The organism is Bifidobacterium choladohabitans (genome assembly GCF_016102005.1).
Classification (GTDB): Bacteria; Actinomycetota; Actinomycetes; order Actinomycetales; family Bifidobacteriaceae; genus Bombiscardovia; species Bombiscardovia choladohabitans.
Map to the genome: position 1 here is coordinate 1 of NZ_JACFPL010000005.1, position 57,671 is coordinate 57,671.

Here is a 57,671-nt window from a genome sequence, read left to right on the forward strand (position 1 = left end):
AAACACGCTCTTGAGTTCTCAAACCACCACCACACCAACAGCTCCAAGCCCTCCGAAGAGTTCTCATCACTGCCGGGCAGCAAGAGATAAACTTACCACGAGCCAGCCAAAACGCAACTCGGCCCTTCCATAAACACCCTCAAAACAAGTAATAACAAGGCCTCAAACGGCGTGTCGTTACATGCTCCTTTCTGACTTTGAGTCTCGCGAAGATGGGCCTTCAGCCCACGGTCCCCGTTTCATGTACACATTTTATTCACAAGGCAATAATCAGGCCACAGCTGGGTCGGCGTGTCAGCATAGCCCTTTCGTGGTCGTTCTGAATTCTGGCCATAGGCAGCCATGTCCAGTGCGCGTTTCTCTTCTGCCCTCAAATGCCACTCATCCACAACTCACAGACGTCAATGTTGATATAGGTGCATATTCGCGCACCATGTCGGTCTTCGACTCATAGAATCTGTTAACAGATGGTAAGACGGGTGTATGAGCACAACAATTGCAGTACTGACCGGTGCGGGCATCTCGACTTCCGCCGGCATACCGGATTTCCGCGGGCCTGACGGGGTTTGGACCAAGCATCCTGATCAGATGAATGTTTATGACCTGGACCTGTTCATGAGCGACAAGAAGCAGCGGGAGTATTCATGGCGGTGGCAGAAGGAGTCGCCCGTCTGGAAGGCCCAGCCCGGAGTAGCCCACAAGGCACTGGCCAGGCTGGAGCAGGCAGGCATGCTGAACCTGCTGGCTACGCAGAACTTCGATGCCCTCCACGAGAAAGCCGGTAACTCCGAGGACGTCATCGTCAACCTTCACGGGACCATCGGCAGCTCCCATTGTATGAAGTGCGGCCAGGCATATCGGACGGCCGACATCATGGCCAAGCTTGATCAAGAGCCCGATCCACACTGCCACAAGCCCATGCCCTACCAGGGCAACATGCCATGCAACGGCATCATCAAGACTGACGTGGTCTACTTCGGCCAAGCCCTACCCGAGGGAGCCATGGAGAAGAGCATGAGACTGGCCAGCCAGGCCGATCAATTCTGGGTAATCGGCTCCACCTTGGAGGTGTATCCGGCGGCCTCGCTGGTGCCGGTGGCAGCCCAAGCAGGTGTGCCAATCACCATCATGAACATGGGTTCAACCCAGTATGATTCTCTGGCAACCCGACTCATCCACGAACCCATCGAAGAAGCACTGCCCAAACTCGTCGACAAAACCATCGCCGGACAGGGTTGATTCGCTGACTGCCCCGCGCAATTGCTGGAACCGATCTGCGATCTGCAGATTTCTGATGGGTCCTGCAAGAACCTGCGGGGTCCGCTATGGCAATCCTTGCGCCGTCTTCCGTCCCACCACAGGCGGGCTCCGCCTGTACCGGTCCCCTGTCAGCGTCGTTTTGGAACACCGGCACCCCTAACACGCGGATACTCTGCATCAGGTAGCGAACCCCTGCCCCAGAAGAAGGACAGCGAATCGACTCCGGAAGCCGAAGTCTTCCCGCCCGAGCAAAGCTATGATGCCCTGGACATGCCCTTATCAGCACCGATGAGGACTGGAACCAGATACCAATAGGGTCCATGAAATTCGAACAGGAATAATCGCGCTCCCCAGCTCCTCGGCATTCACTCGCCCCATCCTGTCTCTCCACCTATTCGCAGCACCAACAGAGTCAATCTGTGCTTCAAAAACACCCATAGTCACGCCGCAATGATCAGCAGACACCCCACAGATAGTCACCAAGTAGATTAAACGTGTAATAGCCGAGCTCAAACTCGCCTGAAAGACATGATCACGAGTACAAATTCATCAGGAAAAGCGCCGGCGCCTCTCGCCAGCGGAAGAAATCACCATTTAATGGTGACCGCAGCCGGCGAACCCGCTGGGCCATCATGGCGCACATGGCCGGCTGTGGCTTCCCTTGACAGCAGATGATCAAGCGGAGAAGTGCCGAATACCCCGGAATGATCATGCGTGGTCGCCATGATCCTGCAGGTTCGGCTTCAGTCCCGTTTCGTGCGCCGACAAGTTCAGTGTGGTGGGTTTCGGCGTTCCGCTGGACGAGCATGCGGAAGTATTCGCTGCGGTTCTTCAACCCCTCGCGCTTGATGGCGGCGGATACGTATTCGTCCATGGGTTCGCTCAAGCGCACGCTGTGCTGCACGCTCGGTTTCCTGCCCTGTTCGCGCTGCTTGAGCGATGGGCGCCCCATCAGGGTGGCGGACAGCTTCGTGGCGTCTGTGTCGGGGTCGAGCATGGCCTGGCTGATCCTCCCTGCTTCCTCGCCGCCCCATGCGGAGACCGGCAGCTTCGAGGGGGCCCGGTCGAGCCGGTCCATGCGGTTCTCGTATTCGCTTGCCCTCACGGTCGTGCGTCGTGTGTTCTTGTCGCTCATTGCCGTTTCCTTTCCGTCGTCGTCCTGTTCCCGCCCCGGCCGTCGGGCCAGCGGTGCCAGTAGTCGCGCCACAGTCCGCCCAGGTGCATGACGTGGAATACCCGCATGTCGGGCCCATCGGGGTGGATAAGCACTTCGAGCAGGTCGTCGTCCAATGCGCCTGGGTGCCTTTTGCACACGATGAGCGCTATCGGCGGATCCCCGAGCGTCGGCGGCGGCACGGACGGATCGTCCGGGTCGACGATCGCGGCCCATACCGGTTCGCCCATGGCCCTGAGCACCATAGCCTCGTCGAGGCAGTCCTAACCGAAATGCCGGTGCGCCGAATACGTGAACCTAATCGCCATACCACTCTTGTAATGCACTTTTACGACGATGGGAAGAGACTTCGTCCCCTTCTGCTGGGCGCGCTGCGGTGGATCGGCATGTAGTGCAATGCCATTTGTGACGGCCGGGGACGCAGGAATGGTAGCGGAATCATGGGAATATCGTATTTGAATAGTCGATATCTTGAATTGTTCTTAACCCAAAATAATGTGCTAACTAACTCTCTATGCTGCTATTCAAAATGATGACGAAATCCGGTGCTCATTAAATCAATATTGGTCAAGTGTTCCAGCGTAGAATTATGCAAAACGCTGTCGGCGTTGGAAACATGTACATAATCGTAAATCATCGCGCTAATCATAGGAATGCCCGTTGTCGGCGGGTTAGGCCGTGTGGCACAATCGATTATCTCCGGCCTTGTTCTGCAGTTAAAAGTTGGTAATGGCTGATTAATTTTTATCTTAGAATCAATTTCTTGGAATGTGCTATATGTTGATATCTCGTTTTCAGCTGTTTCTTCGTATAGGCGCAAATCCCATGAATACTGATCACTTTTAATCGCAAGACTCGCAAAACATAGTATCCATATTCCTATATAAATAATGCATGCCCGTAAACCGATACGGAACCATTTTCGTTGTATTACCGGTTTACGAACATGCGTTTTCAAACCAATCAAGCCTGCCTAAGCCTTACCATTCCGCTTTCCATTGCAGACCGGCCCATCTGGTCGTTTTTGGAGCATTTTTTACGGAATCCCTAAAGGGGTAGTCATGGCGTGGAGCGCTCTTTTGGCAAATAACTGGAGTTGAATTATAGCCATCATTGATGTATCCGACTACTACCATTACATGGTTGAAGGATCCATCATTGTCCCAATCGCCATAAATAAGACCGCCTTGACCAACCCGCCACGGGCTGTTCTCTTTGGTAAAAGCACCAGAAGAATCCTTCATATAATTATAGTTATGCTGTGCCGTTGACCAAGTATGCGAAGCCTTGGCTATACCGGCAAGATTCCATGTCCATACATGATCATCCCATATCTGCAGTGAATTGCCGAAGGTGGTTTTTAGACCTCCTGCATATATAGCTTGAGAAGCAAAATTAGCGCAGTTCCCGTTCTTTTCATCGTAGATAGGGAAGTCCGGATTCATCTTATTACCCGGAGCATCTTCAGTCCATTTTTCAGCATATTTGGACATCTTTATATAATTCAATCCCGCTCGATTCGCAAAGGGGTCTGACGATTCTCTTGTTTCAGCCGAGTTTGGAACTGATTGAGGAACATTAATCATATCCGGTGTTTCATCATTTTGTTCGTCTGGATATTGTATTTCATCACCGACAACGGTGTAGCCATCCGCATCATTGCCTTTTGTGAGTGCGATACTTATTGAATGAAGATCCGTTGCGGAGGAATCCAAATGGTTCCTGTTTTCACCAGCAATTGTAATTGTGGTACCGGCCTCTGGCACTAGTAGCATTTTAGTGGTAATTTCACTCAGTACCTGATAACCGGAGTCGGTTTTTTGAGTATCGATTAGCTTGGTTGTAGTGGATACATCTTTCAAAGATAATCCTGACTCTTTGTACGATGTAGAATTAATGCCATTCTTTTGCGCCAGCTGGTCTTCTTTATCATTGAAACGCACCCGAGCACCAGAATAGCTATTTTCAATTTTTTTACCATATCTAGTGACTATTGATTCCAGTTAGCTTGTGTCCAGGTTAGGTGTCTGCGCAGATGCTACTCCTGTAGTCAACGTTGAAAAAACTAATGCAAATGCCTATGTGATCAGGCGGCTGGAACAGAAAGAAACGGACCAGCCGAAGTCAGCAGACACAAATCCGCTGAAAACAAGCACGGATGTCAAAAATTCTGAAGAAGCATCAAACAAAGGATAAAATATAAATAGCATTTTAATATTAAAAACCACCGTTTTATACACAGTCGGCTTATCTTGCATATTCGAAGAAACGACGATGCCTATTCGTTGGTTTACTTGTTTTTTAATCTATATATGTTAATCGTGTGGAAAGATTATCAGCTTCGGGGGTAGGGCATGAACATGAAGCGAAAGAGTAAGGATGTGTGTGTACTTAGGCGAATCAAAGATTATATAAATTCGCTTACTAAGAAAAAACCGTCATATCGAACGCGCGAACAATTCGGAATTTTCGTGTTTCTGGCGACATCGGTCCTGTCCATGGTCGGTTGTGTCCATGTATTGCTAATGATTTTCGGAAAGGCTGATCCCGCCCATTTTGGCCTATGGTATCTATCTGCAATTTTGGTTGGCTTTTCCGGCCCGATGTATTTTTGCATTGGTGTAAGCGGACACTCAGCCTCTCCGCGTGAGCGGATTATAGGCAAGATGATAGCTTTTTTTATTGTTCACGCGGCATACTACCTTTGTATGATAGCTTCACTTTTGCAATTTGCTCCTAATCTTGTTCCTGCGAATGGGGTGCTGACAATGCCATATGTTTGTCTCTGGCTTCTTACTCTGGTTGAAGTTACGGCATTGTTGCTCTATATCCACGACATTTTTTCACATCTGGAGCGAACGCAGCCGAGCAGATGGTGGATCCGCACCACGCCTTATCCAGTCATAGGCGTGATCTTCCTGCTATTCGTCAATCTGTGGAACGATGATCACGGCAGGGGAGCGGATTATTCGCTGATCTTTTCTGTGGCTGTTTCCGTGCTGGCGGTCAACTATCTGATACAGATCATCAACGAGCGCATCGTCCCCAAGGAGGGCCCATACAAGAAGACCTATATGGCGGTCTATAACCGTTCGATTCATACTCGTCCGGCCTATCACCGCCCGCTGCCGAGGAGAGCGCATGCGCGGCGGCCGAAGCCGTCGTCGCCGTCGGCCGGCCGGGGGAGGGTGCATGCTGATCGGTTATGCGAGGGTGAGCACGCTTGAGCAGAACGAGGATCTGCAGACCGACGCGCTGAGGAAGGCGGGTTGCGGGAGGATCTATGTCGATCATTCTTCCAGTGCCAAGGCCAGCCGTCCCCAGTTGGACCGGATGCCGGAGGCGCTGCGCGAGGGCGACACGGTGGTGGTGTGGAAGCTGGACAGGCTGGGGCGCAGCGTGCAGAACCTGGTCGATCTGATGGACCGGTTCCATAAGCAGAGGGTGTGATTCCGCAGCCTGACCGAGAACATGGACACCAACACGCCTGGAGGGGTGCTGGTCTTCAACATCTTCTCCGCCCTGGCCCAGTTCGAGCGGGACCTGATCCGGGAACGCACCATGGCCGGCCTGACGGCGGCCAGGGCGCGCGGCAGGAAAGGAGGCCGCCCCTACAAGCTCTCCGACAAGGACGTCGCCATGATGCGCCAGCTGTACGATTCCAGGACCGTGACCGTCAAGGAGATAGCCGCCAGGTTCAACGTCAACCGAAGCACCATCTACAAGGCGATCGGACGGGCAGGGAAGAAGGAGGAGCGGGACCAGGCAAGCATCTGAAGGAACAGCGGCATCAGCGGAAGCGCCAGAGAACTATCCTTGTCCTTGCGGGGATGGTTCCTCATGCCCTGGCTGACTGGGCGGCTTTACCATTCCGGTTCAGGCCACTCTCCTCTGATCCAGCCGCGTAGCGTGTCTGTCTCTTTCACCCTGTCCACGGACTGGAGAACATCGCCGGCGATCTTCTCCGGGCTGGTATCGACAGCCCAGAATCTGACTATGCTGTCGCTTTCCACTTCCTTAGTGAATTCCATGAGCTGGTCGTGTTCGTCATCGTTTCGCCAGCGTCTCTCGGCGGGCAGATTCTCGGGGTGGTCGCACACGAAGGACAGCACCCTGACATCAGGGTTGGCTTTGGCCATCTCATACTCCTCATGCGTGTAGCTCCTGTCCCCGCGGGGGGTGAGGGTACCATACCTGCCGCCCAGGAGCAACACGTAGATGTCGGTGTCATTGAGCCTTTCGCGGATGTAGTCGAGCTGGCTGCTGTCGGAGGCCATGAAGTTCTCCATGCCGATCGGCATGAAGTCTTCCGTGGAATATAGCCTCCCCAGCACAGCCGCACGGATGTCCCTCATATCCTCGAAAGTCGAGCTGACGAACACCGTGTAATGCTTCCGCCCCGTCTGCCCAGCTTGCAGCATGCTCAGCTGAGGCACCTGGAGACCCTGCCCTCCGTCCAGTGAGCCTGTCTGCATTTCCTGTGAGTACTGGTCTGCATTGTCCACGCTAGGCGGATACTCCGGCGACAGTTGCGGGCGCTTGTGAAACATATCTGTAAATAGGTTAGTAAATAGATCTGTAGAGGAATCTGTACTTGCATTGGGCGTCACTGAAAAAAGGGGACTGTGTATGAACATGTATTCATTGAACGAACTCTCATTCGCTGGAATAATGACAGGAATCTGACTCAGCATGTCTAGGGCTTCATCAATGTGCTCCAGTGGAAAATACTTACTGTTGAGCAGCGTGTAACCAGTCTCGGCTCCAATGGATTCTCTGAAAGTGTCCAAATAATGGAGTACCTGCTTCAGGTAAAAGTAAAGCAGAGCATCGTCTCTTCCTATCGTTATTCCGATGTATCCATTGAAGTGGGCTAGCAGCGCACCCATCATCACCTGTACAGAGGACAGAAAACCGGCCAGCTCAGAAGGGTAAGCCAGCTCCTCTTCGAAACGTTCCTTCAGATCCAGACTGTCTTTCGGGACGTCGATAACTGGATTCACGGAATGAAGATACTCATCTAAGCCTTTATTGTTTTCTATAGTCTTGTTGTAGTCAGAAGCGATCTTGTCGATCCTGCGCCATGTTTCCGAGTCCATAGAAAAATCATAAGACCAAAAGACAAGATCCCCGGCTCTACTCGCCAATACACTCAGCCAATACCTCGAATAAAATTATGGAATCGAGGATGCAAGGAGGGAAGGAAGTCGGCCGTGAAGTTAGCAATTTCAACAGGTCTAAAACAATTCAGAGACAGCAAACTGGGCAGATTGACCAATAAGAAGGGAACTATCCGTGGAGCAGTATGGTCTGGAATCGTCTCTTTAATTATGTTTACCGTATTCGGACTATTCTATTTAACGGATTATCGCGGCTCAAGATCAAAAATCCCTGTGTTATCGATTACAATAACTCCTCTAGAATTTTTTGTATATGGCTTTCTATTATTTTCATGGATCTTCCCATCCGTGAAGGGGACAAAAGAGTGGAGGGACGCATACGGCATAAGTCTGTTCAAGACCCAACTTTTAATTTTACTGTCATTGTCCTATTGCCTATACCCGACTTACTTATTCAATATAAACTATCAAGATTTTTTCCATAATGTTGTTTTCACAGCCATGGTGCTGGTCGAAACAGTCGTGACTGTTTATGCCGGCTTTGACATACTCAATCTTAACAACCTACGCTGGTTTCTGAGAACCTGGCCGTACAGCGCAACGGGAATTCTTGTAATACAAACGTCTTTCCATCAAATGCAAAACACCCATCATAGCATATTTTTTGAAAACAATTCTCTGGCTAACGCTGTATTTTCTTTTGTCACTATAACTTATTTCGTCCAAGTCTTTAATGAACGATTCTGTAAGAAACAAGGAGACGAAAGCATAGAAACGTCACCGATTAATGAATACAAAGAACAATGAGAAACGCCGTGCCGCCCGCATGCTTCGGGGGGAGCCGGACGGCACGGCAAGGCCCAGCCTACAGCCTGGAGGCAAGACGCCAGGGCCCGGCTTGAGAAATGTGGATAACCGGCTGCGGGCCTTGCCGGGAGCCTGCGTCCGGTCACCAGCGGCGGACCCTGGACTGGAGCCTGGCGTAGATGGCCCGCCGGCTGGCATACCATTCCCTGGTCTGCCGGTCCTGCTCGCGGGTGACCCAGGCCAGATGCCCCGTGGACCGGCCTATATCGATCAGGCGCTCCTGCCGGCGCCGTTCGATCAGGGCATGCAGGTAGCGGCCCCTGGGGGAGTCCTCGTCGATCAGGGTCATCCGTCGGCCCGCCAGCAGCTGGCCGATGACGCTGTCGGCCACCTGCTCAGCCCTGGCCCTGCCCTCCGGAGACACTTCCTCGCCTGCCATGGCCCTTATCGTAAAGACGCGTGAGGCAGGACGTATGCTCATGAAAAAGGCCGAGCGTGATGTCGGGGCTCCCGCCCTGCACCCCGGCGACCTGGATCAGGTCGATCATCGGCTGCCGCACGTCCTATGGGACGCAAAAGGCCCGCCCCATAGGACGCTTGCCGAGCAACGGATTTGGCAGCTTTTGGCGTGCATAAAGCGGGAGCCTGCCGCAGCCAGGAGGAAAAACAGGACCAGGCCTGCGCGGGGATGGGCTGCCGGAACTCCGGAAGGACATATCAGGGTTTTCAGTCAAAGAATCCGAAGCCGAGGCGAATCATCGAGGATGGGTCCGCCACAGTAGGGCCGCGGCTGGAGGATCCAAGGAATACCCAGAGGAAAAGAGTGCGGCTTTTGACTATAGGTCATGAGTGTGGTGCCCTATGGATGAAGGGGGGGGGGGGAGCTCAAACGCTCAAGATGGCCAGAAGCGCCGGCGGGCATGGTGTATCGCCTGCCAGGAAATCGGCTATGCCGTCCTACATCATGCAGGCAAAGAGGAGATTCAGGATCGGAATGGGCTGGATGCCGTGGTTCTCGTCGGGCCCAGGCATCCTGGAGCGCTTGGAAAGGGCTGCATCGAGGTCATAGTCAAGGAAGCCGAGCACAGGGACTTCGTCGCCTTCCAAATCATGACCGTCACCGACGTGTGGCGCTATCTAATTGGGCAGCACAGGCACGACCGATAAACGGCCAGACAACACCAACCAATAATTTAAAAAAGCCATGTTATTGGGTACAGGAGAACAGCCATGAACGAATACGAGTACGAGCCTAAGACGGAACAAGAGCGCCGGCAGATGGAGAAGATGAACGCCAAGGCCGAGCGCGGGGAGCGCCTGGATGTCATACCAGGCTCCGTACGACGCAAGGATCCGAACCGCGGAGTGGATGAGGACGAGTTCTTCCGCGACCTCCAAGAGGAATTCGGCCAGATGCACCTGCACCGGGCCGAGGCCACCCGGCGAGGGCGGAGAGGGGCAGGCGTGCAGGAAGGGAAAGGAGCGCAAAATGGCCAAGCAAGTCACATCCGAGAACCAGGAGGACATCGATGCGCTGATCCGCGCAGCCGACCGGGGGGAGCTGATCCACCACCCGGAGGCCACCATCCGGCGGGATCACGGCGCCCCGCTGCCGACCGACGAGCAGGCCGCATCGCTCATGGCCCAGAGCCTGGCGAAGCTGGAGAAGCCAGAGGAACGGCGGGCCGAGGAACGGACCGCTCGACGCACCTGGAGGATCAGGGTGCCCGAGGACCTGGACGACAAGGCCGGCCGGCTGGCCAAGAAGGAGGGCATCCCCAAGTCGGCCATCATCCGCAAGGCCGTCGCCCGGTACGTCCAGGCCATGGCCGAGCAGCCGACAGAAGCCTGCCGGCCACCGCACCAGGACGCAAGGGCGCCCCACGGAATTTCAAACTTCATGGATTCCTGGGGGCGCCCTTCGTTCATGCGGTCATGCAACCGGCTGCGCGTAGGCGATCCCGCGAGGCATGCCCAGAACGGTCAGCCGGTTCTGAGCCATCCTGGTGGACAGATTCTCAACCTCCATGCACGGGGTACAAGCCTGCTGGAGCCGGCAGGAAAGAACAGAGCCGGGCGTGCGCACCGGAAGAACCGCCGCAGCCCGAAGCGAGTATGCCACCGTTATCCCGGAAAGGACCCGAAACCAGCTCATCATATCCATAAAACACCAGCAATCACATTCACCAAACATCACCACCCAAGCATCAGACCCACCAGCAATCACGAAACCACCATCAATCAACACACGCCAAGTGCACCAACCAGCGCAGACAGCAATCACGTCCAGACAAGCCACAATCAGGCCAAATTCAAGAGATGGACTTTGAATGCAAAACCCTCTTAGCCCTACTCGCAGTGATGCTAACGAGGGGCCCCTATATACCTATACTAGAAAGCTTGAGTTTTTGACTTTGATTTTGACGGTGGATAACTTCGCTTCGCGGTCATTGGGGAGACGCTCATCGAGAAGCTGTGCGAATAGATTAAGAGCGTGACAGGGGAACTGCAATCGCTACTGGACGAAACGAGGAGACATAGACGAGAACCCGAACCGGAGCAACGAGGCGGGCCTGAGCGCACGACTGCGCGAGACGAGGCAGGTGCTCGAGGAGCTCAGGAACTACCGGAGCGCGCAGATACAGCTCATCTCCAGCAGCCAGTTGAACCTCAAGGAGCAGTTGGAGGCGATAACTTCCACGACGGAACAGCCAACCAGATGCTGCTGACCAGCTTGCGCGATCAGAGGACTCAGGCGACAGACAAAACGAGGCCTCAAGAAAGGTCATCCTCTCTGGCTACAAGGCGTTCGAGAAGAGCGTGGAGCAACCGGCCAGCAGGAACGAAACACAGCTCAGGAAGATGCACGACGGGCAGCAGCACGTGAACGAGCGGGTCTCCAGGCTGCAGGGCGAGCAGATCGGACGGATGGGCGACCGGCTCGACCGGCAGCAGATCCGCAGCTGGCTGACCGCCACTATCCCCGCCAGTGTCATCAGCAGAGGCATTCTCTGCATGATTCCGCACTGCATCCACTACAACATCCCATGCTCGTGGTGTGAGTGCAACCAAGCAAACTGGTCTTGGGTGTGTTGTCCGAACTCCGGCAAGGGAATTGTTCCAGGAATGGTCAGCGTCATCGTACCGGTTCGGATTCCGCATCGGTGTCAGTGACATAAGAGTGGCCTCAATGTGTGAGAGGCTGGAATGGGTTAGCTGTATTTGATTTAGCTGTGTTTATGGAGTATAATGAGTGACGGTGGAAGGTTTTCACCATCATATTTGTTTTCAAAGGAGAAAACTATGAGGAAGTTTGGGAGAGTTGTTGCTTCATCAATGGTAGCTCTTGTCTTGTCGACTGGAATGGTGCCTGTCGCCATGGCAAGCGGCGCTGGTGGAGGCAGTTTTACTTGTGATAAGTCCGGGATTCCAGGTTGGGGGCATGTGACCTCGTCATATTTGCATCCGACCAAAAGCCATTATGCGACCGCGAAGGGTACTGGATACGTCACAATTCAAGCAGGAGGTAACAAATGGGCTGTCGCTAAGACTGGACGCGCTCTTAAAAACAATCAGTGCTACTGGGGTGTATATTAACTCACTTACGAGTATCAGGTATGCAATGCCGTGATGCCTGGTATCACTGAGTGAACGAGATGCTGACTGACTCCTATTTGCCGGCATGTGCCCGCAGGATTTCTCTTTGTTTTGGGTGGGTGAGGTGATTTGCGAATTCACTGGATTGAACGGTTGACGATTTGGGCTTCCTTGATTCTCACCATAGTGGTGACATTCGAGATGCTTATCACTATCGACCAGGAGCTTCCTGCGGGTACTGGTACCTCTTTCACCGTCGAGAGGGTTGATACCGCAACGAAGGCGGATGCAGTGCGTGCGATTGCTCAAGCATCAAGAAATTTAGGGATTAATGTCTTCAAGATCCAACCTTCATTTCGTGATTCAATGAAGTCTCGTGTTCTCGTGGCCTTTGTGGGTGACCAAAAGTCTTTTCAACGAAATGGAGGGTACGACTATCCTTCCTTTTCAACGCGTGACCAGTCAACGAAGGTAGTTTCTTTTGAAGAGATTACCACCCAGGACTTGCGCGGAAGCTATGCGACCAATGCGGATAGGTCGCATATGGAACAGCTCGCCAAGGCTTTGTCACGTTCCCGGATAGTGGTTGACGAATCACGAGGCCTTTGGATGAATGCGACGGTATACGCGTTAGGGAAGGGTGGCCTTTGGGCGGGAGTCGCTATCATCGCCATCACATTGGTGGTGTCCACCGCGTATTCCCTATCCAGGAACAGGAAGATACATGCGGTCAAGGCAATGCACGGTTATACCAGCGGAAGGATACTCGTCGGCGAGCTGGTTCCACTGCTCGCCACGCTCGCCGTGGGATTGATGACGATTGCCTTGGTGGGATTGCCTTTCCTCTGGCTTGTCAACGGCTTCCACCAGATTTGGCGACTCCTTCGAGCGCTGTTAATCGCCGTGACCGTATTGACGGCGTATCTTGTCTTCCTGGCGTTGGCTTTAGGTGGTGCCGGTACGTTCCGCGATCGAATACCCGCCGTTCTCAACGGAGAGGGCGACGAACTCCGCGATGGCATCATCGCGGGTTTTGCCCAGTTCATGGTGGTGGCTGTTCTCTTCGGCACCATCAGCGGGTCTCTGAATAGGATCAGTGCGGTACAGAGCACCAGCCGGTCCCTGGCACAGTGGTCTCGCATCTCGGATCAATATGTCCTGAGGTTATCACTCAACACCACACAGGAGGATGAGCTCCGGGAAGCGCCTCCCCTGATGAAAGTGATCGAGGATCTTGACAGCAGAGGGAAGGCGATGCTGGTCGGGTATAATAAATTTGGCTCCGATTATTACGATGATTCTTATGAACCGGACGGAGCCGATTCGATGATAGTGAGTCCGAACTATCTCGATAAACAACCCATTGCCGGACTTGATGGGAAACCGGTTAGAGTGGTTGGAAAAGATATCGGCGCTTTCACACTCCTAGTGCCTTCATCATATAAAGGGGACCCCAGGGCTTTGTTGAAGAAATACGCCGAACATTTCAAGGGAATGTGCCAAGAGGATGTTGCCCAGAAACAGAAACCAAATTCCTGCAACCCCCACGGCGTCTTGGTCCGCACACGTTCGGGCCAAGACATATCCCTCTTCTCGGGAACGCAGTTCATGCCTGCGGAAGATCAGCAGAAGCTGTCTTTGAAAGATCCAGTGGTAGCCGTCACATCCCCATCGTCGAGGTTGATCAGCCCCATGGGATACCTATCATACACATCAATGGATAGCGTATTGTTCTCTGATCCGGAACTCCTGCAAAGCAAGCTGGACCATTATGGAATCTCCGGATACTTCCAGGGTATTGATAACGCCAAGGACTCGGTGGTGTATACGTTGTCATTATCCCGGAACGAGCAACGTGGGGACATCATAGCCATATCGTTCGGTCTGGCCGCTGCCATGATGGCCATCCTTGTGTGCTCGGCCGCGTATTGTGCAAGGCGGCGCAGACTCTCCTTCGTCCAATTCATCCATGGATACGGGTTCTTCAAAAGACATGGAGGCTTTCTTGTCATGCAGAATACCGGGGTGCTGCTGGTCCTCATGGCAGTCGGCATTATCGGCTCGATGAACAAGGTTACGGATCTGGTGGCTGGAACATTGCTCTTCGCTGTATCCAGCCTCATCATGGCCATTACCGTATCGGTATACGAATCAAGGTTCCGTGCTGACGACATTAAACGCCCGTGAATCCACGGTGCGGAGGGAGATGCATATGACAGACGCAGGCAGGCAGCCGACATTGAAAGTCGAAGGACTTACCAAGAAATTTGCGGAACACACGTTATGGTCGAGACTGTCTTTCGACGCTGGACCTGGTTCCATAATCGCAGTGAGCGGGCCGTCCGGTGCAGGCAAGACGACCCTGCTCAACTGCATCGGCTTGTTGGAGGACTTCGATGAAGGATCGGTCACTTACAGCGAAGGGACATTCCGCTCCGGTTATTTGCATAAGAGCCGGAAGGGGCAGCGAGTGTGTCTTCGCGAAAACATAGGATTTCTATTCCAGAACTATGGTCTTGTCGAACAGTGGAACGTGTCGCATAACCTGCAGATTCCCCTCAAAATGAAGAAGCGCGAGCATCGCAAGGAACGGGACGAACGAATCGGCAGAGTACTTGACATCGTCGGGATGAATGGCTCACAGAAGAAAAAGATTTACACCCTATCGGGCGGGGAACAACAGAGAATCGCCCTCGCTAGGCTCCTGCTCAAACAGCCGAATGTCATTCTTGCAGACGAGCCGACATCTGCGCTGGATCAGGACAACGCCAACGTCGTAATACGCATACTGTGCGAACTTGCCCAACAAGGCGCTGCCGTCATCATCTCAACACACAATGAGGAAATAAAGCAAATCTGTTCATCGATTATCGAAATAGGCTGATACACCCACGTCCTCCACCCGCAGACTGTGACGACTCCGGGGAAGGGACTCCGACTGTGATGAGACGCAAGGCAGCACGAGAATCGCCATAGATTGGTCCTTCAAGAACCAGCAGGGCCCATCATCCAGGCCCAGCAAAGGCATCGGCGATTCCGACTGTTCTCTCGGCGATGATCATTGTCCATCACTGTCCCCGAACATCGGGTGCCAGGCACGGACACCGGATCCAATCGGGACATAGTGCTCAGTAGTTCTGATGGACCTGGAAGCCTCGACTGCGCAAGGTATCCAGGATCTGGGTGATGTGATCGGGGCCGTTGGTCTCCACAGTCACTTCCAAGAGCACGCCGTTGTCATAGTGGCCGGAGGATTTGAACTGATCGTGGTTGAGCTCGATCACATTGGCACGCAGGTCGGCCAGGACCGTAGCCACCTTGACCAGCTGGCCAGGTACGTCGGGCAACTCCACGCCGAACTGCATGATGCGTCCGCGGGAAATCATTCCCCGCTGGATGACCGCACCCATGGTGACCGTGTCGATGTTGCCGCCCGAGATGATGGGGACGATCACATGCGGCCCCGGGGCCGACCGGAAGACCTCGGACTGCAGATCCAACTGGCCCAGCGCAGCAAGAGAGACGGCGCCAGCTGCTTCGACCACCAGTTTGTGCTTCTCCAGCATGAATAGGATCATCTCGGAGATGTCGCTTTCGGTTACCTGGACCAGATCATCCATATAGCGGCTGAGCAGGGCGTAGTTCAGATCGCCGGGACGCCTGACGGCCACGCCCTCGGCGGCCGTACGCATCTGATCCGCTGAGACCACATGACCAGCTGTCAGGGATTCACGCCAGGCCGGAGATCCGACTGGGGTGGCTCCAATGACTCTGACCTCAGGCTTAAAGGTCTTTATGGCGAGCGCAACGCCAGCGCCCAGCCCGCCCCCACCCAGGGGAACCACGATATCGGTGACATCGGGCACGTCCTGAAGAATCTCCATGGCGATGGTCCCCTGGCCGCAGACGACCTCGTAGTCGTCAAAGGGCGGAACGAAGGTCATGCCGCGATCGCGTGCCAGCCCCAAGGCATAATCAGAACTTTCATCGAAGACCTCACCCTGCAGGACAACCTCGGCACCATAGGCCCGAGTGGCATCGACCTTGAGCGGCGGCGTGATTCGGGGCATGACGATGGTGGCCTTCGCGCCCCGGCTGCGTGCGGCAAAAGCCACCCCCTGGGCATGATTGCCAGCGGAAGCGGTGACGATGCCGCGGTCCAGCTCGTCCTGATTCAGCGAGGCCACCTTGTTGTAAGCTCCGCGAATCTTGAAAGATCCGGTCAGCTGCAGATTCTCCGGCTTGAGCAGAACGCGATGGCCTATCCGAGCACCCAGGTCATTGGATTCCTCGATAAGGGTGTGGCGGGCTACACCTTCCAGACGTTGGGCGGCTTTGCGCAGATCAGCGGCGTGATCGGCCTGAAGACAGGCGGTGATTGTTGAAGTATCCATGCTCCAAGTATGGTCGGCCGGACCCGACCAATGGGGTCAGCCGTCAACATGGTGGACACCCAAACTTATCGAAAAACCAAAACCTGCGGGCAATCGGACGTCTGGGCACCCGAAGACCGGACAAGCATGAGAGCAGACCTGAAACAACCAGACCGATAACCAAGCCAGCCACCAGCCCGCCCGTGAACTTGACGGACTTCACGAGCGGTCACCGGTAGTGGCTAACAGTCGCAGGTGATGGCTTGCGGTCGTCTGCCTTACTTGTCGTCAGTGAGCTGGGCATGCGCCTCGTCGACCACGGTATGGTCGTCGCGGAAGTCGTGGGATGCCACGGGCTCATTGGAGTCACGGGCCACACCGGCACCCAGGTCGGCCAGCAGCAGAGTGACCGCGGTCGGATCGTTGACCCGCAGCCGGGCCTTGGTCTGGCCGGGCCCGACCTTGATGGTCCAGCCCTTATCGGGCATAACGGCGAACATGGTCTCGTCCGTTTCATCGTCGCCCAGGGCCATTATGAAGTCGTAGTCGCCGCTGTTGACGAAGGGCAGGATGGCCTGGCCCTTACTGGTGGCCACAGGGGTGACTTCGACGACCTTGGAATTTTCCATGATCATCAGCCCCAGGCCGACCACTACTCCGCGCAGACGACGGAGCAGATCCTGGCGCTCCTGGTCGGCCACCTGGGCATCGCTCATCCGGTAGTGCCAGGCCACCGCATCCGACTTGCTCTCCACGAAGGAGTGAGGAACCCTGGTGGCCGATTCATCCATGATGGGCCGGATCACCTTCTGCCAGGTATCGGAGTCGGGCAGGCCTTTCGCCCGCTGCCACTCCTCCGAGTCGCTGCCGGGCAGGTTGCGGTTCCAGGCGCCATGCTCGGCAATCAGCCCCACCGGCAGGTCGCCGAACCAATCCTGCATGATCTGATGGCTGCGGCCGGAGACCAGCAGGAAGTCCACATCGGGGTTGCTCCCCACCTGGGTCAGCAGACGACGGAGGGCCTGGGTGGGCTTGGCCCGCTCAGGACGGCGAACCAGCGGGGTCAGTGTCCCGTCATAGTCGCACAGGACCAGACGACGATGAGCACCGTCCCACTGACGGACGATGGCGTTGTGGTGATCCATACGCAGCCTCCTATCTGTCATGCCCGGAGCGGACACCTGCCGCAGGGAGTCGAGGAATGAGGTGCACCAGTTGGCTGCGGTGCGCACCTTGAGTCGGGCCTGCATGCGGATGTTGCGCCGCTTGGACTCCTCGGGGGTGATCTCCAGGGCGTTGTGGAGGGCCTCGCAGACCATGTCGATATCGTAGGGATTGACGATGAAGGCATCGGTCAGTTCGTCTGCCGCCCCGCACATGTCCGACAGGACCAGGGTGCCGTCGCGTCCGTCATGGCAGGCCAGGTATTCCTTGGCCACCAGGTTCATCCCGTCACGCAGGGGGGTGACCAGGGCTACATCGCCAGCCGTGTAGATGCCGCAGACCGGCTTGATGGACAGGGAGCGGGTGATGTAGTGGATGGGGGTCCAGGCCAGCAGGGAGTAGCGGCCGTTGATTTCGCCCACCAGCTGGTCCACCTGGGCCTTGAGCCGCTGATAGGACTCGACGACCTCCCGCGAGGGGGTGGCCAGCAGGTAGTAGGTGACATGGCCCACCCACTCAGGGTACTTGTCCAGCATGCGGCCGAAGGCCTGAAGCCGCTCGGGCAGACCCTTGGTGTAGTCCAGACGATCCACCGAGACGATGACCTTGTTGGACCGGCTGCCCACCGAGGAGGCCGCCTGCTTGGCCAGCGTGGACTCGGGGATGTCCTCCTTCATGTAGTGGCTCCACCAGTTGGCGTCCGATGCGGCGGCTTCGTTGGCCGCCACCCCTTCAGCCGTCACCGATGTGCGATAGCGATGACGGGGGGACTTGCCGCAGACCTCGTCGATCCCTCGCCGCATGGCCCGAGCCAGGCTGGAGTGGGCGGTACGCCGGTAGAGGTTGTAATCGATGCCGATGGGGAAGGCGTCGATGGCTGCTCTGTGGCCGTCAGGCATCTCGACCACGCCGTCCTGGTTGACCGGCAGTTCGGGCAGCAGCCTGTGCAACGAGGCCAGGAAGCTGGCGGAGAAGTCCACGGTATGGAAGCCGATCAGGTTGGCACCCAGGACGCCCTCCAGGATCTCGCGGCTCCAGGGCAGGGAGCGGAAGATCTCGGCACTGGGGAAGGGCACGTGCAGGAACCAGCCGATGGAGGCATCAGGATAGCGTTCGCGCAGCATCTTGGGCAGGAGCATCAGGTGGTAATCCTGGACCCAGATGGTGTCGCCCTTGCGGATGAGCGGCTCCACCACCTGCGCGAAACGCATGTTGACCTTGCGGTACATCTCCCAGTCCTCCTGGCGGAAGACGGCCTCATGCGAGAAGTCATGGAAGAGCGGCCAGAGGGTGTTGTTGGAGAAGCCGGCGTAGTACCCGTTCAGCTCCTCCTTGCTCAGGAAGATAGGTATGCACCGGCTCTCCCGGTAGGCCTGCCGGATGCCGGCCAGCTCCTTTTCCGAGTACTTCTGAGGATCGATGCCGCTCCAGCCGATCCAGAGGCTGTCCTTATGGGAACGGTGGTAGGGGCCGATGGCTGTGGCCAGTCCGCCCACGTTCTGCCGCAAGGTGTAGGAGCCGTCATCCCGTGCCTGTAGTGACATTGGCAAACGGTTGGAGACGATGATCAGACGAGACATGCAACCCGCTTTCTTTTCCCGTCCGCGCCGGAATCGTCGGGATTGACCACGGCGCGGACCCATAGCCCCGGGACCCGGGGACCCAACCGGTCCGTACAGGCCCATCAGGGCATCGCTGACTTCCACTCTAGCCGGGAAAACGTGCCGACGGCGGGGTTTTCCTCAGAGTCGGTAGACGAAACCCTCCCAGGGGGACAGGCGGCCGGTCAGCAAGGAGCTGGCAGTCTGCTCGGGCCGGTAGGTGGATATGAGGATCCGGTCGGGGTCCACCGCTCCAAGGGCCATGGAGGTGAGCCCGGTCTGGTCCAGGCCCAGAAGCGCTGCGGTTTCAGGCGGCAGTGAGGCCGGGCGGCTGCTCAGGTTGACCACAACCAGCAGGCGCTGGCAGGGCAGGGCGTCCAGAACGCTGTCAGCTTCGGGTCCCGACTTGGGTTCCGGTGCCTGGTCCAGGGAACGGGTGAATGAGTAGATCTGGTCCGCATCCGGATCCAGAAGGGTGAAGTCACCGGCCGCCACGACCGGATTGGTGTGCCGCAGGCGGATCAGCTCCCGGTAGAAGGCCAGGACCGAATCCGGATCACGCTGCTCAGTCTTGGCATTGACCTTGTCCCTATTGGGGTTGACGGCCAGCCAGGGCTCCTTGGGGGCGTACGGAGCCGTGAAGCCTGCGAACCTGGTGGAATCCCACTGCATGGGGGTACGGGCATTGTCGCGGCTCATATAGGCCAGGGCGGCCATCATGGACTCCGGATCCTGCTCGTGCGCCTGGTCGACCCGCTGGTGGTAGAGGTTGATGGACTCCAGATCCTGGTATTGATCCAGGCTGGTGAAGCCGGCGTTGGTCATGCCCAGCTCCTCGCCCTGATAGATGTAAGGGGTCCCCCGGTGCATGTGCAGGAGGAGCCCCAGGGCCTTGGCCGAACGCGAGCGCAGCTCCTCGCTGGAGGTGTCGCCCCAACGGGAGACGATCCTGGGCTGGTCGTGGTTGTCGAAGTAGAGGCTGGCCCATCCGGCCTTGGCCACAGCCTGCTGCTGCTCGTCCATGGCCGTCTTGAGCCGGGAGACCTGGAAGGGGCGGATGTCCCACTTGCTGTCCCCCGTGTCAACCTCGGTCTGGGTGAAGAGGAAGAGCATGTCCAGCTCGTGGCTGGCGGGGTCGGTGATCTGCCCGCTGCGGGCAGGTGCCAGGCTGGGAGCCTCCCCCACGGTCAGGTAGCCCTGCCGGCCTTGGAAGACCTGGCTGCGCATCTGTCTGAGGAATTCGTCCAGCCTGGGGCCGTCCACGCAGAAGGGCACCGAGGACGAGTACCCCTCGGGCCCTACAGGACCGTCAGCGATGGCCGATCCATCCTCGCCAGGCAGACGCCCCTCGGAGTCGACGGTCTTGGAGATCATGACGATCACATCCATGCGGAACCCGTCGATACCCCGGTCCATCCACCAGTTCATCATGTCGAAGACGGCCTGCCGGACCCGGGGGTTCTCCCAGTTGAGGTCGGGTTGCTTCTTGGAAAACAGGTGCAGGTAGTATTCGCCGCGCTGCGGATCGTACTGCCAGGCGGAGCCTCCGAAGTAGGACCCCCATTGGTTGGGCTCTGCGCCCGGGGTGCCGGGTTCGTGGCCGGCCTTGGCGGGACGCCACCAGTACCAGTCGGCGTGCGGGTCGTCCTTGTTGCGGGAGGCCTGGAACCAGGCGTGTTCGTCCGAGGTGTGGTTGACCACCAGGTCCATGACCACCTTGATCCCCCGACGGTGGGCCTGGTCCAGAAGCTCGTCCATATCGTCCATGGTGCCGAAGATGGGGTCGATGTCCTGGTAATCGGCGATGTCATAGCCGTTGTCGTCCTGGGGGGACTTGTAGACCGGGCTCAGCCAGATCACGTCCACGCCCAGGTCGGCCAGGTAGTCCAGCCGTTGGGTGATGCCCGGCAGGTCGCCGTAGCCGTCGCCGTTGGTGTCCTGGAAGGACCGTGGATAGATCTGGTAGACCACCGCGTTGGCCCACCAGGGATTGGGGGTGGCTCCGTTGGTCCGTACCCGATCGGGCAGCTGCATGCGTTCTTTCTGGGTCATGGTCCTCCTCACGAAGATTGGATTCCTGGGACTTCCTTGTTCTGTGACCTCCACTATAGGCTGCCCTGACCGCCTGTCCTGGCGGGGCTATTTGACAGCTCCTCTCATAACGCCGCTGATGACCCACTTCTGTGCGAACAAGTAGACGATCAGGATGGGCGCCAGAGCCATCAGGTAGCTGGAGAAGGCCATCGGATAGTTGGTGGCGAACTGGGAGCTGAAGACATACTGCGCCAGAGGGATGGTCTGGCTGGTCTGATCCGTCAAAACGATCAACGGCATGAGGAAATCGTTCCAGGCCCAGAGAGCAGTGGTGATGGCGATGGTCGCATTGATCGGACCCATCAGAGGGAAGATGATGGTCCAGAATATCCTCCAGGTACCTGCGCCGTCCAGGCGGGCGGCCTCCTCAAGAGCGGTGGGGATGGATCGGATGAACCCCGTGGCGATGAAGAGGTTGGTGCCCAGGCCCAACACCACGTAGAGCAGGATCAGACCGGGCACGTTGTCCAGGTGCCAGCTGCCGAACTGCTTGGCGATGGGAAGCATGACCACGGGGAAGGGGACGAACATGGCCGCGATGAAGAAGTAGTAGAGGAAGCGGAAGAAGCGCTTGTCCATATTCCTGGCTACGGCATAGGCCACGAAGGTGTTGGTCAGCAGGGTGAGTGCCACTGCGCAGACCGTGACGATGGCCGAATTCAGCGCGGCCTTGGGATAGTTGACCTTGTTCCAGGCATCGGCGAAATTGTGCCACTGCCAGGAAGAGGGCAGGCTGAAGGTTCCGGCTTCCGCAGGGGTCTTCAGAGCCGTGACCACGGTGAAGTAGAGCGGCACAAGAATCGTCAGGGAGAGGACAGCCACGGTGGCCGTCAGCCACCAGTTGACCCTTTTGAGGCGTGATCCCGGGGATCCCAAATGCCGCCTTCCCCCTCTTCCTGCTGATTGTGCCGGTGTCTGCGGCTGCATAAGCGCTGTCTGTGCCATCTCAGATCTTCTCCCCTCTTCTGGAAATGCCCAGCTGGATGAACGCAATCACGGCCAGGACGATGAAGAACATGACCGCGTTGGCTGTCTGGTAGGCGTACTCGCCTCCGGTAAGGCCGCCCTTGTAGATGAGGTAGGTGACTGTTTCCGTCCTGGAATCAGGTCCTCCTGCGGTCAGGGCCACCACCTGATCGAAGGTGTTGAAGGCATTCTTCAGAGTCAACACCAGATTGATGGTGAAGAACGGGCCAATCAGGGGGAAGGTGACCCTCCAGAATTTCTGCCACTCGTTGGCGCCATCGATGGATGCGGCCTCATAGACCTCCGAGTCGATGGTCTGTAGACCCGCCAGATATATCAGGGTTGAATAAGCCACCGCCTGCCAGACCGAGAGGAAGACGATGGGGATCCATGCATAGTGCTCGCTGGTCAGCAGGGACTGGGAGAGCCAGCCGATGCCCAGGGCCTTGCCTAGAGCCGGCAGGGGCGTCATGAAGATGTATTTGAAGACATAGCCGATGACCAGAACCGAGAGCGTGTAGGGGATGAAATAGATGACCCGGAATCCGTTCTTGAAGGCGATCTTTCCATTCAGCGCCACCGAGATGAACAGGGCGATGAAATTGACCAACAGGGTGATCAGGATGGCGATCAACAGAGTGAACAGGTAGGCGTGGCCCACGCGGCCATCACGGAAGAGGGCGCCGTAATTCTTGAAGCCGATCCATGAGAAACGCCCGTATCCCTGGGAATTCGTAAAGGAGTAGGCCACACCCTGGAGGAAGGGCACATAGAGGAAGAGCGCAAAAATCAGAGCGGCGGGGACCGCCATCCAGTAGAAGGCGCGGTCCACCTTGCGGTTGGAGAACCTTGAAGGCCGCTTTCTGGCCTTGGCTGTTACGTCAGCAGTGTGGACGCCGACGGTCTTGGATTGTGCCATGTCTGAGTCCCTACCTTTCATCATTGGAAGTTCCTTGCTTGGACCTTGTCCCATTCGTTCTGCATGGAACCGATGAAGCCATCCACATCCCCCTTGGTGACCATGGTCTGCAGATAGCCGCCGATATTGATGGAAGAGGGGATGTAATGGTCGCAGAAGTCGGCCAAGCGGTTCTGTTGGAAGAAGGGAAGAACCCCGTTCAGGGCCGGATCGCCTGCCTCCACCTTTCTGGTCGGTGTGAAGGCCGTCTGGGCCTTTGCATACGTGCGCAGCTGCCGGGGCTGCATCAGATAACGGATCAGCCGCATGGCCTCCTTGGGATGCCTGGTGTTGGCGCCCATGGTCAGCATGACGTCGTCGCCAGCCGTCAGTATCTGCTGGGAGGGGGAATCATTGGCCGGCATCTGGGCGAATCCGAGGTCCACATCCGGATCGATCATCCTGATCTGCGGTATGGCGTATGTTCCCAGGGGAAGGATCGCCACCTTGCCCTTGGCCATATTCTGAGTGCCCTGCTGGTAGGTGACGCCCTTGTCACCGGTGGAATGGCTGAAGAGCTCGACCTCGCGCCGAGCCGGCTGTGTCCACAGGGTCTTGAAATCGGTTTTCCCGGCCAGAAGATCCCTGTACCTGCTCTCAGGGACCAGGGTCCCTGCCAGAGACGCCAAGGGAGCCTGGGCGGTCCAGGAATCGGAGAGAGTGCCCTGCACAGGTTCGATGCCCTGATCCCTGAACCTGTCCATGACTGCCGTGAACTCCGACCAAGTACGCGGCGGATTGTCAGGGTCGACCCCCGCCTTTCGCCAAAGCGTCTTGTTGTATATGTACCCGCTGGCGTTGCCTGCAAAGGGCAGACCATACAGGCGCTTGGCCGAAGGATCCTTGGTCTGGACCAGATTCCTGGCTATCGACACCATGCCCGGATTGAGCTCCTTGACCAGGGGATCGTCAGTGAAATCATGAAAGACCCCGGATGCCGCGAACATGCCGAAGCTGATGTCGCCGTTGAAGGTGATGACGTCGGGCACCCGGTTTTTAACCAGACGAGTGCGCAGATCCGTCTGGGCGTCGGCCGAATTGTTGATGTTCACCCGGATGTCAGGGTTCTGCTTCTCAAACTCTGCCACCATGGCCTTGAATTGGTCCGCAGCCTCGAACTTGAACTGGAAGAAGTCCAGGGTGACTACACCTGAACCTGCCGAGCCGCAGCCCGCCATGACCACGATGGTCAACAGAGCCAGGAGTGAGGCGACTCCGTTGCGGACCCAGGCCGATATTCGGCCAAGCCCGAATCCTTCCCTACTGCCGATATCCTTCATATTTGGCTCCTTTACCATCCGCACGGGCAGCAATGACCTAGATGCTTCTGCGGACCAGCATAAGGGGCCGGGATATTTCATTCCCAGTCCCGGCGAGTTCCTTTCGTTAAGAAAGTAATTAGGATAGGCTGTTCAGTGTATGGGGTTTGTCCGTAAGGAGGCGCCGTGGCCGACAGAGACAACCAGAGATCCAACCGCCACGAGAACACCGACCGCTCAGGAGAGGCACGGCCGTTCCCAGCCTGGTTCACAGCCTCCGAATACACCCACCGCATCGCCGTTGAAATCCTCCAGCACGGCCCGATCTCCAGAGTGGCTCTGGCGCGGCGATTCAACCTGACCCAGGGTGCCGTATCGCGCATCACCAACGATCTGACACACCGCGGGGTCATCAGGGAAGCCGGCACTCTACCGCAGGCAGACGAACCAGGAAGGCAGGATGGCCGCAAGCATGGTCCCGGTAGCGTAGGAAGACCGCAGCAGGCCCTGGTCATCCGCCGGGAAGCCAAGACCTTCATTGGCATCAATCTTCACGGTGGCACTGCGCTGGCCACGGCGACGGACCTGGCCTGCCGACCCGTCGGCCGGCCCCACAGCCATCACATTCGACAACGAAGCCCGGGCCAGGTTGTAAGGATGCTGTCGAACCTTACGCAGGACTGCATGCGCGAAATCAGCCAGGCCGGGCTGCCCAGCCCCTCCGGCCTTGCCGTCTCCCTGGGCGGACGGGCGGAGCAGGACAGGGTCGTCACCTACGCCCCCTTCCTGCATTGGAGCGAGCCCGTTGATCTTGCCGCCCAGATGGAGGACACATGTGATCTGCCTTGTCTGGTCTTCAATGATCTGGATGCCCTGGCCCTGTACGAAGGATGGTTCGGCGAGGGCATCGGGCTGGATCGATTCGCTCTGATCACCATGGGATCCGGCATCGGCTATGCCTTAAGCGAGCACGGCATGCCCGTCTCCTCACCAGATGAAGGTTTTGGGCTGATCGGCCATCAGCTGGTGGATCCGGACGGACCGGTCTGCTATCTGGGCCATCGCGGCTGCGCCCAGTGCCTGACTACAGGATCCCTGGCTGAGCAGTACTCGCATGCCATCGGCCAGGCAGCTGGCCTTGACAAGTTGGTCAAAGACCTGGAGGAAGACATGCCGCAGGCGGAGACCCTGCTCAATCTGACCGGTTATCGGCTAGGGGTGCTGATCGCCCTGGTGGCCAACGTGGCCCTGCCCGAGAAGGTTCTGGTGGGCGGGGAGACCTCCTATCTGATGAAGAGGTGTACCGAATCCGTACGCAAGGGCACGGCCTCATTCCGCCACAGCCAGATGGTCGATGTCCCCGTGAAGATCATCGACGGCGACTGGCTCCGCTGGGCCCAAGCCCCCGCGGCCAGAGCAATCGCCCGGTACCTGCAGGGTCCCGAAGAGACCGATAAGCCCGAATGAGTGGGGAAACGGCTGGATTGATTCAGATACGGCTCGCTTCAAAAATCACTGCCTCCGCCGGATGGATGACCGGTGGCCGGATTCCCTGAGCGCCCAAGGTCGCACCCGGGAGGACCACGCCTTGGGGACGCCACCAGCCCAGAGGGCTTTGTCCGTTGCCGATCCGATCCAGGTCACAGCAGACATCCAAGGGTCTGATCCGGTAGTCAGCCTTGGAATCCAGGCCGGGAAGCGCCAAGGGCTGCGGGGGGTAATTGACCGAGGAGGTCAACTGGGTGAAGCGGTAGAGTGCCTGCGAGCCGTCAGCAGAGACCACCCCATCCAAGCGGACCGCCGGGTCTGGTGCATCACCGTGTACTACATGACCGGTATGCAGCATATGCCTCCACTGCTTGTAAAAATCGATCCAGCGCCCCAGCTCATCCAGCTGGTCCCGGGGCACGGCAAGCAGGTTCCATTCCACGCCCATATGACCGAAGAAAGCCATGGCAGCACGCAGACCGAGCGAGGTGGCGCGGCCGGTGGAATGGGCCGGGGAATCACCCACATGCTCACCCATCATCTCCGGCGGCACCAGCAGGGATGTGTACCGCTGGATGTCGGCCCGTTCGACCGGATCAACGCAGTCCGAAACCCAGACCCTATCGGCATACTGCAATACGCCCAGATCGATGCGGGCGCCCCCTGAAGCGCAGGACTCTATCTCCAAACCAGGATGCCTGGTTTTCAGGTCACGCATGATTCCATAGATCGCCTCGGTCTGCGCATGCACGGCGGGACGTCCCGACCAGGGAGAGCAGGCCTCGGTCACGTAGCGATTGTGATCCCATTTGATGTAGTCGATGCCCATAAGCGCAATGAGCGAGTCCATAGCCTCGAACATATAGGCAAAGGCATCGGGATTGGTCAGATCCATGACCTGCTGGTTGCGTCCTACGACGGGCAGCCGGGAAGGCCTCGGGGACATGACCCAGTCAGGATGTTCGCGAAAGACGTTTGAGTCCGGACTGATCATCTCGGGCTCGAACCAGAGGCCGAATTCCATTCCCAGCTGATGCACCCTGGCAGCCAGGGCCTCCAGGCTCTTAGACCCCTCGGGCCATACCTGCCGATCGATGGACCAGTCCCCCAGCCCGGACTCATCCGAACGCCTGCCCTGGAACCAGCCGTCATCAACGACAAAACGCTCCACACCTATACGGGCGGCCTGTTCGGCCAGGGCAGCCAGCTTGTCATAGGACTGGTCGAAGTAGACCGCCTCCCAGGTGTTCAGAGTGACGGGTCTGGGACGTGAGGCCAACCCAGGATGCAGGGACCGCAGGAAAGCATGATACCTGTGGGCCGCCTGGTCCAGCCCCTTGCCACGGGAACCATAGAGCCAGGGCGTGGAATATACCTGCTGGTCGGAATGACCGTCAACAGGAGGAAGCGTGATCTCCCCGGCCATCAGAATCTCGCCGCCGCCCAGCAATGCGGGAGCCGAAGGAATCCTCTCGGCGCTGAGCAGACCATTGCCGCTCCAGCCCAAGTGGACTGTGTATACCTCGTCATGTTCGAATCCGAACCCGGGTCGACCAGCGCACATGACCAGGGAGGAATCAAAATCCGGCCGGCCCACCAGGCTTGGACGCTCCAGACGGCCTACGGTCAAGGGCTGACGTTGTGGACTGCGCTCGCGCAGGTGGTGACCGGTGGTGGTCAGAATCTCGGTTGCCTCGGCCGGCAAAGGAAAAGCCAGCTCCAGGCCGTTGACATCCAGATCTCTGGCCGTGTCCAGGTTGAACAGGTCCGCACGCTGCCTGACGAGGCCGGACGGAAGCACCTGGCAACGCCAGGTCAGCCCCACGCCCTGGTCCCGGTCACGGGCCTGAACCTTCAGCGTCGGGACAGCGGAGTCGTCAGGCCGGATCGGTTCTGCACCCAGATCGACTGATTCCACCTGGAAGCAGCAAAAGACCTCAACACCGCCGCGGCTGATACGCAGTCGGCGCTGTCCGGTCCAAGCCTCGGACTGGGTCGGAAGGATGCTGGGCCAGGCCGTCAGATCCAGGCCTCCCGAGACCCGCTGCGGGGCCAGAGCGTCGTAGGTTCCCAGAAGGGCCTGCGGATCGGCCACTGGATCGCCCCAGTGAACTATCCGCGGCAGACCCTTCCCCGGGAAGAGGACGGCAAGGGACAGCCCGGATTGCTCCATGTAAACCAACCTGAGGGGAACCCCCGGATTCGATTTGCTCCGATAAGACCCCATCCTTGGGCCGTCGCGATGATCCTCCATGACACCTCCGCCATAAGTCCGGCGATGCCGGTCGCCGACACTGATAAATCAGGCTCCATGCTAGGGGCCCGCGGCTAACTTGTCTGGAAGTGCGTGTTTTTCTTACTTGGGAAAGTAATTCATGGAAATCTGCTCAGTAGCCCCTTGGCATCACCCCTGATCGGACTGCTCCTCATGGTGGACGCGGAAGGCCAGCTCGGCCAGGTGGACACCGTGGGTCAGGAACTCCTGGGTCCGGCAGACGTAGTCATGCTCGCGGCCCAGGCGCGCCAGATAGCCGTTGATGTAGTCCACCTCGGTCGGACGGCCCTTGGACATGTCCTGGTACATGGAGGGGTAGTGGAGCGGGTTGCCCACGCGGCTGACATAGTCCACCTCGTCCAGGGTCTCCTGGCGGGTCTGGATCAACTGCTTGCCGGCCCGCTCACAGGCGTCATAGGCCTCGTCGATCAGCTGTCGGGACATGTCCTTGGCCCCCGGGTAGGAGATGAACTGGCCCATGGTGATCTGGTACATGGTGCAGATGGTGTTGACCACCGAGTTGAAGATGATCTTGGCCAGGCAGGTGCCCTCGAAGTTCTCGGTCAGGATGGGGTTGAGGTTGGCGGCCTTGAAGTCCTCGGCCATCCGGCGCTCCAGGTCGGTGGTCTGCTCGGTCATGGCACACAGGTGCATGGAACCGCCCCCGGACTTGCCGATGAAGTCCACGTCGCCCGGCCCATTGAGGACCGTGCCGATCATGGCCGTGCCGCCGTAGATGCGCTCCTTGGGGAAGTACTTGAGCAGCTTGTCGAAGTGCCCCCAGCCATTCATGGCCGAGAAGACCACCTGATGGTCTCGGAAGAGCGGTGCGCAACGCTCCAGGACCCCCTCAAGCTGCATCTGCTTGAGCATGACGATCCAGACGTCGGGGTCGCCCTTGTAGTCCTCGGGGGTGTAAATGTTGACGGGCACCAAATGCCGATTCTCATGATCGCGGGAAACATAGACACCTCCCTGGTCATGAACCTTGTCAATATTGGGCATCCAGGTATCCACGAAATCCACCTGCAGGCCGGCCTGCTCCTGCAGCAGCACGCCCAGCCGATAGCCCATGGCTCCGGCACCGATGACCGTATAACGCATCGAAACACACCCTCTTTGTTCTCTTGATTAGGCAACGCACCTCCGGGGACCGGCCCGGGGGATACCAAGCAGTATGCCGAGACGGCAGAAGGGAACCGAGGCAACGGTCGCATGGTGGACATAAGGACTGGAATACGCCCGGATCTCTGCACCTTGGAGGACTTGGCCGCATACGCGGACATCCTGTCATCCCGGAGAAAACGTCGACCTAGGCTGGAACCCATGCAGAAAGAGCAGAGCGGATCCGGAGGGATGGACCGGCGGACCCTGGCCATCCTGGTCCTGGTGGGCGTGATCAGCGGATTCCTGTCGGGGATGTTCGGCATCGGCGGCGGATCGATCATCGTACCGGCCCTGGTGTGGACCGGACTGCAGCAACGGCAGGCCTCGGCCACCTCGCTGGCCTCCATGATTCCCATGTCGCTGGCAGGGGTGGCCTCCTACGCCCTGGGCGGGCATGTGGACTGGCTGGCCGCCCTGCTGCTGGCCGTGGGCACGGTCATTGGGGCGCAGATCGGCACCTGGCTGCTGGACCGGCTTCCTGAGGTGATACTCAGGTGGCTCTACGTGGGCTTCCTGATGGCAGTCATTGCCCAACAGCTGCTGTCCACGCCCTCCAGGGAGAGCAGCATCCGGCTGAGCCCGGCGGTGGCCTTGATCATTCTGCTGGTCGGCGTCCTGATCGGAACCCTGTCAGGGCTGCTGGGCGTAGGCGGCGGAGCCATTGCAGTACCGGCCCTGGCCCTGCTGGGCGCCAGCGATCTGATCGCCAGGGGAACCTCCCTGCTGGCCATCCTGCCCAGTTCATTGTCGGGAACGTTCACCAACCTGCGCCACCACCTGGTCCACGCCGGTCAGGGGCTGCTTCTGGGGATCGTGGCCGCTCTGACCACGCCGGTGGGCACCTGGGCGGCCTCAGGGGTCAGCGCGCGAGTGGGCGCCAATCTGTTCGCCGCCTACCTCTGTCTGATTGTTTTGCGCTGCATCTGGGCGGCCCTCCAGGTCACCCCGGCCTTCCAGCGGTACAGGGCCAATCACAACCACAGCTGAAAACGGGACTCAGTCCTGGCGGTGCCGGGCGAAGAAGCCGGCAAGGATCCCGGCGCATGCCTGTTCACACATACCGCCCAGCACCTCGACCTTCGTCCCGGTGTGCGGGTCACGGGGCAGATCCCAAACCGACCCGCAGGCCCCCATCTTGGGATCCCAGGCGCCGAAGACCACCCTGCTGAAGTGGCAGGCCATCAGCGCTCCTGCACACATGGGGCAGGGCTCCAGGGTGACGACCATGGTGCACCCTGCCAAATCCCAGCCCGCGTCGGATTTCCCGATGGCCTCCATCTCGCCGTGGGCCAGGGGACGGCCCAAGGCCTGCCGCTGGTTGAAGCCCCGACCGATGACCCGGTCCGAGGCATCCAAGACCAGGGCGCCCACGGGCACATCCCCCCGGTCTCCGGCTATGCCGGCCAGCCGCAGGGCCTCCTCCATGGGCGCCTTCCACCGTTCTTGCACGGGTTCAGTCTGACAGTCCAGCCCGACAAGTCGGTTCAGTTGATCATGCCCGCGATGCGGCGGCGCACATGGCGCAGATGGCCCTTGGGCCGCCCGGACGTGTCGATGCCACGCTTGGCCAGGAAGGCACGGACCATCTTGTCGCCCTCGCTGAAGATCAGGACCGTCAGCCCAATCACCAGGCAGATAAGCCACTGGCTTGCACTCAAGGGGGCCATGCCCAGAACGCCCGCAACCGGAGCCAGATACATGGCCCCCGCATGGATGCCCAGGGCCACGAACGAGGCCACCAGAAGGAAGGTGTTGTCCAGGGGATTGAGTTGGAAGATCAACCTGTTCTCGGACCTGGCCGACATGGCGACGAAGAAGTTGAAGAGGACCAGCAGGGTCAGGGCGATGGTCCGGGCGTGGGCCAGATCCATTCCCGCGTTGATGTTGAGGCGGAAGAGGACCAGGATGCAGGTGGCCATCCAGAGCCCGCAGACGGCCAGTCGCGCCCAGAGCACCCGCGAGAGCAGGCCCTCTCCGGACGAACGTGGGGGCGACTCCAGTTCATCCCCGTTGCCTGGTTCGAATCCCAGGGCAATATCCTGGACACCGTTGGTCACGAAGTTGATCCAGAGCATCTGCAGGGGCAGGAAGAGCAGGGGCTCCTCGGAGATCACATTGACCCCGACGGCGATCATGGCGGCTGCAGCCGTGGACAGGAGGAAGTAGGCGGATCCGCGGATGGCCTTGAAGATGACCCTCCCCTGGCGCACGGCCTGGGTGATGGTGACGAAGTTGTCGTCGGTCAGGACCACATCGCTGGCCTCCCGGGCCACGTCGGTGCCGGAACGGCCCATGGCGATGCCCACCGAGGCGGCCTTCAGGGCCGGGGCGTCGTTGACGCCGTCGCCGGTCACAGCCACCACATGGCCCTCATCCTGCAGGGCCTCCACAATGCGCAGCTTGTCCTGGGGGGAGACGCGGGCGGCGATGGAGGTCTCGCGCAGACGGGCCCGGAGGACCTCGTCGCTCATCTCCAGCATCTCGCTGCCGGTCAGCGCCTGGTCGGTATTCTCAAGACCCAGTCGGCGGCCTATGGCGGCTGCGGTCACCGGGTGGTCGCCGGTGATCATGACCACACGGATGCCGGCCCCGGCGCAGTCGGCGATGGCCTCGCGCACGCCGGGTCGAGGCGGGTCGAGCATGCCCTCAAGCCCCAGGAATGTCAGATCGTCTGGCCGACGGCGGGAAGCGGGATCCTGGTCAGGGGAAAGGACCCTGCTGGCCACGCCTATGACGCGCAGCCCCTGGGAGCCCATGGCTTCGTAGGACTTGTGGACGGCCTGGGTGTCCAGGGGAACAACCTGGCCATCCGGGTCCAGCATGGTTCGGCTCATGGCCATGACCGCGTCCGGGGCGCCCTTGACGTATTGGGTCAGGGTGCCGTCAGGGCTGCGGCGGATGGTCATGGAGTGGAGCAGCTCCGGCTCGTAGGGGGTCTCCATGACGATAGGAGCCTCCAGGTCTTCGGTGGTCACGGCCCCGGTCTGGTCGGCAAGGCGGGCCATGGCCATATCGACCGCGTCGCCGCTGTATTCGATGCCGCCTTGTTCATTCGGCTGCCGGTGGGCCTCATTGGTCAGAGCCCCGGCCCGGGCAAGTGCGGCCAGACCACGCATACGGTCGTCGTCGGATACAGCCGCTGCACCCAGGTCCACACCCTCGACGGGGACCGGCTGGCCGCCACCCAGGGTGAACTGTTCCACGGTCATGCGGTTCTGGGTCAGCGTGCCGGTCTTGTCCGAGCCGATGACGGTGATGGAGCCCAGGGTTTCAACGGCCGGCAGCGAACGGACGATGGCATGGTATTCGGCCATCCTCGAGACACCCAAGGCCATGGCCACGGTCAGCACGATGGGCAGGGCCTCGGGCATTGAGGCCACCACCAGGGAGACTGCAGACAGGAAGGCCCCGGTGGCGTCGCCATTGAGGATGGCTCCGCCGATGAAGACGAAGATGGCCACCAGGATGACGGCGACGGCGATGCCCACCTCGGTACGGTGGATGATCCGCTGCAGGGGCGTGCGGCCCTTGGCCACTTGGACCAGATCGTTGATCTCGCCCAGCTCGGTGTCGGAACCGGTGGCCACCACCAGCCCCCGTCCACGGCCACTGGTGACCATGGTGCCCGAGAAGGCCATGCAGTGCCTGTCGCCCAGGGCTGCATCGCGGTCCACGGGGTCCGTATTCTTCTTGGCATCCTCGCTCTCGCCCGTCAGCATGGCCTCGTCGATGCGCAGTTGGAGGGCTTCGATCAGCCTCAGGTCGGCGGGGATGCGGTCGCCGCTCTCCAGGAGGACCAGATCGCCCGGAACCAGCTGGTCGGCGTCAATCTGCTCCATCCGGCCCTGGCGCACCACCCGTGTGGTGGGGGTGGACAGGGTGGTCAGGGCCTCCACGGCCTTGTCGGCCTTGGACTCCTGCACATAGCCGATGATGGCATTGAGGAAAAGGACCAGGAATATGGCCGCAGCGTCCACATAGTGCTGCAGAAAAATGGTGATGATGCCGCAGACCATCAGGACGGCGATCAGGGGGCCGGCGAACTGCTCCAGGAAGAGCTTCCAACGGGGTTTGGCCTGGGCCTCGGCCAGGCTGTTGGGCCCGAAGATCTCCAGTCGGCGTGCGCTCTCCTGCGTATCCAAACCCTGGTCCCCGGTGTGCAGGGTGTCCAGCACAGCCGAGGTCTCCAGGCTATGCCAGTCGGTGTCGTCGAAACGCATGTCAGCCCCTGCTGCCGCAGCGTTCTGATTCTTAATGTTTGTAGACGTCATGGATGATGTCATCGGTCAACCTGGCCTTTCCAAACCGGATCGGTCATTTGTCCCCGCATGCGACCCTCTGCAGTCTTTCCTGCAATCTTCCTTCTGGACCGGGGGATGTCCAAAAGCATCGGGGAAACAATAGCGTGAGCGTAAATCCCCAGGGTCAAGAGATGGGGCTCCATGGTCAGCCACCGCAAGCAATGCTCGCTGGGAGGTTCGGAGCCTTCCCGGTCTTCAAGAGTATACCGATTAAGCCGGCTTTTCATGCGTTTACGAGGGGTCCACGGGCCGGATTTTCACAAATTTTCGCCCATCGCGAGCGCAGTCTGTCCACCATTTTGGCTTGAGGTGTCAACTTAGCGCACATTGTCCATTAATGCTGTTCCTGGATATCCCCATTCCGTATACTGGTCTGTGCGACGTCGATCCTCATGCGACCCTGCACTCGGAGATTCCTTCATTGGTCGAACGAACCCTGCTAGTCGGGCCTGCGGCAGCCCGCCCGGGATTGCGTGGCGGAAAGGAAGCCCGTGGAAACATTCATCCTCATTCTGTGCATACTTGCTGCCGTCCTCGTCTCTTCCTTCATTTCCAGATTCATTCCCCGGATCTCCACCCCTCTGGTTCAGATCGTCCTGGGCGCAGTCATGGCCCTGTTGCCCGTTTTCCCACGGATGCGGCTGGACCCTGAGCTGTTCATGGTCCTGTTCATCGCGCCCCTGCTCTACTACGAGGCCCACACCATCAACAAGGTGGAGCTGCTCAAGGGATTGCGATCCTCTCTTTCCCTGGCCATCGGACTGGCCGCCCTGACCATGATCATGGTGGGGGTTATCCTGCATGCCGCCTGGCCCATGTTCCCACTGGCCGCGGCCATGGCCCTGGGCGCCGCCCTGGGGCCCACCGATGCCGTGGCCGTCTCCTCACTAGGGGAGAGCGCCGACCTCACGCCAGACGAACATTCAATCCTTGCCGGCGAATCGCTCTTCAACGACGCCACCGGTGTCATCGGCTTCCAGTTCGCCATCCTGGCTACCGTGACCGGCTCCTTCTCCCTGCCCAAGGCCCTGGGCGAGTTCCTCCTCGAGTTCGTGGGTGGCATCGGCTTCGGCCTGATCATGGGCTTTGTGGTCAACTGGCTCTTTGAGTCGGCCCGCCGCCTGGGCTGGGAAACCACCACTACCCGGATCCTGCTGGAGCTCTTCCTGCCCTTCCTGATTTACATGGTCGGACAGGACATCCTGCATGTGTCCGGAGTCCTGGCCGTGGTCTCCACCGGACTGCTTATCCGCTTCGACCACACCGGAGTGGGACCCAATACCTCCAAGGCCAACATCGTCTCGTCCAGCGTCTGGAAGGTGCTCTCCTTCAGCCTCAACGGTGCGGTCTTCGTCCTTCTGGGCATGCTGCTGCCGGCGGCCATGGGCACCAGCTGGCGAGACCGGCGGGTCAGCAACTGGATGCTGGTAGCCACCATCACCGTGGTCTGCCTGACCGTGATCGTGCTGCGCTTCCTCTGGACAGCCAGCGTCCTGATCTTCACCAAGGATCGTGGAACCGGCAGCAGACCACGGGTCACGTCCAAGCTCCTCAGGTCGGCTGCCGTCATGACCTTCGGCGGCCCCAAGGGAACCATCACTCTCTCCCTGGCCCTGACCATCCCCTATATGACCGACGACGGTTCCGCCTTCCCCATGCGCAGCGAGCTGATCTTCGTGGCCGCCGGGGTCATCATCGTCACCCTGGTGCTGGCCAACTTCGCCCTGCCGCTGCTGGCCCCCTCACAAAGCAGCGAGGTGCCGGCCCAGCAGGTCGAAAAATCCATCAAAGTGCTCAGGGGCACGGTCCGTGAGCTCTCAAGCAGGATTACCGACGAGAACCGGCTGGCCATCCAGCAGGTGATCAAGCAGTACAACCACCGCATCGCCAAGCTCAAGTCGCAAATCGGCCAGTACTCCCCCAAGGACTTCCAGGACCTGCAGGTGCAGACCATGGAGTGGGAGCAAGACTACATGGAGGAGCGACTGAGCCGGATCGAAGAGGCCCAGGATCAGCTGGAGGAGAAGCTTAAGAGCGAAGACCCGGATATGGAGCAGGCACCTGCACCAACGCAGTCCGCCACCGGGAACGAGACCGGGGCCGAACCCAGCACCGAGGCCGAGACCGTAGCCGACAGGGATGCCGACGCCCAGCTGATCGACCAGCGCAACGAGCGCGGAGACGACCAGGACGAACTGCTGAATCTGCGCAGCCAGGAACAGGCCGCCCGCAGGATCCTGTCCACCATATCCGGGTCCCTCTTCCACCTGGACAGGGGCGGGGAGCTCCGCTGGAGGGCCTACACAGCCCGCAGACGTATCAGAGGCCTGTTGCACAGCCAGTTCCACCGCCTGAAGCACCTGACCCAGCCGATCGACAAGGACCAGGTCTACGTGGCAGGACGCCACCTGCAGGCGGAGATGAACCACTTCCTGATCGAAAAGCTTTACTCCGAGCTGGGCAAGGGACGCTTCAAGACCGAAGACCTGCTGACCACCATCATCAACCACCAGATGATCGAATCCTCGGCGGAGGGAAAGACCGAATACGCGGGGATACCCGCCGTCAGGGATCAGGTGGAGGAGGCCAAGCGCGAAGGGTATGCCATCGAGCTGAGCCAGATCCAGGACATGGTCGAATCCGGGGAGATCTCACGCACGACGGCCAGGAAGATGCGCCGCAACGTCTACGTCATGCAGGTCGACGCCGACTCGGCCCTGTGAGCCGATCTACATAAGGCCCGAGGTCACATCGATCTCGCCCAGCCACTGGCGAAGGTCGTTCATCTCGCGCATGTCGACGGCATGTTCCATGTGGTCGTATTCGGTGGTGTGCAGCCAAACGTGCTCGTCCAGCCAGGCGGCCAGAGCACGGAATTCGTACTTGGGCACCGTGGTGTCGTCCGAGCCGAACCCCAGGAAGACCGGCTTGTTCAAACCGGCCAGGCGCTCATCCGCGGGAGCGGTGCCTGGCACCAGGCCCGGGGCCAGAAACCCGGACAGACATATGGAGGCCCGGTAACGCTCAGGGTTGACCCGAAGCAGATGAACAGCCAGCATGGCCCCCTGGGAGAAGCCCATGGCCACCACAGGTCGGTCCTCGGGGATGTTGGCTGAAACCCAGGCATCCACTGCCCGGGCCGCTGCGTAGCCATCTCGATCCAGGTCCTCCTGCTCGGGGCGCATATCGTGAAACCAGGTGTAGCTCGGGCCGAACATGCCACGCTCGCTGCCTGGCACCACCATGGGCGCCCGCAGGGAGGCGTAGTCATTGTAGGGGGCCACGTAGCGCATCAGGTCCGCCATGTCATCCTCGTTGGAGCCCCAGCCGTGCATGAGTATAAAAATGGGCCGCGAGGGGTTGGCTGTGCCCTGCTTGCGGGACCAACGGACCTGCTCGACCTTGAGCTCCTGCCCAAAACGGCCGGGCACCACCGTGGAGGGTCGACCCACCAATCCGCCGTCATCCTTTTGTGCTTGATCCATACCTGCCACGATAGTCGACAGGCCCGGTCATTCAATGCTGGCCCATGAGCGGCTCGGCCTGGCCACCCCACTGGCCTTGCAGCCCGGTCACCTGGGCCTTGCTGCCCACCACCATCCAACGCTTGCCGGTCAGCAGCCATAGATCCTGGGGCTGCAATCCGCCTCCGTAACGGGAGAGCAGGTCGGGCACGCGGGCGCGGATAGGCCCCTTGGCCAGGGAGGCAGCCGAATCGTTGTCGAAGACGACGTAGGCCATGGTCGTATCCGTGCAATACCGGGCTTGGGAGATGCCCACATATCCGCCCGGGCTGATGTCATGCCAGCCGGAGGCGCACTGTCCGGCAGCCTTGTCGATACCGCCGGTCATGGCCTGGGGCGAGCTGGTGGGCGCTTCGTCACGCGCAGGAGCCTTGATGATGCCCTTGGGGGAAGAGTTGGCAATAAGCAGGCCTGCCAGGGTCAAGAGCATTCCGCAAATCAAAAGAATAATGCCCGCCGAACCCACCGATGGCCGGTTCGGGCCCGGTCCTGAGTGACGGGCTATGATGACCAAAATTATGGTCAAGAGGGCAAAGGCCACGGAGACACCCACCCAGGCGGAGATGCCCACCTGACCTATGACCCCCAGTCTGGAGGGGGCTATGGCATGGGCCAGCAAGGCCGCGCCCGCCAGGGCCGAGACCAGTCCCGTGACTGCGGCAAACCGACTCCAGATGTTGGCATGCGCTATCTGAATGGGACGCTCATCAATATCCGGGCGAGGAGGATAGGAGGCTGGCAGACCCTCGTCATACCCGCTGTCCGCCAGCCGCTGATCCAGCTGGTTGAATCCATCGGCCATCGACCTCGCCACCTTTCACGGTTGGTTTCAGTCTATGGGGGCGGACGCATACAGACCAGCGACGGCGGCCAATGCTTCACCATCCCAACATCCTGCCGGGCTGATAGAAGGGCCTGGTTGGAAGTGCATAGTTGCTTATCCCCACGGCGCTCGGCATCAGCACAGGCCCTATGACGGGGAAGGCCCCAGAGTTCAGTTGACGTTCAGCCCTTGATGTCTCGGGGATCCTTCTTGCCTATGGTGCGCTTGTCGCGGATTTTGTTGCCGCCCTTGTTATGGATATTGACCTCGCCGCCGCCGGACCGGTCTGCAAAGACCTTGGCCTGCTTGGTGGCCTCCGCCTTGGTGGCGAAGGTGCGGGAGACGCGTGAGGCCCCGGCCCGCTTGACTGTCCACAGATCGCGATCCTCGTCATATTGCACGTGATAATCAGCCATGATGGCCGTCCTTTCCATACTTCCCTGTACCCCCCTCATCTTCCACTGCCGGACCTGAGGCACCGTGCTTCGACACTCCAGAACTTCCAGGAATATTGTTCATCAATGATGGTGCTAATAGAGGCTTTCCGCACTGTTGCCGGGCTTGCAACTTTTAGGTCAGGTATCGAAGATTCGATTATGGGCAAGAGAATAAAAATGACCAGAGCAAATTACTATAAGGTGATTTAAGTGGAACGAAACTACTGATGTTGAGTTACCTACTTGGATACAGGATCTGGGTTGGATGCATATTCAGGCAAGGTGGACACATCTCCATTAACCTTGAGATTCTAGAGGTTTGAGCAGAGTCCTGTCTGCAACCATAGGCGCGATTGGTTCGCCGATGCGGAAAGCAGCGTGCCCAGAAGCCACCAAGTGTTGGTAATGGCTTCGAGGAAGCACTCCATCAGCTGGTCAGCAGGCGTCACGTCGGCATAGTCGCGGATTGAGTTGACAGGCACCACGTCCTTAATCTCATGCCAACAAGCCAAGCTGCGATATAACTTCCTCACATTGGATGTGGCGAGCAAAAGCCCGCGCATACGCCTCAATCAGCCGCGAAGACACAAACAAGGCCACGCCATGATTCGTGCCGTCTTTTGCTATAGTCGCCCACCTTGCAGATCGCACGGTTAAACCTTTCACAGATGAGAAACTCTTCAGTAAAAACTGGCGGTCAAGCGGAACAGGATTAACGGGGAATGTGAGGAAGCGTCTGCAAGTGGCTCTTCATACCTACAGATGCTGTAGCCTTGCGGCTATGGCATGCAGGGGACGGAAATCGGATAAAACAGGCGAGGATACGGAGAAGACCGACCTTCGCCGCATGATCCATGTACCCGCTCATGCCGACCTTGTCCTATGGTTTCTAGGCCTGGTTCTGTTGCTGCCAATGAGCTGGGGCTGGTATAGCAAAATTCCTATTCAGTTCTTTATGGCATTCCCGTATGCCGTTGATTTTGCCTCGGACACTTGGGTGAACAGGATAATTGCGACCACCATTGTGGGGCTTGTCTGCTGGCTGATAAGCGGCATTGTCCATATAGTTGCCTTGTATAAACAGAAGTCGCGCAAAGCCCGGAAATGGTGGAACGTCTTCGCAAAAATCCTACTTATCTTAGTGACGTTGATCGTCTTGCTGCATAGTCTGGCTGGGGTACTGTTCCTCTCGATAGACGTCAGCGATATTCCCCTGTGAGTAAACGCTGATGCTGACACTCACTCACCGCCTATAAGTCAATCAGCTTCATCAAACGTCTAACGATCTGGATTCGCAAGAAACGCAGCATACGCTCGAGCAAGGGTCTCTGCTTCATCCTTGGTAGGAGGCCGGTCAGGATCAGATGCGATCAACAACTTATACATACCAAAGCTGAAACTTTCCAAATCCAAATTTCAATGCCATTGGCGATTTCCAGAAAGGAGAACGGACGACTGGAATCGGACTCATGGCCTAGATTAGTCCTCAACATCACCCCTCATCGCCACCAACATGGCCAACAGCCCAACACCAGCCATTTACGGATCCCCATCATCCTGAACATGTAGACCCCGGCAGGCACCACCTGCTCAACGCCAGCAGCCAGGTCCTCAGCGCCACCGGCGACCAGGCATACTTCAAGGACTTCTTGACCATCCGCGTCACCATGCGCCTAGGCTTCGGGGTCCTACGCCCTGAATGGCTCGCCCGACTCACCGTAACAAGACATCAGCCAAGCAGCTAGACAACACATCTAAAAGGAAACCACCGCAGACAACCGCCGCGAATAGCCGATCCAGCAAGCACCACGCCTACCCAGCCACACTACAAACCTATCCCGGGACGTAAGCCGGGCAAGACCCCTATCTCCTCCAGCCCGTACTAGGGAGCGGATCAGAATCATAGCCAAAAGCCAAGAGAAGCAGCAAATACGAATGTCTCGTGAATACAATCTGTTTATTGCAAGGGGTCGAGCAGAGATGCCCAGTCCATATTGCTATTTCTGTCTATATAATTGAAACATGGCTTCGAGAATCTGTTGGCATTGCGGCCGTTTTTCGCATATGACCCCACAAGGGTCGCTCATATCAGGTGACCTCAATAACGCTCCTCTCTATGCAGAGGTTTGGTTTGCCATCTTCAAGTGTGACTCATGCGGCTACGCGACATTGGGCATGATTGATTACAATTTTTCGCTATCGGATGTCGGCGTGAGTCAAGCTCAAGAAGACTTCCTGGACGACAGTGAGGAAATTAAATGGATTCCAGAAGCAGCCGTCGGGATGGAATATGAGGACGTTCCTACGGAAATCGCTTCCGTTGCTTCCGAGGCGTATTCCTGTTGCTCGATCTCCGCCTACCGTTCAGCAGTACTCATGGCCAGAACTGTGCTGGAAGCGACCGCCAAGGACAAAGGCGTCACCTCCGGGTCCCTGTATGAGAAAATCGACGAGTTGGCAGCAAAGACCATCATCACCAGACAGCTAGCCGAAGAAGCACATGAAATCCGGCTGCTGGGCAACGATATGGCCCACGGTGATCTGAATACGCCCGTGTCGAAAGAGGACGCCGAAGAAATCCTAGGCTTTCTCGATTCCGTACTTGACTATGTGTATCAACAGCCTATAGCCATAGAAAGGCGCAAGAAAGTTAGGGAGCAACGCAAACTGTCCAAAAAATGACAGCGGCATGCGCGCGCCTTGCCTGGCCCTGACGGTAATACCCACCAGGTAGAGCATGTTTGGATTTCTTTAACGAGCTAAGGCCCGACGGTATGAAGCCATTGGCCCTTAACTATACTTGCCCGCAGACATTTTCCCTCCTCCCTTTCCGCAGACGCGGCCGGCTGCCCTGTGACTGACAGCGGATTAGAGCCGAGGTCAAGGTCAGGGTAGGTGGTAGATGCCGGGCCGAGCAGTATGCGAAAGGCCGCAACGGCATCAACATGGACTGCGACTACATCATCCCAGGCGGCGACAACATCCTGGATAGGCTACAATGGCTTTCATCGACCTGCCGTAAAGCCAGAACCGCAAGAGAAACCGCAGTGCACAATGCATGGTATCGTGAAAGCTAGGCTCCATTCGGTCGGAGAAAAATTCGGAATCTATTCATCCTGCCATAAGACTATGCACCGACCATGACCCAGAGGTAGAGTTAACAACTCTCCAGCTTCAATTTAGGGCGGTGCATGTCAACAGCAGCCGAATAAGCGATTAAAGGCGTAGGGAGTCTCCCACGAGATTCAGTATCAAGATTAAGTTGACGATCAGTCTTGAACTTTCGCACAACCCATATAGACAAAAGAGCACTATAAGACCTATAGCTGCCCATTTCCGCCTGTATAACAATCAAGGTCGGCTGCTTCTTTACCTATTCAATAGCTATGCGTCAACGCTAGGGCTTGTACATCCGCGCTATATTGTTGCCATCAATCAGTTGTCAGACCTAAACAAACAACCATTTTCCTTGAAAACTCAGAATTCCAGTCAAGAGCGGGCGACGGGAATCGGACCCGCCTCTGAAGCTTGGGAAGCTTCCATTCTACCAATGAACTACGCCCGCAAATCCGGCCCCGGGGTCAGACCTCGGCCAACCGCATGCGAGTCACCATGGTAGCAGGTCTCGGCGATGTGCGCGAATCACCAAGTCCGGGCACGGTTGCGAGACAGGTCTTCAATCCACTTTCAGACGGTACCGTCAGGCTCGATCAGGTCAGCCACCACCGTGGAGCAGGCCCCAAGCAAGGCGGCATCCTCACCCAGGGCCGAGCGGTCGACCACAAGGGGGCGCCGGAAATCAGTGGCCAGGGCATAGTTCATGGTCTTCTCCATGGCACTCAGGAAAATGCGATTGACCACCCTGGAGTCGCCCAGGACAGCCACGCGAGGAATGTCCATAAGGCCGGCGGACATGGTCAGAACACGGCCCAGCAGTTCGCCAGCACGGCGCAAAATGCTGGCCAAATTGTCAGGATCCCGGTCCATTGCAGCAGTCAGCTTGGGAACGCTGATCAGTGATTCCAGGCAACCGCGCTTACCGCATCGACACTGAGGACCGGTGGGATCCACCACCACATGACCGATCTCGCCTGCCGCGCGATTACAACCGGTCACCAGCTCGCCGGAAACCAGCAATCCTGCCCCAACTCCGTCGCCCAGATGGACCAGCAACAGGTCGGACTGGCCTGAGCCAAACTGCCGCTCGGCCAAAACCTCATTGTTGGCATCGTTGTTGACCGTCACCTCCAAGCCTGTCTTCTCATGCAGATAGCCGCGCAGGTCGGTCTGAACCCAGCCCAGGTTAGTGGCATCATCCACCACGCCTTCAGCACTGACGATGCCGGGACTGGATACGCCGATGCCCATGACGGGGTGGGTTGCCCGCTGCATCAATGAATCAGTCAGCTCCCCCACCAAGTCCAGGGGGACCTTGCCGTCAGCGGTCAGAGGAATCTCCTCACGCGCCACTACCTGTCCGGTCAGGTTGAGCACCGCCCCCCTGAAGACGTAGGGCGTGGAAAGGTCCAGGGCCAGGATGCTGCGCCCGTCGGGATTGATGCGCAGCAGCCGTCCCCGCTTGCCCGGCCCGGTGGATTTGCTATAACCCACTTCCATGAGCAGATGCTCGCCCAGCAGCTCGGCCACGATGTCTGATATGGCGACCCTGGTCAGCCCTGAGGCGCGGGCCAGATCAGCCCTGGTCATACTGACATCGGGGTAGAGCAGTCTGAGCAGGATGGCTCGGTTGTGGTGCCGCACCGACTTGGGCAGCGCCTTGGACAGGTTGCCTGTATTGCTGGTCATGATTCGCCTGACAATAGATAATGCGGGAACGGGGACCCGCCATGGGGATTGGGCCTTGAACCCCGTGATCACGCCCATCCATGCTTGCACCTTATATTGTAAACTCCCTTGCCTGGGCAGGTCCATACCTCGCCATTGCGGCACTGAAGCTGCGGGTTTTCAGGACTGCGCACTAGCATCGTGAGCAAGACCACGGGGACAGCCAATAAAAAGTTCAGTTTCCTAACAATTAAGTGTTAGGCTGTTAACAGATACCAGAAACAGCTGCATCCCCCCGCTGAGCAAAGGAGCAATCGCCATGACCACGACACCGAACCATTCGGGAGTCTCACCGTCCGCCATAAATCCCCGATACCTGCTGGGCAATGAAGCCAACCGCATCTTCATGGCCTCGCAGACCTACGGTTTCCTGGACTTCGGGCGGGGGTTCCCCACCGAGCAGGGCGGCGCCGGCTGGCTCAATGACGACGGCACCATCGACCCCGAGCAGGGAATCCAGACCTGGATCACCTGCCGGATGACCCACGTCTACGCCATCGGCAGCCTCCTGGGCTACCCGGGGGCATTACAGCTGGTCCATCGTGGCGTCCAGGCCCTTCAAGGCAACCTGCACGACGACGACCACGGTGGATGGTACCCCTCGGTCTCCTGGCAGGGCCAGCCCGAGAGCGGCAAGACCTGCTACACCCACGCCTTCGTGGTCCTGGCCGCATCCTCGGCCATGCTGGCGGGTGACCCCGACGGACAGGATCTGCTGGACCAGGCGCTGGAGATCTTCAACCGCTACTTCTGGGATGACGACAAGGGCCTGGCCGTGGACACCTGGGACAGTGGCTTCACCCGGCTTGACCCCTACCGGGGGCTCAACGCCAACATGCACAGCACCGAGGCCTTCCTGGCCGTGGCCGATGCCACCGGCAAGGAGGACTACCGCGAGCGCGCCGGCCGCATCATCGACCAGGTCATCAGCTGGGCTGAGAACAACCAGTGGCGCATCCCCGAGCATTTCAACAGCGACTGGCAGGCCGACCTGGACTACAACCAGGACAACAAGGCCGACCAGTTCAAGCCTTACGGGGCAACGCCGGGCCATGGAATCGAATGGGCCAGGCTGATCACCCAGTACGCATTAAGCAGGTTCGATCAGGAGGCCGACCGCCGCCGCTACATCGAGGCAGCCGAGCACCTCTTTGCCAGGGCTGTGGAGGATGGCTGGGCCGCCGATGGGGCCGAAGGCCTGGTCTACACCACGGACTGGCAGGGCCGCCCTGTGGTCCACGACCGCATGCACTGGACCCTGGCCGAGGCCCTGAACACCTCGTCCACCCTCTATGCAGCCACCGGCAAGGCCACCTACGCCGACTGGTACGCCACCTTCTGCAGCTACATAGACCACTATCTGATCGACCACCAGGGCGGGTCCTGGTGGCATCAGCTGGATGCCGACAACCATGTCATCGGCACGGTATGGCCCGGCAAGTCCGACCTCTACCACGCCTTCCAATCCACCCTGATCCCCTACAACGACCCGGCGGTCTCCATCGCTACAGCCATCAAGCAGGCCTGCGGACAGGGACGGGCGGACCAGGACCAGGCCCGCTGAAATCCATGGCAGCATCGACCCCGCATCCCAAGGCGGATACAGATAGCGCCCAGGACCGTTCAATCAGCCTGGGAATAGACATCGGCGGCACCAAGATCGAGGGCGTGGCCATGGACGGCGGCAAACACCTGCTGGCCTGCCATCGAATCCCTACACGCGAAGGCAACCAGGCGGTTCATGACGACACGGTGACACTTATCCGCCACTTGTTGAATCAGATGGGCCCAAATCGGGGTCCTGTCACCGTAGGCCTGGGCATCCCGGGGCGCGTGGATGCCGACCGTGGAATAGTGGATGACGCAGTCAACCTGGGCATCCGCCACATGGATCTGGGCCCTGCCGTTGCCAAGACGACCGGCCTGCCCGTCCGCGTCGAGAACGATGTCAACATTGCTGCCCTGGGGGCCGCCTCGCAGGATGGCGACACCCTGGTGGCCCCTGGGACCACACCCCACTCCGTGGCCGCCCGGAACCAGGCCCGACGCCCTGCATCGGAGCCTGGGCGTGACGGTCCCAGGGCCCTGCCCGACCAGGACGACCATGTTGTGGTCTTCATCAATCTGGGTACCGGTCTGGCAGCGGGCATCATCCGCGGGGGCCGAATCGAACACGGAGCCAGTGGGGCGATAGGCGAAATCGGCCACATTCCGGTGGACACCCACCAGTTCCCCTGCAAGTGCGGCCAGTGTGGCTGTCTGGAGACCGTGGCCTCAGGTTCGGCAGTGGAAGCCCTTTGGCCGGGAATCGCCCACCCCCTGCCCGACCTGATTGCCCAGGCAAGCCGAGGGAACCAGCACGCCCAGGAAGTCCAGGACATTATCGGCCATGGCATCGCCCTAGCCGTACAGATTGTGGCCCTGACCATCGATCCGACAGTCATCATCCTGGGCGGAGGCATGAGCAAAACCGGTCAGCCCCTGCTGGATCTGGTCACCGAGTATCTGAATAGGAGCGCGGCCTGCAGCCACTTCATCGCCTCCCTGAGTCTGCCCGACCGGTTGCGCCTGGCCCCGGCCGACCTGCCCATCGCAGCCATCGGCGCCGCCCTGGCAGGACGCATGGCCGCCGACAGTCGCCCATCCGAGCTTATTGGAAAGGAAATCGCATCATGACCGAAATCATCATCGTCAAGTCGCAGGAGGAAGCCGGCCAAATCTATGCCCGCTGCACGGCCGACCTGATCCGGCGCAAGCCCGACTGCGTGCTGGGTCTGGCCACGGGGTCCAGCCCCTTGGCGGCATACCAGGCACTTGCTGATCTGGTCCACAAGGAGAGAATCGACGTCTCACAGGTGCGCGGCTTCGCCTTGGACGAGTACGCGGGGCTGGATCCGGCCCACCCCCAGTCCTACCGTTCCACCATCGACCGGACAGTGGTCGAGCCTCTGGGCCTGGACCCCGCCAAAGTGAGGGTGCCCAATGGAAACCTGGACACCATCAAGGACGCTGGCCGCGTATACGACCAGGCAATCGAGGATGCCGGCGGGGTCGACCTGCAGATCCTGGGCATCGGCACCGACGGACACATCGGCTTCAACGAGCCCGGATCCTCCCTGGCCTCGGGCACCCGCATCAAGACCCTGACCGAACAGACCCGCATCGATAATGCCCGCTTCTTCGACAATGACATGGACCAGGTGCCCACCCACTGCATCACCCAGGGAATCGGAACCATCCTCAAGGCACGCCAGCTGGTCCTTCTGGCTTTCGGAGCTGGTAAGGCGGAAGCCGTGGCCGAGAGTGTGGAGGGCGGTATATCGTCCTTCTGCCCAGCCTCCGCCCTCCAGATGCACCCCCACGCCACAGTGATCGTGGACGAGGCCGCCGCCTCCCGTCTGCGCAACCGCGACTACTACAAGTGGGCATATGCCAACAAGCCTGACTGGCAGTCCATCTAGAAGGCAGACCAAACATGTCCAAGGAAGCATACGAGTCGGCGGGGCTTGCGGTCGAGTCATCCCTGAATGGACCGACCCATCCCCTTGTCCTGACCGGCGCAAGGCTGATAGACGCCCGAGGCATCAGGGAAGATGGCTGGATTCTGGCCTTGGAGGGCAGGATTGAACAGGTCGGGCAAGGCCGGGAGAGCCTGGAATCCGCCCTGAGGGCCGCTGGCCTGCCCAGCCTGCCCCCCTCCTTCCAGCCTGGATCCGATAACCATGACGTGTCTGCAAACGGCGTAGAGTTCATCGACGCTACGGGCTTCATCCTCACCCCCGGGTTCATCGACATCCACTCCCACGGCGGCTGGGTCCACTCCTTCGATGACGGCGACGAGGCCATTCGCACGGCCAGGGCCTGCCATATGGTCCATGGAACCACCAGGCAGGTGCTCAGCCTGATCACCAACCCGGTCGACACGATGTGCACCAATCTGCGCTCGGTCAGGCGTGTCATGGACTCCAGACCAGATGTGCTGGGCGCCCACTTGGAAGGGCCCTTCATCGCCCTCTCCCGTAAGGGCGCGCACGATCCCAAGTGCCTGCGCGATCCTGAACCAGCGGTTCTCGACCGCCTCTTGGAAGCTGCCGACGGTTGCATACGTCAGGTGACGTTGGCCCCCGAGCGCGACCATGGCTACGAGGCCATAGCCCGCCTGGCCGAATCCGGAGTGGCGCCTGCGGTCGGCCATTGCGATGCCGACTACGACCAGACCCGCCGCGCCTTCGATGACGGCGCCCGCATACTCACTCATGTTTTCAACGCCATGAACGGCATCCACCACCGTCAGCCAGGGCCCATTCCGGCCGCTGTGGAGGACCGCCGGATTACGGCCGAACTGATCAACGACGGTTTCCATGTGCAGGACCCCTGCGTCGACCTGGCTTTCAGGCTCTTCCCCCATCGGATAGCCCTGGTCACCGACGCCATGGAGGCCACCGGCTGCGAGGACGGCGCCTACAAGCTGGGTTCCCTGGATGTAACAGTGAAGGGCGGCCACGCCCGTCTGACCTCCAACGGGGCCATCGCCGGCTCAACCCTGACCCTGGATGTGGCAGTCGGCAGAGCTATCCAGGCCATCGGCCTGCCAGCCCCCCAGGCCGTGGAAGCCGCCACGCTGACACCTGCCCGGGCCCTGGGACTGGACCGCCCCAACCCGATTACCGGTGCTCCGCTGGGCCTGCTGGCACCCAGCTATGCTGCCGACCTCCTCCTCCTGAACCCGGCCGAATGGTCCGTCAAAACCGTGGTCTGCGATGGTCGCAGAATTCAGATCTAAAAGACGGATAACCAAAAGCCTCCGATTCCTCGTTGCCTCTATGACAAGCTGGATTCTTCGCAGCTGAGGGCATTAAGGCGGAAACGGTCAGAAGGCCCGGCCTGATGTCTGGCCCCTCTGACCGTTTCCGAATTTATCGACCAAGGCAGCGGGGAGAGAGCCACCGCTATTGACAGGTGTACAGGCGCATGAGCCCGTTGGTCTCTCAGTACCCCACCTGGGCTCCACGCCCGGAATTCACCTGGGTCTGCTGCCCCATCTCCTGGCTCATCTGCATCAGACGGGCTATGCGCTCCTCGGTGGGAGGATGGGTAGAGAATAACCTACTGAACCCTTTGACCGAGAAAGGGTTCTCGATCATCATGGCAGCGGCGCTCTGGGTGCCAGCGGTCTGAGGCATGGGCACGGCCTGAGACCCGTAGGATATTTTGTTCAGTGCCGATGCCAGAGCCGCCGGGTCCCCGGTCAGCCGGCTGCCGTCCTCGTCGGCGTCATACTCGCGGGTTCGGGAAATGGCCATCTGGATCAGGGATGCGCCCAGGGGGGCCAGAATCGAGCTGATCAGCACACCCAGGAGGCCGAAGACGCCGGAATCGTTATCCCTGTCCCGGCTGTCGCCGCCGAAATACATGAGGGAGTATCCCAGGTAGGTGATGACCGTGGCCATGGCCGAAGCCACAGCAGAGGTCAGGATGTCATGGTTATAGACGTGCATGAGCTCGTGGCCCAGCACTCCGCGAATCTCTCGCTCGTTGAGGATACGCAAAATCCCCTGGGTGCAGCAGACGGCGGCATGGCGCTCGTTACGGCCTGTGGCAAAAGCGTTGGGAGAGTCGGTGGGGGCGATGTAGATGCGGGGCATGGGCTTGCCGGCCCTCCCCGACAGTTCTCGGACGATCCGATAAAGGTCGGGAGCCTCCTGCTCGCTGACCGGCCGGGCATGCATGGAGGCGATCGCCACCTTGTCGGAGAACCAGTAGGACCCGAAAGTGGTGGCCAGGCCTATGAGGATATAGATGCCCAACGTCCCCTGGCGACCGCCGGTCAGCCACCAGATGAGCATAATAACGGCCCACATGAGGGCGAACAAAAGCGTCGTTTTCAGGCCGTTGAAATGTCCGTGAACCTTCAGCTTGCCATTCATGGATTCCATGGTAGACAATGCCGCTGAATTTTTGCTGAACGACCGCTGAAAAGATGAGGCTGGCGATGTCCCCTCTCCATTTCAGAACAATACGATTGGATCCCCGCTCTTCTTGTCATGAGGCTTAGGAACATACCGGGCTTTCTTCAACCTCCCGTTTTCATCGAAGAATCGACGCAGGCTCATGGTCTTTACCCCAAAATGGTCTGCGATGTTAGGGATCTTGGGCTCTTTCTTCATGTGCTGCCCCTGTTGCAGCGGAACCCGCTCCTCGTCCGTCACGATGACTGCTCCCTCGACCTTGGCCACGGCGATCAGCCAGGGATCCGCCTTGCTCTCTGGCTCCCAACATTGGCGTGACTCTTCTGCGTAATACCCGCAGGTGACCAGATAATCCTGGATTTGCGCATAGACCTGCGCATATCTGTCGTCCTTATGACTTATTTGGCGGCCTTTGAACACTGCACGCACCCAAAGATCCAGCATATCGGGATCAGCGGCTTGCTCGTTGACCAGCTCGTCGTAGACAACATCCACCATGGCAATCGCCTTGTCCTCAGCCAGCTTTTCCATCCATCGCCAGAAGGGATGGAACTCCTTGTAGTCGAAAGGATGGTTGAGCCGGTAGGAGGCGATGAAGATGTTGGAATCAGGCAGGTAGAGGGTAGCGGTCATATCAGCTTCTTTTCACGAATCAATCCCTGATAAGACTGCGGGGAGCGCACCCCCACCAGGTCGAAGCCCTCAGTCGGAGCCAGTCTGCCCCCGTCCATGGCGGCATTGACCAGGCGGACGAAACCGGTGTCAACCCTGGAGGCATTGGTCCTGTTGCCATTACCATGGGTTTCCTGCTCCTGATGATGAGCGGCCTTGTCCTGAAGATGCCGATCCATTCGTGCCCGCAGTTCCTCGAGCGTATCCTCGTCAGTCAAGCCGAACTGATGGGCCTGTATCCCCATGGCCAAGGCACTCAGATGGAAGTCGTCAGCTATAGACTCCGCAGCGTCCGCCGGCACCTTGCCCGTGTCCAACTTCTCCTGCCAGAGCCGCCGGAAGCGCTCATCGTCAATCACGGCCATTACCACCGCCCGGTTTATCGCGCGCTCCATGGCCTTGCGGTCCCCTTGTCCGTCAATACCGTCGAAGAGCTCCTGAGTGCCCAGCAGTACGTGCCCCACCTCGTGAATCAAGGTGAAGATCATGCCGTCAAAAGAATCGTTTCTGTTGATGAACACCAGCGGAGCCATGTCGTCGATCAACACGAATCCCCGGAACTCCTGAAGATCCAGCTTGCGGGATCTGGTAGACCCCACCTGGGAGTTGAGCATGATCATGATGCCCGCATCAGAGGCGCGTTCCTTGAGCTGACGGAAGCGATCGCTGGAATTGCCGCCCTCCCAAGCAGAGCGCCCATCCAACCCAAGGGTGGAGCGGAGCGCATCAGCCAGGGCATCGCCCTGCTCGGCATCGCGCACCGAACCGACCAGTGGGTTGGCATCCAGGCCGGACTCAAGCAATTCATCCCTGGCCCACTCCTGCCTGAATCGCATCTGGTCGATGGTGTCCTGCAGATTTTTGCTGGGCTGCACAGACGTATTGCCTACGGTCCGGTACTGGACCAGAGGCTCAGAACGACGCTGGGGCACAACCGACCGGACCAAGGCACCGAAGGGCACATGCAGGGCCCTGCTGAGCTGCTCTACCTTGTTGAAGGATATAGACACGGGTTCCTTGGATTCCAGCCAATCCGGCAACTGGCCAAGCCCTCGGCGCTGAGACAGGGCCACTGGATCGGCATCACCCTCCTCAACGGCCCACTGGAGGGTGGCCGGATAGAGAGTCAGGTTAGCCATGTCACGCTCCTTCGATTCCGTGATGGGCTCTAATGACAATGATAGCTGCGCGAGACTTATCCCTCCGCTGTGAGCAGCCAGTAGCCCAGATCAAGAAAACAGGGCCTGGCTGAGGATTCATGAACCTCATCCAGGCCCTGCCATTGCCGATCTAAGAGAGATCGACTACTCGCCGTGCGCGAGCTGGCGGAGCTGGTCGGGGTCGATGACCTTGATATGCTCGCGGCCGGCCTTGGCGCCCTCGGCACGCTCGTAGGCATCCACCCGCTTCCAGCCGGCGAAGTCGATGGGCCGGATGCCCTTCTCCGCCAGGAAGCGATCGATCGACTCGTCGTCGCGGTCCTGGGCGAAGCGGCCACGAGTCGGGCTGGCGGCCAGGTCATCCAGCATGTTGCCGATGGTCTCCAGGGCATCGGATTTGGTGGATCCGATCAGGCCCACGGGCCCCCTCTTGGCCCAACCCGTGGCGTAGAGACGATCGATGGGTCGGCCGTCCTGCCCCTCGGGAGCAGTGGTCACGCGACCGTGGATGTTGGAGAGGGTGTAGCCGGAGAAGTCGTAAGGAATGCCGGGAACCTCGGCAGGCTTGTAGCCGATGGCGTGGTAGACGGCCTGAACCGGGTACTCCTCGTACCGGCTGGTCTCCTCCATGGCGCCCTCGGGCGTGACCTTGGTCTTCTCCACCCGAATGCCGGTCACCTTGCCGTCCTGGCCGATGATTGCGGCTGGCATCCGGTAGAAGTGCATATAGAAACGACGGTCGGCGGGGTTGCCTTCGAAGTCGACGCCGCCGTCCTCAGCCATGTCCTCGGCCATCTCCCTGATGGTGAAGAGCTCCTCCAGCATCTGCCTGGTCAGCTTGTCGGCACCGGCCCGGTCGATGGTCTCCTGATCCAGGTCGAAGTCTTCCTCGTCGATGACGATTTGCACTCCGGGCAGCTTCTCCAGCTCGCGCAGCTCCTGGACCGAGAACTTGGCCTGGGCCGGACCGCGACGGATGAACATGTGCAGTTCACGGGCCTGGTTGCCCTGAATCCCCTGGTAGACGTTATCGGGGATGTCGGTACCCAGCAGGTCGTCGGCCCGCCGCATCAGGATTCTGGAGACATCCATGGCCACGTTCCCGCCTCCGATGACGGCCACCTGCCTGGCATCCAGGGGCCAGTCCTGGTCAGCGTCGGGATAGCCGTCATACCATTCGACGAAGTGGGCGGCCCCGTGAACGCCATCAAGCTCATGCCCGGCAATCTCCAGAGGACGATCGTCCACAGCGCCGGTGGCGAAGAGCACCACATCGTAGCGCTCAAGCAGGTCATCCAGGTTGACGTCCTTGCCGAACTCCACATCCGCATAGAGATGGATCTCGGGGTTGTCCAGGGTCTTCTCCAAGGCGCCGGCGATGTACTTGATGCTGGGATGATCCGGGGCCACGCCGTAACGGACCAGGCCGAAGGGAACGGGCAGCTTCTCGAACAAATCGATCCGGGCCCGGTCGCCCAGACCCAGGTCTGTCCCCTTTTCCCGAAGTTGCCGCAGCAGGATGTCAGAGGCGTAGACCCCCGCAGGCCCCGCGCCTATGACGGCCACGCGCAGGGGTGAGTCGGCTTCCTCGCCGCGGGCCGGTGCGGGCATGGTGGAATCATTGACATTAATATCGCTCATGCTTGTCAGCCTAACGCAAAGCAAAGGTAGGGAACAGAGTTAGTCGGGCTCCATCCCCGGGACTTTCACCAAGCGTCGCGAAATGGCCTCAGTCCCGGTCTATCAGCGCAGTCAGGGCCCAGAGGATGGAAACCACGTCGATGGCCTCCTGCGTAAAGGCGCCGACAACCACCGGAATCAGGTCGAAGGCGGCGCAGAGCATACCCACTGTGGCCAGGGTCAGCCCCAGCATGACCGCCTGGAGCATGACCCTCTTGGTCCTGCGGGCGATGGTGATCGACCTGGGCAGGCAGGCGATGTCGTCATTCATGATCACGGCCTGGGCGGACTCGGAGGCGGCCGTGGTGGTTCCGTCGGTGATGGCCATGCCCACGTCTGCAGCGGCCAGGACCGGAGCATCGTTGACCCCGTCCCCCACCATCAGGGTGATGGATTTGGTCACTGACTCACCAAGGAATTTGGACAGCCAGATGTCCCAGAATGGCTGCCGATTGGGCTCCTCCCTGGAAGCCTTGGCGATCAGATTGGTCTTGTCCTCGGGGAAGAGGCCGGCATGCACGTCGGTGATACCCACCTGGTCGGCGATGATCCGGGCCGAGTCCTCCTTGTCGCCGGTGACCATGGATAGACGGGTGATGCCCAACTCCCGCAGCTGGGTGATGGTCTGGGCGGCATCCGACCTGGGCACGTCCTTCATGACGACCCTGGCGGCCAAGACCCCATCAATAGAGACGTAGGAGGCCATCTCGTCAGGTGCCAGGGGGCCGAACAGATCGCTCGAATGCCCGTCAGCCACGAACTGGGCCCTGCCCACCTTGACCTGGTGGCCGTCGACCTGGCCCTGGACCCCGTTGCCGGAGTCCTCCCGAACCTCCCGCGCGTGCAGATGGGTCTGGCCCTTGCTCCGTGCCCGCAACCGCTCCTGGGCAGCGGCCCCGGCCTCGGCTATTCCGTTGGCCAGGATGTGGACCGAGTAGGACTCCACAGCGCCCGCCATGGCCAGAATCCGGTCTGTATCGACCTTCTGCTCCCTACCCTCAGGCAGGTCGATCTTGGCTACTTGGGGACGTTTTACGGTCAACGTGCCGGTTTTATCGAAGAAGATGTGCGAGACCCGGCCCAGATTCTCGATCACGTCCTGGGTCTTGATCAGCAGCCCCGCCTTGGCCAGCCTCCCGGTCCCGGCCATGTAGGCCACGGGGGCGGCGATCAGCAAAGGGCAGGGGGTTGCCAGGACCAGAACCTGGGCGAACCGGGTCGGCACACCGGAGATGATCCAGGCCACGCAGGCGATGATGAAGGCCACCACGGTGAAGGGGACCGCCATCAGGTCGGCTGTTCTGACGACTGCAGCCCGGGAGTTCTGGGCGGAGCGCACCAGGTTGAGGATTCGCTGGTACTGGGAGTCCCGCGCCAGCTGGCGGGCCCGCATCAGGAAGGTACCCGAACCATTGACCGCTCCGGACATGACCTGGGCGTCCTGGTAGAGCCTGCGGGGCATGGGCTCCCCGTTGATGGTGGACATATCCAAGGTGGCGGTGGGGCTGATCAGCTCGCCATCAACAGGCACGGTCTCGCCGGGCTTGACCACCAGGAGGTCGTTCAGACGGACCTTATCGACATCCACCGTGCTCCAGTCGCTCTCCTTGGGAAGGGCATGCTCCCCCTCCGGCAGGTCCGCCTGTACCACGTGGGCCACCTGGGGGGCGGCCTGGACCAATACGGTCAGGTTGTTCTGCGCCTTGTTCCCGGCGTACTGCTCGATGGCATCGCCCGAGTAGAGCATGAGGACCACGGCCCAACTGGCCCAGTACTGCTGGACGGCGAGGGTGGAAAGGATGGCGACCACGGCCAGGATGTCCACGCCCACGTGGCCCTGGCGCACGTCATCGATCATCCCCTTGAGGGTATCGACCAGCGAGACGGCCACCAGGACGGCGACCAGCCATTGGGCAGCCTGGCGATAGGGGTGCCAGAGCAGGCCCATGACCAGCCCGCAAATCAGAACCACCCAAAGCATGGGGACCTTCTTGGCGAAACCCAGGATTTTTGACATGACCACTTCCCCGCTCCGGACTTGTCTACCTGACAGCCGTAGCCGGATCACGGCTCTCTTCTGCTCTTGACATTCCAAGCCTATACCGCGCGGGAGTCAGCGATGGACGGCGAGTATGACAAGGGGGCCGCACCCGTCAAAGTGACGGGTGCGGCCCCTGGGTTCAGTCCCGGATCACTGCCCGAAGAAGAAGCGGAAGGGATCCATGGAGTCATCGTCGTCGCCCGAACCGCCTTGGTCGGAGTCGCCGTCCTGGCCACTGCCGTCCGAGTTTCTCCTGTTGGTCCTGGGCTTGCCCTGCACGGTCTGCTCCTCGCTGTCCAAGGTGGCGTTCACCTCGGCGGTCTTGCCGTCGCGCACCACGGTAATCTTGACCGAGTCGCCGAAGGCGGCAGCCCGGACGAAGCCCAGCAGGGAGTAGTTGTTGTTGACGGCATGGCCATTGAAGGCCACAATGGTGTCTCCGACCTTGATGCCGGCCTTGTCAGCCGGGGAGCCCGAGACCACATTGGTGACCTTGGCACCACCGCGGGTGACGCCGTCGGCCTGGGCCGTGCTGCTCTGGATGGTGACACCCAGGGAGACGTGCTTGGCCTTACCATCCTTGATGATTTCATCGGCAATCCGCTTGACCAGATTGGACGGGATGGCGAATCCGATGCCGATTGACCCTGCCTCAGACTTGGAGGAAGCCATGGAGGCGATGGAGGAGTTGATTCCGATGACCTCGCCGGCCGCGTTGAAGGTGGGGCCGCCCGAGTTGCCGGGGTTGATGGCCGCATCCAGCTGGACCGCATTGGTCACGATGGGGTTGTTGTTGCTCTCGTCCATGACCGAGACCGGGCGGTTCAGAGCCGAGACGATGCCGGTGGTGGCCGTGTTCTCGTAGCCCAGGGGGTTGCCGATGGCCATGACGTTCTCGCCCACGGCCAGCTTTTCGGAGTCGGCGAACTTCACAGGCTTCAGGTCGGAGGGCGCCTGGTCCAGGCTGAGGATGGCCAGATCGGCTGTGGTGTCGGTGCCGACAACCTTGGCCGTGTACATCTGCCCGTTGGAGAGGGTGACGTGGATCTCCTGGGCACCATCGACCACGTGGTTGTTGGTGACCACATGGCCCTGGGTGTCGAAGACCGCGCCTGATCCGGCACCCACCCCGCTCTTGGTCTGCACCTGGATGGAGACCACGGACTCGGAGACCTGCTTGCTGATGCCCTGCCAGTCAGGAGCCTGCCCGCCCTCGACCTTGGCCGTGCCCTGGCCCGAGGAGTTGGAGGAGACCCCGCTCAGCGAGGAGGACGAGGGCAGGGTGATCCATCCGTTGGACAGGGCCGCCCAACCCAGACCCAGCATAAGAGCTGCGGCCACCAGGGCGGCCACCACGGCGGTGAAGACGTACTTGCCCGTGCCGCTCATGTTGCTGCCGGCGTTGTTGACAGGACCAGGCCGACCGTTGGGGCCGGCGGATCCGAAGGGTGCATAGGGACCCTGGCCGGAGGGTCGGCCGCCCTGGGGGTTCTGACCGACATTCTGTCGAGGCTGGCCAGGCTGGCCATTCTGACCGAACCGGCCTGGCTGTCCGTATTGTCCGAAGAAACCCTGCTGAGGACCGGAGCCATACCCTTGGTTCGGCTGCTGGTTGGGCTGCTGCTGACCCTGATTGTTGGCAGGCGGACGCGAGCCTGCTGGCGCGTAGGCTCCATACTCGGGCGCAGGCCGATAGTAAGGCTGCTGCTGCGTCGGCGCATCCTGCCCTGTGGTCGAGCCACTGGAAGCGGAGGCTGGAGTCCCGGTGCCGCTATCGCCATTCGACCCGTTTTCCGTGGTCGCGGGCCGTGCATCGCCACCAGGCATGGCAATAGGGGTCGTGGGCCTCTGATCCCAGGCCTGAGTCTGCTGGTCCCCTTCTTCTGGCGTGGGGACTTGAGCAGAGTCGGTCTGGTCCGCGGAAGCTCCCGTCTCCTGCTCTTGATTGGCGGCCCCGCGCTCGATGTGGCTTGGCTGCCAGGACTGACCGTCATCGCCGCCCCTCCAAGGGTCGGCCTTGTGCTCTTCAGCCATTTCTGCTCCTTCGGATCGATGCCGCTGCCTGCTATTCGGTCACGCTTGTCAATCTACCCCGTCGCCCGCGCTTTTTGCTGTTTCCGGCTGACAGGCGAAGCGGGTCCTCGCATGCATTGCTTCCAAGTCTAGAGCCGAGATGCTGAATGTTGTCTGGACATTGCATGAAAGTCACATCGACTGTACGCAAGGCAGCAGGCGGACGGTTGGATGTCTTGGATACAGTGGAGCCATGAGCCTGATCACCAACCCGCTGGGAGCCACGCCAGGGCGACCCGGCGACCGCGCCGCATTCTCATTCGAGACCCTGAACCGCCTGCCCGACAGCCCGGAAGGCCTGGGACGCAATGGCCGCCGCTATGGCCGCACCGGCATCATCCACACTCCTCACGGAGACATCCACACCCCCGCATTCATCCCCGTGGCCACCCAGGCGGCCATGAAGGCCGTCCTGCCCGAGCAGATGCGGCAGCTGGGCGCCCAGGTCCTTCTGGCCAACGCCTTTCACCTGTTCGAACGCCCCGGCCCCGACATTCTGGACCAAGCCGGAGGTCTGGCCAGGTTCATGAACTGGGACGGTCCCACCTACACCGATTCGGGCGGCTTCCAGGTGCTCTCGCTGGGTGCTGGTTTCAAGAAGACCCTGGCCATGGACGTGACCGGCATGAAGTCGGACCAGGTGATCGCCGAAGGCAAGGAGCGCCTGGCCTTCGTGGACGAGGACGGGGTCACCTTCAAGTCCCCGCTCAACGGCGACCGGCACCGCTTCTCAGCTGAAATCTCCATGGGCATCCAGCACCGCATCGGCGCCGACATCATGTTCTCCTTTGACGAGCTGACCACCCTGATGAACACCCGCACCTACCAGGAGCAGTCAGTGGA

45 protein-coding genes, 1 tRNA gene and 1 pseudogene (1 of these 47 running past the window's edge) are annotated in these 57,671 nt (G+C 59.5%); 20 read left to right on the top strand and 27 right to left on the bottom strand.

The window, feature by feature from the left end; genetic code table 11:
* The first annotated feature begins 483 nt into the window (after positions 1-483).
* On the top strand, positions 484-1,239 hold the full coding sequence (locus H3S97_RS07780) for a Sir2 family NAD-dependent protein deacetylase (protein ID WP_198220191.1): 756 nt from the start codon (positions 484-486) through the stop codon (positions 1,237-1,239).
* Positions 1,240-1,792: 553 nt separating this feature from the next.
* On the opposite strand, the gene H3S97_RS07785 is transcribed toward H3S97_RS07780, so the two are convergent.
* The 4 genes from H3S97_RS07785 to H3S97_RS08520 form a co-directional block, all read right to left on the bottom strand.
* The gene (locus tag H3S97_RS07785) at positions 1,793-2,395 is read right to left on the bottom strand and encodes a hypothetical protein (RefSeq protein WP_198220192.1); all 603 of its coding nucleotides are present in this window, start codon (positions 2,393-2,395) and stop codon (positions 1,793-1,795) included.
* The gene (locus H3S97_RS07790) at positions 2,392-2,664 is read right to left on the bottom strand and encodes a hypothetical protein (protein ID WP_232356381.1); all 273 of its coding nucleotides are present in this window, start codon (positions 2,662-2,664) and stop codon (positions 2,392-2,394) included. The genes H3S97_RS07785 and H3S97_RS07790 overlap by 4 nt, the downstream gene beginning before the upstream one ends.
* Before the next feature lie 290 nt (positions 2,665-2,954).
* The gene (locus tag H3S97_RS07795) at positions 2,955-3,401 is read right to left on the bottom strand and encodes a hypothetical protein (protein WP_198220193.1); all 447 of its coding nucleotides are present in this window, start codon (positions 3,399-3,401) and stop codon (positions 2,955-2,957) included.
* Between the two features lie 13 nt (positions 3,402-3,414).
* The gene (locus H3S97_RS08520; RefSeq protein WP_198220194.1) at positions 3,415-4,377 is read right to left on the bottom strand and encodes an amidase domain-containing protein; all 963 of its coding nucleotides are present in this window, start codon (positions 4,375-4,377) and stop codon (positions 3,415-3,417) included.
* 528 nt (positions 4,378-4,905) lie between these two features.
* Here H3S97_RS08520 and H3S97_RS07805 point away from each other — a divergent pair.
* From H3S97_RS07805 to H3S97_RS08640, 3 genes and pseudogenes are all read left to right on the top strand, one after another.
* Positions 4,906-5,661, top strand: a complete 756-nt coding sequence (locus H3S97_RS07805; protein ID WP_198220195.1) for a hypothetical protein — start codon at positions 4,906-4,908, stop codon at positions 5,659-5,661.
* Positions 5,648-5,974: pseudogene (locus H3S97_RS08635) on the top strand (recombinase family protein); the annotation flags it as partial. The gene H3S97_RS07805 and the pseudogene H3S97_RS08635, both read left to right, overlap by 14 nt.
* Before the next feature lie 21 nt (positions 5,975-5,995).
* Complete coding sequence (locus H3S97_RS08640) at positions 5,996-6,211, top strand: helix-turn-helix domain-containing protein (protein WP_456298293.1); 216 nt, start codon at positions 5,996-5,998, stop codon at positions 6,209-6,211.
* A gap of 86 nt (positions 6,212-6,297) precedes the next feature.
* On the opposite strand, the gene H3S97_RS07815 is transcribed toward H3S97_RS08640, so the two are convergent.
* Complete coding sequence (locus H3S97_RS07815; RefSeq protein ID WP_198220196.1) at positions 6,298-7,533, bottom strand: DUF4062 domain-containing protein; 1,236 nt, start codon at positions 7,531-7,533, stop codon at positions 6,298-6,300.
* A gap of 114 nt (positions 7,534-7,647) precedes the next feature.
* On the opposite strand from H3S97_RS07815, the gene H3S97_RS07820 reads away from it, so the two are divergent.
* The gene (locus H3S97_RS07820) at positions 7,648-8,361 is read left to right on the top strand and encodes a hypothetical protein (RefSeq protein ID WP_198220197.1); all 714 of its coding nucleotides are present in this window, start codon (positions 7,648-7,650) and stop codon (positions 8,359-8,361) included.
* Between the two features lie 142 nt (positions 8,362-8,503).
* Here the strand turns inward: H3S97_RS07820 and H3S97_RS07825 are convergent, their stop codons facing one another.
* Positions 8,504-8,800 (bottom strand): hypothetical protein, encoded by a 297-nt coding sequence (locus H3S97_RS07825; RefSeq protein ID WP_198220198.1) that lies wholly within the window; start codon positions 8,798-8,800, stop codon positions 8,504-8,506.
* Positions 8,801-9,850: 1,050 nt separating this feature from the next.
* On the opposite strand from H3S97_RS07825, the gene H3S97_RS07835 reads away from it, so the two are divergent.
* From H3S97_RS07835 to H3S97_RS07855, 5 genes are all read left to right on the top strand, one after another.
* Positions 9,851-10,708, top strand: coding sequence for a ribbon-helix-helix protein, CopG family (locus H3S97_RS07835; protein ID WP_198220200.1), 858 nt, complete (start codon positions 9,851-9,853; stop codon positions 10,706-10,708).
* 473 nt (positions 10,709-11,181) lie between these two features.
* Positions 11,182-11,535, top strand: a complete 354-nt coding sequence (locus tag H3S97_RS07840) for a hypothetical protein (protein ID WP_198220201.1) — start codon at positions 11,182-11,184, stop codon at positions 11,533-11,535.
* Positions 11,536-11,739: 204 nt separating this feature from the next.
* On the top strand, positions 11,740-11,958 hold the full coding sequence (locus H3S97_RS08615) for a lactococcin 972 family bacteriocin (protein WP_408610438.1): 219 nt from the start codon (positions 11,740-11,742) through the stop codon (positions 11,956-11,958).
* A gap of 189 nt (positions 11,959-12,147) precedes the next feature.
* On the top strand, positions 12,148-14,145 hold the full coding sequence (locus H3S97_RS07850) for a bacteriocin-associated integral membrane family protein (protein ID WP_198220203.1): 1,998 nt from the start codon (positions 12,148-12,150) through the stop codon (positions 14,143-14,145).
* A gap of 25 nt (positions 14,146-14,170) precedes the next feature.
* Entirely contained in the window at positions 14,171-14,842 is a 672-nt protein-coding gene (locus tag H3S97_RS07855; protein WP_198220204.1) for an ATP-binding cassette domain-containing protein, read from the top strand.
* Between the two features lie 244 nt (positions 14,843-15,086).
* Here the strand turns inward: H3S97_RS07855 and ilvA are convergent, their stop codons facing one another.
* The 6 genes from ilvA to H3S97_RS07885 all read right to left on the bottom strand — a co-directional run bounded on the left by ilvA (position 15,087) and on the right by H3S97_RS07885 (position 24,292).
* Entirely contained in the window at positions 15,087-16,352 is a 1,266-nt protein-coding gene (ilvA, locus tag H3S97_RS07860; protein WP_198220205.1) for a threonine ammonia-lyase, read from the bottom strand.
* 257 nt (positions 16,353-16,609) lie between these two features.
* A complete protein-coding gene (gene otsB, locus H3S97_RS07865; protein WP_332468278.1) occupies positions 16,610-19,180 on the bottom strand; it encodes a trehalose-phosphatase in 2,571 nt (856 codons plus the stop codon).
* Between the two features lie 57 nt (positions 19,181-19,237).
* The gene (locus H3S97_RS07870; protein ID WP_198220207.1) at positions 19,238-21,148 is read right to left on the bottom strand and encodes a glycoside hydrolase family 13 protein; all 1,911 of its coding nucleotides are present in this window, start codon (positions 21,146-21,148) and stop codon (positions 19,238-19,240) included.
* A gap of 87 nt (positions 21,149-21,235) precedes the next feature.
* Positions 21,236-22,135, bottom strand: a complete 900-nt coding sequence (locus H3S97_RS07875) for a carbohydrate ABC transporter permease (protein ID WP_232356382.1) — start codon at positions 22,133-22,135, stop codon at positions 21,236-21,238.
* Between the two features lies 1 nt (position 22,136).
* Positions 22,137-23,075: a carbohydrate ABC transporter permease gene (locus tag H3S97_RS07880; protein WP_154313702.1), complete on the bottom strand. Its 939-nt coding sequence runs from the start codon at positions 23,073-23,075 to the stop codon at positions 22,137-22,139.
* Between the two features lie 20 nt (positions 23,076-23,095).
* Positions 23,096-24,292 carry an ABC transporter substrate-binding protein gene (locus tag H3S97_RS07885; RefSeq protein WP_232356389.1) on the bottom strand — a complete coding sequence of 399 codons (1,197 nt, stop codon included), beginning with the start codon at positions 24,290-24,292 and terminating at the stop codon, positions 23,096-23,098.
* A 267-nt stretch (positions 24,293-24,559) separates the two neighbouring features.
* On the opposite strand from H3S97_RS07885, the gene H3S97_RS08525 reads away from it, so the two are divergent.
* Positions 24,560-25,840: an ROK family transcriptional regulator gene (locus tag H3S97_RS08525; protein ID WP_198220209.1), complete on the top strand. Its 1,281-nt coding sequence runs from the start codon at positions 24,560-24,562 to the stop codon at positions 25,838-25,840.
* Between the two features lie 22 nt (positions 25,841-25,862).
* Here the strand turns inward: H3S97_RS08525 and H3S97_RS07895 are convergent, their stop codons facing one another.
* Both H3S97_RS07895 and H3S97_RS07900 read right to left on the bottom strand, forming a co-directional pair.
* Positions 25,863-28,088, bottom strand: a complete 2,226-nt coding sequence (locus H3S97_RS07895) for an alpha-galactosidase (protein WP_198220263.1) — start codon at positions 28,086-28,088, stop codon at positions 25,863-25,865.
* A 177-nt stretch (positions 28,089-28,265) separates the two neighbouring features.
* The gene (locus H3S97_RS07900) at positions 28,266-29,240 is read right to left on the bottom strand and encodes a ketopantoate reductase family protein (protein WP_198177007.1); all 975 of its coding nucleotides are present in this window, start codon (positions 29,238-29,240) and stop codon (positions 28,266-28,268) included.
* 111 nt (positions 29,241-29,351) lie between these two features.
* On the opposite strand from H3S97_RS07900, the gene H3S97_RS07905 reads away from it, so the two are divergent.
* Complete coding sequence (locus H3S97_RS07905; RefSeq protein ID WP_269749257.1) at positions 29,352-30,290, top strand: sulfite exporter TauE/SafE family protein; 939 nt, start codon at positions 29,352-29,354, stop codon at positions 30,288-30,290.
* 9 nt (positions 30,291-30,299) lie between these two features.
* Here H3S97_RS07905 and H3S97_RS07910 read toward each other — a convergent pair whose 3' ends face one another.
* Positions 30,300-30,728 carry a nucleoside deaminase gene (locus H3S97_RS07910; RefSeq protein ID WP_198220264.1) on the bottom strand — a complete coding sequence of 143 codons (429 nt, stop codon included), beginning with the start codon at positions 30,726-30,728 and terminating at the stop codon, positions 30,300-30,302.
* Between the two features lie 59 nt (positions 30,729-30,787).
* Complete coding sequence (locus tag H3S97_RS07915) at positions 30,788-33,523, bottom strand: cation-translocating P-type ATPase (RefSeq protein WP_232356384.1); 2,736 nt, start codon at positions 33,521-33,523, stop codon at positions 30,788-30,790.
* A gap of 572 nt (positions 33,524-34,095) precedes the next feature.
* Here H3S97_RS07915 and H3S97_RS07920 point away from each other — a divergent pair.
* Positions 34,096-36,327 carry a cation:proton antiporter domain-containing protein gene (locus H3S97_RS07920; protein WP_198220212.1) on the top strand — a complete coding sequence of 744 codons (2,232 nt, stop codon included), beginning with the start codon at positions 34,096-34,098 and terminating at the stop codon, positions 36,325-36,327.
* A 6-nt stretch (positions 36,328-36,333) separates the two neighbouring features.
* On the opposite strand, the gene H3S97_RS07925 is transcribed toward H3S97_RS07920, so the two are convergent.
* From H3S97_RS07925 to H3S97_RS07935, 3 genes are all read right to left on the bottom strand, one after another.
* A complete protein-coding gene (locus H3S97_RS07925) occupies positions 36,334-37,089 on the bottom strand; it encodes an alpha/beta hydrolase (RefSeq protein WP_198220213.1) in 756 nt (251 codons plus the stop codon).
* A 31-nt stretch (positions 37,090-37,120) separates the two neighbouring features.
* Positions 37,121-37,930 carry a hypothetical protein gene (locus H3S97_RS07930; protein ID WP_198220214.1) on the bottom strand — a complete coding sequence of 270 codons (810 nt, stop codon included), beginning with the start codon at positions 37,928-37,930 and terminating at the stop codon, positions 37,121-37,123.
* 203 nt (positions 37,931-38,133) lie between these two features.
* Positions 38,134-38,367, bottom strand: coding sequence for a DUF2188 domain-containing protein (locus H3S97_RS07935; protein ID WP_144085876.1), 234 nt, complete (start codon positions 38,365-38,367; stop codon positions 38,134-38,136).
* Between the two features lie 802 nt (positions 38,368-39,169).
* Between H3S97_RS07935 and H3S97_RS07940 the strand changes: the two genes are divergently transcribed.
* Both H3S97_RS07940 and H3S97_RS07945 read left to right on the top strand, forming a co-directional pair.
* Positions 39,170-39,607: a hypothetical protein gene (locus tag H3S97_RS07940; protein WP_198220215.1), complete on the top strand. Its 438-nt coding sequence runs from the start codon at positions 39,170-39,172 to the stop codon at positions 39,605-39,607.
* An 803-nt stretch (positions 39,608-40,410) separates the two neighbouring features.
* A complete protein-coding gene (locus tag H3S97_RS07945) occupies positions 40,411-41,070 on the top strand; it encodes a DUF4145 domain-containing protein (RefSeq protein ID WP_198220216.1) in 660 nt (219 codons plus the stop codon).
* 812 nt (positions 41,071-41,882) lie between these two features.
* On the opposite strand, the gene H3S97_RS07950 is transcribed toward H3S97_RS07945, so the two are convergent.
* Both H3S97_RS07950 and H3S97_RS07955 read right to left on the bottom strand, forming a co-directional pair.
* Positions 41,883-41,953: transfer RNA gene (locus tag H3S97_RS07950), tRNA-Gly, on the bottom strand.
* Between the two features lie 122 nt (positions 41,954-42,075).
* Entirely contained in the window at positions 42,076-43,194 is a 1,119-nt protein-coding gene (locus H3S97_RS07955; protein WP_198220217.1) for an ROK family transcriptional regulator, read from the bottom strand.
* A gap of 298 nt (positions 43,195-43,492) precedes the next feature.
* Between H3S97_RS07955 and H3S97_RS07960 the strand changes: the two genes are divergently transcribed.
* Genes H3S97_RS07960 through nagA form a run of 4 tightly spaced genes read left to right on the top strand, consistent with a single transcriptional unit; the run spans position 43,493 to position 48,016 of the window.
* Complete coding sequence (locus tag H3S97_RS07960; RefSeq protein ID WP_198220218.1) at positions 43,493-44,797, top strand: AGE family epimerase/isomerase; 1,305 nt, start codon at positions 43,493-43,495, stop codon at positions 44,795-44,797.
* Positions 44,798-44,802: 5 nt separating this feature from the next.
* Entirely contained in the window at positions 44,803-45,909 is a 1,107-nt protein-coding gene (locus H3S97_RS07965; RefSeq protein ID WP_198220219.1) for an ROK family protein, read from the top strand.
* Positions 45,906-46,694, top strand: a complete 789-nt coding sequence (gene nagB, locus H3S97_RS07970; protein WP_198220220.1) for a glucosamine-6-phosphate deaminase — start codon at positions 45,906-45,908, stop codon at positions 46,692-46,694. The genes H3S97_RS07965 and nagB overlap by 4 nt, the downstream gene beginning before the upstream one ends.
* 14 nt (positions 46,695-46,708) lie before the next feature.
* Complete coding sequence (gene nagA / locus H3S97_RS07975) at positions 46,709-48,016, top strand: N-acetylglucosamine-6-phosphate deacetylase (protein ID WP_198220221.1); 1,308 nt, start codon at positions 46,709-46,711, stop codon at positions 48,014-48,016.
* Positions 48,017-48,221: 205 nt separating this feature from the next.
* On the opposite strand, the gene htpX is transcribed toward nagA, so the two are convergent.
* From htpX to H3S97_RS08005, 6 genes are all read right to left on the bottom strand, one after another.
* Positions 48,222-49,160: a zinc metalloprotease HtpX gene (gene htpX, locus H3S97_RS07980; RefSeq protein ID WP_045934854.1), complete on the bottom strand. Its 939-nt coding sequence runs from the start codon at positions 49,158-49,160 to the stop codon at positions 48,222-48,224.
* Between the two features lie 81 nt (positions 49,161-49,241).
* Positions 49,242-49,835 (bottom strand): DUF4411 family protein, encoded by a 594-nt coding sequence (locus H3S97_RS07985; RefSeq protein ID WP_198220222.1) that lies wholly within the window; start codon positions 49,833-49,835, stop codon positions 49,242-49,244.
* Complete coding sequence (locus tag H3S97_RS07990; RefSeq protein ID WP_198220223.1) at positions 49,832-51,013, bottom strand: ImmA/IrrE family metallo-endopeptidase; 1,182 nt, start codon at positions 51,011-51,013, stop codon at positions 49,832-49,834. The genes H3S97_RS07985 and H3S97_RS07990 overlap by 4 nt, the downstream gene beginning before the upstream one ends.
* A gap of 165 nt (positions 51,014-51,178) precedes the next feature.
* Complete coding sequence (locus tag H3S97_RS07995; RefSeq protein ID WP_198220265.1) at positions 51,179-52,645, bottom strand: FAD-dependent oxidoreductase; 1,467 nt, start codon at positions 52,643-52,645, stop codon at positions 51,179-51,181.
* A 118-nt stretch (positions 52,646-52,763) separates the two neighbouring features.
* Entirely contained in the window at positions 52,764-54,731 is a 1,968-nt protein-coding gene (locus tag H3S97_RS08000) for a heavy metal translocating P-type ATPase (RefSeq protein ID WP_198220224.1), read from the bottom strand.
* A gap of 174 nt (positions 54,732-54,905) precedes the next feature.
* A complete protein-coding gene (locus tag H3S97_RS08005) occupies positions 54,906-56,789 on the bottom strand; it encodes a trypsin-like peptidase domain-containing protein (RefSeq protein ID WP_198220225.1) in 1,884 nt (627 codons plus the stop codon).
* Between the two features lie 232 nt (positions 56,790-57,021).
* On the opposite strand from H3S97_RS08005, the gene tgt reads away from it, so the two are divergent.
* Positions 57,022-57,671, top strand: partial view of a tRNA guanosine(34) transglycosylase Tgt gene (gene tgt, locus H3S97_RS08010; protein ID WP_198188116.1) — the 5' portion only. Its footprint extends 649 nt past the window's final position; the window shows 650 of its 1,299 coding nt (coding positions 1-650); its start codon is at positions 57,022-57,024; its stop codon lies off the right edge, out of view.

Bases quoted from the DNA above. Each gene is read 5' to 3' on its own strand.
- H3S97_RS07835 (WP_198220200.1), top strand. From the start codon at position 9,851: ATGGCCAAGCAAGTCACATCCGAGAACCAGGAGGACATCGATGCGCTG.
- H3S97_RS07995 (WP_198220265.1), bottom strand. From the start codon at position 52,645: ATGCCCGCACCGGCCCGCGGCGAGGAAGCCGACTCACCCCTGCGCGTG.
- H3S97_RS07815 (WP_198220196.1), bottom strand. From the start codon at position 7,533: ATGGACTCGGAAACATGGCGCAGGATCGACAAGATCGCTTCTGACTAC.
- H3S97_RS07910 (WP_198220264.1), bottom strand. From the start codon at position 30,728: ATGGAGGAGGCCCTGCGGCTGGCCGGCATAGCCGGAGACCGGGGGGAT.
- H3S97_RS08005 (WP_198220225.1), bottom strand. From the start codon at position 56,789: ATGGCTGAAGAGCACAAGGCCGACCCTTGGAGGGGCGGCGATGACGGT.
- H3S97_RS07915 (WP_232356384.1), bottom strand. From the start codon at position 33,523: ATGCGTTTCGACGACACCGACTGGCATAGCCTGGAGACCTCGGCTGTG.
- H3S97_RS08640 (WP_456298293.1), top strand. From the start codon at position 5,996: ATGGCCGGCCTGACGGCGGCCAGGGCGCGCGGCAGGAAAGGAGGCCGC.
- H3S97_RS07930 (WP_198220214.1), bottom strand. From the start codon at position 37,930: ATGGCCGATGGATTCAACCAGCTGGATCAGCGGCTGGCGGACAGCGGG.
- H3S97_RS08615 (WP_408610438.1), top strand. From the start codon at position 11,740: ATGGCAAGCGGCGCTGGTGGAGGCAGTTTTACTTGTGATAAGTCCGGG.
- H3S97_RS07985 (WP_198220222.1), bottom strand. From the start codon at position 49,835: ATGACCGCTACCCTCTACCTGCCTGATTCCAACATCTTCATCGCCTCC.
- H3S97_RS07885 (WP_232356389.1), bottom strand. From the start codon at position 24,292: ATGGCGGGCTGCGGCTCGGCAGGTTCAGGTGTAGTCACCCTGGACTTC.
- H3S97_RS07825 (WP_198220198.1), bottom strand. From the start codon at position 8,800: ATGGCAGGCGAGGAAGTGTCTCCGGAGGGCAGGGCCAGGGCTGAGCAG.
- H3S97_RS07785 (WP_198220192.1), bottom strand. From the start codon at position 2,395: ATGAGCGACAAGAACACACGACGCACGACCGTGAGGGCAAGCGAATAC.
- nagA (WP_198220221.1), top strand. From the start codon at position 46,709: ATGTCCAAGGAAGCATACGAGTCGGCGGGGCTTGCGGTCGAGTCATCC.
- otsB (WP_332468278.1), bottom strand. From the start codon at position 19,180: ATGGGCCTGTACGGACCGGTTGGGTCCCCGGGTCCCGGGGCTATGGGT.
- H3S97_RS07925 (WP_198220213.1), bottom strand. From the start codon at position 37,089: ATGGATCAAGCACAAAAGGATGACGGCGGATTGGTGGGTCGACCCTCC.
- H3S97_RS07880 (WP_154313702.1), bottom strand. From the start codon at position 23,075: ATGGCACAATCCAAGACCGTCGGCGTCCACACTGCTGACGTAACAGCC.
- H3S97_RS07965 (WP_198220219.1), top strand. From the start codon at position 44,803: ATGGCAGCATCGACCCCGCATCCCAAGGCGGATACAGATAGCGCCCAG.
- ilvA (WP_198220205.1), bottom strand. From the start codon at position 16,352: ATGGATACTTCAACAATCACCGCCTGTCTTCAGGCCGATCACGCCGCT.
- H3S97_RS07870 (WP_198220207.1), bottom strand. From the start codon at position 21,148: ATGACCCAGAAAGAACGCATGCAGCTGCCCGATCGGGTACGGACCAAC.
- nagB (WP_198220220.1), top strand. From the start codon at position 45,906: ATGACCGAAATCATCATCGTCAAGTCGCAGGAGGAAGCCGGCCAAATC.
- H3S97_RS07905 (WP_269749257.1), top strand. From the start codon at position 29,352: ATGGTGGACATAAGGACTGGAATACGCCCGGATCTCTGCACCTTGGAG.
- htpX (WP_045934854.1), bottom strand. From the start codon at position 49,160: ATGAATGGCAAGCTGAAGGTTCACGGACATTTCAACGGCCTGAAAACG.
- H3S97_RS07990 (WP_198220223.1), bottom strand. From the start codon at position 51,013: ATGGCTAACCTGACTCTCTATCCGGCCACCCTCCAGTGGGCCGTTGAG.
- H3S97_RS07895 (WP_198220263.1), bottom strand. From the start codon at position 28,088: ATGGGGTCTTATCGGAGCAAATCGAATCCGGGGGTTCCCCTCAGGTTG.
- H3S97_RS07935 (WP_144085876.1), bottom strand. From the start codon at position 38,367: ATGGCTGATTATCACGTGCAATATGACGAGGATCGCGATCTGTGGACA.
- H3S97_RS07940 (WP_198220215.1), top strand. From the start codon at position 39,170: ATGGCATGCAGGGGACGGAAATCGGATAAAACAGGCGAGGATACGGAG.
- H3S97_RS07855 (WP_198220204.1), top strand. From the start codon at position 14,171: ATGACAGACGCAGGCAGGCAGCCGACATTGAAAGTCGAAGGACTTACC.
- H3S97_RS07945 (WP_198220216.1), top strand. From the start codon at position 40,411: ATGGCTTCGAGAATCTGTTGGCATTGCGGCCGTTTTTCGCATATGACC.
- H3S97_RS07900 (WP_198177007.1), bottom strand. From the start codon at position 29,240: ATGCGTTATACGGTCATCGGTGCCGGAGCCATGGGCTATCGGCTGGGC.
- H3S97_RS07875 (WP_232356382.1), bottom strand. From the start codon at position 22,135: ATGGCACAGACAGCGCTTATGCAGCCGCAGACACCGGCACAATCAGCA.
- H3S97_RS07790 (WP_232356381.1), bottom strand. From the start codon at position 2,664: ATGGGCGAACCGGTATGGGCCGCGATCGTCGACCCGGACGATCCGTCC.
- H3S97_RS07955 (WP_198220217.1), bottom strand. From the start codon at position 43,194: ATGACCAGCAATACAGGCAACCTGTCCAAGGCGCTGCCCAAGTCGGTG.
- H3S97_RS08000 (WP_198220224.1), bottom strand. From the start codon at position 54,731: ATGTCAAAAATCCTGGGTTTCGCCAAGAAGGTCCCCATGCTTTGGGTG.
- H3S97_RS07780 (WP_198220191.1), top strand. From the start codon at position 484: ATGAGCACAACAATTGCAGTACTGACCGGTGCGGGCATCTCGACTTCC.
- H3S97_RS07960 (WP_198220218.1), top strand. From the start codon at position 43,493: ATGACCACGACACCGAACCATTCGGGAGTCTCACCGTCCGCCATAAAT.